This window comes from Candidatus Methylobacter oryzae, from assembly GCF_003994235.2.
Lineage (GTDB): Bacteria > Pseudomonadota > Gammaproteobacteria > Methylococcales > Methylomonadaceae > Methylobacter_A > Methylobacter_A oryzae.
Window position 1 is genome coordinate 1 of record NZ_RYFG02000008.1, and the last position, 54,176, is coordinate 54,176.

Genomic DNA, 54,176 nt, shown 5'->3' on the forward strand with positions numbered 1-54,176 from the left:
AAAGCATTCGTTCATATCGCCATGATTAATTTGATGCTGACCAGGCTGTCCTCGGGGAAGGTATCAAACTTTTAAAACACGCACTTAGAATATTTTTTGAAAGTTTCAAATGACCATAAAAGAAAACCAGATCGAACAAAGCTTAATCGGCAAGTTGACCGATCTTAAATACACCTATTGCTCCGATATTCGCGACCGCGAGGCACTAGAGCAAAACTTCCGTAAAAAATTCGAGGCTTTAAATCGTGTCCATCTAACCGATTCGGAATTCGCCCGCCTGCGCGACGAAATCGTCACCGCCGACGTCTTCACTGCCGCCAAGACCCTGCGCGAGCGCAATACCTTCATGCGGGAAGACGGAACGCCGCTGCAATACACCCTGGTCAATATCAAAGATTGGTGCAAAAACGACTTTGAAGTCGTCAATCAACTGTGCATCAACACCGAGAACAGCCACCACCGTTATGACGTGATTCTGCTGATTAACGGCGTCCCTGTCGTGCAGATTGAGCTGAAAACACTCCAGGTCAGCCCGCGCCGCGCCATGGAGCAAATCGTTGAGTACAAAAACGACCCCGGCAATGGCTATACAAACACGCTGCTGTGTTTCATGCAGCTGTTTATCGTCAGCAATGAAAGCAATACCTACTACTTCGCCAACAACCACAACCAGCACTTCAGCTTTAACGCCGACGAGCGCTTTTTGCCGATCTACCAACTGGCAGACGAAGGAAACAGCAAAATCGCCCACTTGCACGACTTTGCCGACAACTTCCTGGCTAAATGCACGTTGGGCCAAATGATCAGCCGCTACATGGTGTTGGTCGCCAGTGAGCACAAGCTGATGATCATGCGCCCATACCAAATCTATGCAGTCAAGGCCATTACCGATTGCATCCATCAAAATCGGGGCAACGGCTACATCTGGCATACCACCGGCAGCGGCAAAACCCTCACCTCGTTTAAAGCTTCCACATTGCTTAAAGACAATCCTGACATTGAAAAATGCCTGTTCGTGGTGGACCGTAAAGACCTCGACCGCCAAACCCGCGAGTAATTCAATCGCTTCCAGGAAGGTTGCGTGGAGGAAAACACCAACACCGAAACCCTGGTACGGCGCATGCTGTCGGAAGACTACGCCGACAAAGTCATCGTCACCACCATCCAAAAGCTCGGCCTGGCGCTGGACGAAAACAGCAAGCGCAACCAAAGCAACAAACAAAAGGGTAAGCTTACCTACAAACAACGCTTGGAACCGCTACGCGATAAGCGCATTGTGTTTATTTTCGACGAATGCCACCGTTCGCAATTCGGCGAAAACCACAAAGCCATTAAAGAATTCTTTCCCAAAGCGCAACTGTTTGGCTTTACCGGCACGCCGATTTTTGACGACAACGCCAGCTACAAGCAAATCGACGGTACTTTCGGCTCTTTTAAAACCACCAAGGATATATTCGAAAAAGAACTGCACGCCTACACCATCACCCATGCCATTGAAGACAAAAATGTGTTGAGCTTTCACATTGACTATTACGGCAAAGACGATAAAACCGAGGGCGAGAGCAAGCCCAAAGCATCCGTCATTCCGCCGCCGGAAGCCGTCGTAAAAGCCATATTGGAAAAACACGATGCCGCGACCAATTCGCGCCGCTTCAACGCCATTCTGGCGACGGCTTCCATCAATAACGCCATTGAATACTACGAGTTATTCAAAACTATGCAGGCGCAAAAGCTAACGAAAGGCGACAGTTTTCAGCCGCTAAACATTGCCTGCGTGTTCTCTCCGCCAACTCAGATGCTGGCGAAAGACAACGACAATCAGAGCGCTAAAAACCTCGCCGACGTAAAACAACTGCAAGACGAATTACAACAAGAAAAGGCCGACAATCAGGAAGCGCCGGAACAGAAAAAAGCCGCGTTAACGACCATCATTGCCGACTACAACAGCCGGTACGACACCAACCACAGCATTAACGAGTTCGACCTGTATTATCAGGATGTGCAGCAGCGCATTAAAGACCACAAGTATTCCAACCGGGATTATTCGCGCGAAAACAAAATCGACATTGTCATTGTCGTGGATATGCTGCTCACCGGGTTTGATTCCAAATACCTCAACACGCTGTACGTCGATAAAAACCTCAAACACCACGGTTTGATTCAGGCCTTCTCGCGCACCAACCGGGTGCTGAATGACAGCAAGCCTTGGGGTAACGTATTGGATTTTCGCGGCCAGGAAAAAGAAGTCGACGCCGCCATTACCCTATTTTCCGGCAAATCAGCGGAACAAGCCAAAGAAATTTGGCTGGTCGATCCGGCGCCTGTCGTGATCGAAAAACTGCAAGACGCCGTCAGCAAGCTCGACGCCTTTATGCAATCCCAAGGCCTGGATTGCGCGCCGGAACAAGTAGCCAACCTGAAAGGCGATGATGCCCGAGCCGGATTTATCAACCACTTTAAAGAAGTGCAGCGCCTAAAAACCCAGCTGGATCAATACACCGACTTAAGCGAAGACAGTAAAAACCATGTCGAACAACTGCTGCCCGAAGACACTCTGCGCGGCTTTAAAGGCATGTATCTGGAAACCGCCCAAGACCTTAAGCGCGCGCAAAACAAAGGCGGCGACGTCAGCGCCGAGGTGCAACAACTGGATTTTGAATTTGTGCTGTTCGCCTCGGCGGTGATCGATTACGACTACATCATGGCTTTAATCGCCAAATCGACGCAAAAAACCGGCAAACAAAAAATGACCCGCCAGCAACTGATCGAACTGATCGGCTCCAGCGCCAATTTGATGGGCGAGCGCGACGATATCATTGCCTACATCAATAGTTTGCCGGCGGGCCAAAGCCTGAACGAACAGGCGATCCGCGACGGCTACCAGGCCTTTAAAGCGGCCAAGGCAGCAAACGATTTGTCAATTATCGCAGAAAAACACGGCCTGGAACCGCAAGCCCTGCAAGCCTTTGTGGATATCATCATGAGCCGGATGATTTTTGATGGCGAACAATTGACGGATTTGCTCGAACCACTGGAGTTGGGGTGGAAAGAGCGAAGAGTAAAAGAGCTGGCCCTGATGGAAGACCTGCTGCCGGTATTACACAAATTGGCCCAAGGCCGCGAAATTTCAGGATTAGCGGCGTATGAATAAACCGGCCACAGCCAACCCGGTGTTCAGCGAGGTGCTACAACACATCCAGCAAGCGCGGCAGAAAATCTTTAGCCAAGCCAACACCGCCCTGATTGACCTGTATTGGCAAATCGGCCTTACCATCAGCCACAAAGTGCAAAGCGAAGCCTGGGGTAAAGGCGTCGTCACCGAATTGGCGCACTACATTGCGCACAACGCCCCGGACGTCAAAGGCTTCAGTGATAAGAACCTGTGGCGCATGAAGCAGTTTTACGAAACCTATCAGGCTGATGAAAAACTCTCAGCGCTGGCGAGAGAATTGCCCTGGTCGCATAACCTGGCTATTTTTTCGCGCTGTAAAACCCAACAAGAAAGAGCGTTTTATTTAAAGCTGACTATTGATGAGAAATACAGCGTTCGCGAGCTTGATCGGCAAATCAGCGCGTGTTTATTTGAGCGTGCCAGGCTGGATCAGCCAAAACTCTCAACGCCGTTGAGAGAATTTCATCCCCAAATTAGCGCAGCCTTCAAAGACAACTACGTGCTGGAGTTTCTCGGCCTGCCGGAAACTCACAGCGAAAACGACCTGCAAACCGCCCTGATCCAGCACATGAAGACTTTTATTCTGGAGTTGGGCAGCGACTTTATCTTCATGGGCGAACAATTCCGTTTGCAAGTCGGCAACCAGGATTTTTATATCGACCTGCTGTTTTATCATCGCGGCCTGTCGGCGCTGGTGGCCTTTGAACTGAAAATCGGCAAATTCTCACCGGAACACATGGGACAACTGAGTTTTTACCTGGAAGCACTGGATCGCGATGTGAAAAAGCCGCATGAAAACCCCAGTATCGGCGTCTTGCTGTGCCGCGACAAAGACGACGAAGTCGTGGAATACGCGCTATCGCGCAACCTCTCGCCAACCTTAATTGCGCAATACCAGTTGCAATTGCCCGATAAAAAATTGATACAGGCTAAATTGCATGAGCTGCTGGCGCAGGAATTTGAGGGAGACAGATGAGTGAAGCAATGGAAAAGGGTTTGGTGCCGGGGTTGCGGTTTCCTGAGTTTCGGGATGCGGGGGAGTGGGAGAAGAAGAGGTTGGCCGATATAGCCGAATTTTATAAAGGCAAAGGCATCTCCAAAGCAGACATACAACCAAACGGCAATCAGCCATGTATACGCTATGGTGAGCTATATACAATTTACGGAGAGCTGATTGATAACGTTATTTCAAAAACAGACATGTCGCCAAATGAGTTATTTTTAAGTCATACGGGTGATGTGGTAATACCCTCTTCCGGCGAGACCAAGATTGATATTGCAACGGCTGCTTGCGTTATGCGTAAAAATGTTGCTTTAGGTAGTGATCTAAACGTGATTCGCTCTAAGCAAAATGGAGTTTTTCTTAGCTATTACCTCAACGGAGCACTTAAGTTTGAAATTGCCAAGGTCGCTCAAGGTGATACGGTGGCTCACCTATACAAAAGTAATTTAGAAAAGCTGGATTTGGCAATTCCTCCACAGATCGAACAACAAAAAATCGCCGATTGCTTGTCTTCCATCGACGAACTGATTACCGCGCAAGCCCAAAAAGTCGAAGCTGTCAAAGCCCATAAAAAAGGCCTAATGCAGCAGCTATTCCCCGCCGAAGGCGAAACCGTCCCCAAACTGCGCTTTCCTGAGTTTCGGAATGCAGGGGATTGGAATGCTATTCCGCTCGGTCAATTGGCAAAACGCTGTAAGCAGAAAAACGGCCAAGGGAAGTTGAACCGTGTGCTTACCAACTCCGCCGAATTCGGTGTGATTGACCAGCGGGATTTTTTTGATAAGTACATAGCCAATCAAAGCAATTTGGAAGGCTATTTTGTCGTCGAAAAAGGGGATTACGTTTATAACCCACGCATTTCAACAACAGCTCCGGTCGGCCCGATTTCAAGGAACAATGTCGCAGCAGGGGTTATGTCGCCATTGTATATCGTATTCCGATTCAACAACAACCAGAACGATTTTTACTCTAACTATTTCAAGACAACGGGCTGGCATCAATACATGCGACAGGCATCTAGCACCGGCGCCAGACATGACAGAATGGCTATCGCAAATGGCGATTTCATGGCCATGCCTCTTCCCGTTACCCGCCCAGAGGAACAACAAAAAATCGCCGATTGCCTGTCTTCCATCGACGACCTGATCACCGCCCAAACCCAAAAATTAACCGCTCTCAAAGCCCATAAAAAAGGCCTGATGCAGCAGCTATTCCCCGCCGTTGATGAGATAGTTGGATGAGCGGCAAGCCAAAAATCTATCAGTACAAGAACATAAGAGGCTTAGTTAATCGACTGCGCGATGATCTGCGAGACTCCAATAACGGCGGTTCCGATTTTGTTTTGCTTTACGCCTATAACGGCACCGGTAAAACCCGCCTTTCCATGGAATTTAAAGCGGCCGGTAAACGCAAGAGAGGCGTTGCCAGGGATACGCTGTATTTCAATGCCTACACCGAAGACCTGTTTCATTGGGACAACGATTTAAGCAACGATACCGAGCGCGTTTTAAAAATCAACTCGGGTTCCGGTTTCTTTAAGGGCTTTAAAGAGCTGGCGCTGGAAGAAAAAATTTTTTCTTATCTGGAGCGTTACGCCGAGTTTGATTTCAAAATCGATTACGAAAAATGGACTATTACCTTTTTCAAAGGTGACGCCAGCCACATTAAAGTTTCGCGCGGCGAAGAGAATATTTTTATCTGGTGTATTTTTTTGGCGATTTGTGAATTAACCCTCGACGGAGCGGAAGCCTATGACTGGGTTAAATACTTTTATATTGACGACCCGATTTCGTCCCTGGACGACAACAATGCGATTGCCGTCGCCAGTGATTTGGCGCAACTGCTTAAGCGCCGAACGAATAGGGTGAAGACGGTGATTTCATCGCACCACAGCCTGTTTTTCAATGTGATGTGTAACGAATTGAAGAAAACTTCGCACAAGACTTATTTTTTGCATCGCGGTAATGGTTCGGGCACCTACACCTTGCGAGCGACCGATGACACACCTTTCTTCCACCATGTCGCCATGCTGGCCGAACTACAGAAAGCATCGGAGTCGGGCAAACTGTACACCCATCACTTCAATATGCTGCGCAGTATTTTAGAAAAAACGGCTACCTTTTTTGGTTCTGATGATTTTTCTAGCTGCATTCACGGCATCGATGACGAAGTATTGTTTGCCCGCGCGTTAAATTTGCTCAGCCACGGTAAATACTCGGCCTACGAACCTAAAGAAATGGGCGAGGATACCAAGCAACTTTTTCAGAATATTCTACGGGTCTTCCTGGATCGATATAAATTTGATCTGCCGGAGATGATTACAGAAACTACGGCAGCATCAAGGGGCCGACCATAACCACTAAGAGGCATGCACCAATGGAAGCAATTCGTAGCATTCAGATAGTAAAAAACGGCGAAGTCCATCTCCAACTGCCGACGCAATTTTGGGGACAAGAAGTTGAAATTATTGTACTCGCCATACAGCAATCCGCCACGCCGCCGGTGGGCAAAAAAAGCTTGCGCGGTGCCTTGAAACGTTATGCCAATCCGGCACTAATGGAAAAGGAGCAAGCGGCATGGCTGGATTCAGTAGGGGAACACGATGAGCTTGGTTGATGCCAATATCGTCTTACGTTATTTGCTTGACGATCATGCCGAATTATCGGCGAAAGCAGCGGCAATTCTGGAGCAGCAAACTGGTACCTTGCCCATCGAAGCGGCTTGCGAAGTGGTGTACGTACTGCAAAAAGTCTATGCCGTGGATCGAGAAGAGATTCGACAACTGCTAACCGGTTTGTTGAACGAAGCACTGGTGACCATGGAAAAGCCGCAAGTATTCGTTAAAGCGCTTGAATATTTCGGCAGCAGTTCGCTCGATTTTGTGGATACCTTGCTTTGCGCTTATCGCACGGTAGAGGGGCAGGAAGTGTTTACATTCGACTAGAAGCTCAATCAATTTATGCAACGGACCAATCAATCATCAGACTCTCTATGACCGAACAAGAACTCAATAAACTAGGCAACACACTCTGGGACATCGCCAATCAACTTCGCGGCGCGATGAACGCCGACGATTTTCGCGACTATATGTTGTCGTTTCTGTTTTTACGTTATCTGTCGGACAATTATGAGGCGGCTGCCAAAAAAGAACTGGGGCCGGATTACCCCAAGCTTGCAGACGATGATAAGCGTGCGCCGCTGTCGCTGTGGTATGCAGCGAATACTGATGATGTGCCTGAATTTGAAAAACAAATGCGCCGCAAGGTGCATTATGTGATTGAACCGCAATACCTGTGGAGCAGCATTGCCGAGCTGGCTAGAACGCAAGACGGCGAATTGCTGCACACCTTGGAAAAAGGCTTCAAGTACATAGAAAATCAAAGTTTCGAGAGCACTTTTCAAGGATTGTTCTCGGAAATTAATCTCAACTCCGAGAAGCTCGGCAAAAAATATGAAGACCGTAACGCCAAGCTCTGTACCGTCATCGGCAAAATCGCCGAAGGCATCGCCAAGTTTTCTACCGACAGCGATATTCTGGGCGACGCCTACGAATACCTGATCGGACAGTTTGCCGCTGGTTCGGGCAAAAAAGCCGGTGAGTTTTATACGCCGCAGCAGATTTCTACGATTCTTTCCGAAATCGTTACCCTCGACAGCCAGGAACCGGCCACCGGCAAAAAGCTTAAGCTCGATAAAGTGCTGGATTTTGCCTGTGGCTCCGGTTCTCTATTGTTGAATGTGCGCAAGCAACTTGGCCCTCACGGTATTGGCAAAATCTACGGTCAGGAAAAAAACATTACTACCTACAACCTGGCGCGGATGAACATGCTGCTGCACGGTGTGAAAGATTCCGAATTCGAAATCCACCACGGCGATTCCTTGCTGAACGATTGGGATAAGCTAAACGAAATGAACCCCGCCAAAAAGCTGGTATGCGACGCCGTGGTCGCTAATCCGCCGTTTAGCTATCGCTGGGAACCGAACGAAGCCTTGGGCGAAGACTTCCGGTTTAAAAGCTATGGTCTTGCTCCCAAATCCGCTGCGGACTTTGCCTTCCTACTGCACGGTTTTCACTTTTTAAGCGATCAAGGCACTATGGCTATCATTCTGCCGCACGGGGTTTTGTTTCGTGGCGGCGCAGAGGATCGTATCCGCACCAAGCTGTTAAAAGACGGCCATATCGACACCGTAATTGGTTTGCCTGCAAATCTGTTTTTCTCCACGGGCATACCGGTTTGTATTTTGGTATTGAAAAAATGTAAGAAGCCGGACGATGTATTGTTTATCAACGCCGGCGAACACTTCGAAAAAGGTAAACGCCAGAATCGCTTGCTACCTGAACATATCTACAAAATTATAGATACTTACCAATATCGCAAGGAAGAAGCGCGCTATTCCCGTCGCGTTCCAATGGAAGAAATTGAGAAAAACGATTTCAACCTGAATATCTCGCGTTATGTCAGTACCGCCAAAGCGGAAATCCAAATTGACTTGCAGGTGGTTAATGCCGAGCTGGTTGATTTAGAGAAAAATATTGCCACAAGCACTAACAGGCATAACCAATTTCTGATGGAGCTGGGGCTGCCGCCTTTGCCTTGAGCCAAACGGCTCTATTTTCATATGTCAAGAAACGCAGGCGCTGTATCAGGGCAATCGCGCTATCTCGGCTATTGACAGAGCATGGCGTATAAAATAGAAAATTTGCCGAGATAACAAGGATGCTACTTAATCCGCTGCCCTATTTTCAAACGATTAAAGACCCGCGCCGTGAAACGAAAAACAAGTTGCATAAGCTGAGCGATATTTTACTGATTGTCTTGTGTGCGGTGTTAAGCGGCATCGAAGACTGGGTGGGTATGGAAGAGTTCGCAGAAGAGAAAGAGCCTTGGTTGCGTCGTTTTCTGGAATTGCCGAACGGCATGCCGTCGCACGATACCTTAAGCGATGTGTTGGGCCGAATTGATCCCAACGCCTTTCAGGAGGCGTTTTTGCAGTGGGTTGAAGCGGCGCTGCCGAGCCTGTTAGGCGAACAAATCTATCTGGATGATAAAACGTTGCGGGGCAGCCGCGTTGGCGACAGCACCGTGCCTTTACTGAGCGCCTATGCCGCAAAGGCTCGTTGGGTGTTGGGGCGGCAGGCCGTCGGCGAGAAAACCAACGAGATTACGGCGATTCCCAATCTGTTGTCGATGCTGGACATTGCCGGTTCGACAGTATCTATAGACGCGATGGGTTGCCAGAAAAACATCGCCCAAAGCATTAGGCGATGCCAAGGCCGATTACCTTAGCGTTGAAAGACAATCACAAAAGTTTGTGCGAGGACGTCCGTCTCTGGCTTGATACCGAAACGGCGGCAGGGCGGCTGCCGGTGCATGAAACGCTGGATAAAGGTCATGGTCGCATCGAAATTCGCCGTTGCAGTTTAAGTACGGGGATCGGCTGGCTCGAACAGAAGCTCGAATGGAAAGGCTTGGCCGCCGTTGGCCGGGTGGAATCGACGCGGATCGTCGGCGATAAAACGTCCGTGGAGAGCCGCTATTCTCTGTGCTCATTCACCGGTTTGGAACGCTTTGCCGAGAGTGTACGGCAACATTGAGGTATCGAAAACCAGCAACATTGGGTACTGGATGTACAGTTCGGAGAAGACGACAACCGGGCCAGGAAAGATCATTCGCCGGAAAATCTGGCTTTAATCCGGCGTGCGGCTTTAAACCTATTGAACAACAATGGCCCCAGTAAAGACAGTCTGCGCCGGCGAAAGCTCCGTGCTTGTTTGAGTGACCGTTACCGCGAGGAACTGATCTTTGGTAAAAGAAAGGCATAGCGCGATTGCCCTGGGCGCTGTATAGCTACGCAGCATTATCTCTGACTCATTTCCGACAAATCCAGACGCGCATAAATATATGCCGGCCAAGATTATGTTATCATAAGCAATTATATTAAAAAGTTTATATGTTTCAGTTGCTTGTGATTATGTCCTTGGTTTTAAAAGACTTCATGGCGGAAGATGTTACGCATATTCACTACATATAAACAACCGTGTCTGCGGCAGTTATAGAGTCATAAGATAATTAGGAATCATGCATGGAAAAATTAATTACCGCCAACAGCCCGTTTTCCATGGGTTCGGTCAGCGGTCTTACTTCCCTTTCTGCGAATAGCCTGTTCCCAATCGTCGGTATCGGGGCATCGGCAGGAGGGCTTGAAGCGCTCGAACAATTCTTTAGTCATGTACCTGACAATATCGGTGTCGCTTTTATCGTTATTCAACATCTGGACCCTAATTACAAAGGCATGATGGCGGAATTGCTGCAACGGATGACGTCGATGACGGTGCTGGAAGCCCAAAATCGTATGAAAATAAAGCGGGATTGCGTTTACATAAATCCTCCCGGTAAAGAATTGTCTATCCTTCACGGTACGCTGTTCTTACTCGATTTAGCCGCATCGCGAGGACTTCGGCTGCCGATTGACGCTTTTTTTTGCAGTTTGGCCGAAGACCGCCGTAATCAAAGCATCGGCATCCTGCTTTCGGGGATGGGCGCCGACGGTACGCTGGGCCTGCGAGCCATTAAGGAAAAATCGGGCTTGGTGATGGTCCAGGATCCCAGCGAAGCCAAATTGGGCAGTATGCCGCGAAGCGTCATTGATGCCGGATTGGCCGATATTGTCAGTACGGCCGCAGAGTTGCCTGCACATCTGGTCAGTTATCTTCAGCAAGCTCCCAAAAACACTTTTGCCGCTTCAGGACAACTATTGGAAGACAGTTCCTTGAGCTCTCTGGATAAAATTGCCGTTTTGCTCCGCGTTCAAACCGGCAACGATTTTTCGCTGTACAAAAGAAGTACTTTATATCGCCGTATCGAACGGCGCATGGCACTGCACCAGCTCGACCATATCGCCACTTACATCCGTTATTTGCGCGAGAACCCTCAAGAGCAGGCGTTATTATTCAAGGAACTGTTAATCGGCGTTACCAGTTTTTTTCGCAATCCGTCAACATGGGACATATTAAGAGATGAGGCGATACCGGCGCTGATAGCCAATTATCCGGACGGCAAAACCATAAGAGTGTGGGTGCCCGCCTGCTCTACTGGGGAAGAAGCTTATACGTTGGCAATTGTTTTCATGGAAGCGATTGAGCAATTAAAGCCGAGCGCGCATTATTCGCTGCAGGTTTTTGCTACCGATCTGGATGCGGATGCGATAGCGCAGGCACGCCAAGGATTTTACGCCACCCATAGGTTGACCGATGTTTCGCCGGAGCGGCTGAGCCGCTACTTTAACGAAGAAATCAACGGTTACCGAATTAAAGATGAAATCTGCGAAATGATCATTTTTGCCCAGCAGAACGTCATCAACGACCCACCGTTTACCCGGTTGGACATAATAAGCTGCCGTAATCTGCTTATTTATTTCTCCGCCGATTTACAGAAAAAAGTGTTGCCGTTATTTCACTATGCACTAAACCCGCACGGTTTACTGTTACTGGGTTCTGCCGAAAGCATCGGCAATTTTGTCTCCCTGTTTACACCGGTGAGCACTAAGGTGCGGCTGTTCCGCTGTATCGACAATCCGTTGCCAAAGCCTGAGGTGAGTTTTCCCAACAGGCATTTTATTTCCGCGCCTGCGATCAGGCAGCCGGTTAACGATTCCAGCCTGCCGGTCAATCTGCAACAACTGATGGAGCAATTGCTGCTTGCGTATTATACCCCGGCAGCGGTACTGGTTAATGCCGAGGGCGACATTCTGTATTTTAGCGGTCACACGGGTAAGTACCTGGAACCTTCCGTCGGCAAAGCCAACCTGAATATTCATGCGATGGCGCGCGACGGCTTGCGCCAGGCGCTGATCGGATCGATTCGCCTGGCATTGCAGCATAATACGGCGGTACACCTGGATAATGTTCAGATAACCGGCGAAAGCGGCGTGCATAGCGTTAATGTAACGGTGCAGGCTATCGAACAGCTACAGGCATTGCGCGGTAATGTCATTATCGCGTTTGCCGACATCGCCACAACGAGACCCCGTAAACGCAACGCCAAGCTTCCGCTTCCCGAGGCGCTGCAACAAGCCCAGCTGGAAATACAAACTTTACGCGATGAAATACAGTTTTTGCAGGGAGAATTGAAGGCCAGCCGCGAGGAAGGCCAGTTTGCAAATCAGGAAATGCTGATTGCCAAAGAAGAAATGCAGTCGGTAAACGAGGAAATATTGACGGTAAATGGAGAACTGCAAGCCAAGCTGGATTCGTTACAGTGGGTCAACAATGACATGCAGAACTTGCTTAACAGCACTGAAATTGCCACGGTGTTTCTGAATAACAAACTGCATTTGCGCCGCTTTACCGCTCATACTACGCAGATTTTCAGATTATTGCCTCAAGACGAAGGACGGCCGTTAAGCGACATTACAACCGATCTGGATTACCCGCTATTGCAGCAGGACGCAACCGAGGTGCTGCATAAGCTGGTGGTTTCGGACAAACAAATCCAAACTCACGACGGGCGCTGGTTTGATGTACGCATCATGCCTTATCGAACCATGGATAACATAATCGACGGGGTGGTGATTACGTTTGTCGATATCAGCCTTGCCAAAAATCTTGAGTTGGCATTGAATGAACACGCGATTGTGGCGATCACGGACCGGAAAGGCATCATTACCTATGTGAATAACAACTTTTGCAGCATTTCCAAGTATTCGCGTGAAGAACTGCTTGGTCAGAGCCATCGCCTGATCAATTCAGGGCACCATGATAAGGAGTTTATGGCCAACTTATGGAGAACCATTGCCGGCGGACACACTTGGAAGGGGGAGATTTGCAATCGTGCCAAAGACGGTTCTTTATATTGGGTCGATACCACTATCGTGCCTTTCCTCAATGCGAGAGGCGAACCGTATCAGTATATTTCTATCCGTACAGTGATTACCCATTATAAGAAAGAGTGTAAAGCGTCAGGAATGGATGCGAGCCATAATGGAAATCCGGAGATCTATTTGTAAAGCCTATTTATACCCAAAGGGCATAAGTTTCGTTTGAGCAGACAAGCTGCTCAACTCAGCTTTATCAGGACGGCAGCCTTAATCATTTCAAAATAGCTTCCGGAATCAGTTTATAATATCTCTTTAACGGATACCGGGATATTCATAATGCACAAAGAGAGGTTGCGTGGCAAAGGAAATCAAGCAGTTTGACAATGGCAGCCTGCGTCAGCGGGCCGAGCAGCAGCTTACTCAACAGTATCCAATGCCATCGAGTCTTGAAGCCGACGTAAAAAAATTGCTTCATGAACTACAGGTTCACCAGATCGAATTGGAAATGCAGAATGAGGAATTGTTGATAGCGCAGGCGGAAGCGGAAGCTAACCTTGAACGTTACGCCGAACTCTATGACATGGCGCCGGTCGGTTATCTTACATTGGGTCGGGACGGCGTTATCCACCGGATCAATCTCAAAGCCGCCAGGCAGCTAGGCATTTTCCGGGCGCAATTAAATCAGCAACGCTTTCCGGCTTTTATCGGCGCTGATTCTCTGCCGGTATTTAATGATTTCCTGGCCGGCGTATTTGCAGGACAGACTGTCAAACACTGTGAGCTGACCCTGTTGCCGGGCTCTCCAAGCGCACCGCTTATTGTTCATGTCGAAGCCATCGCCAATGGTGACGACCAGCTTTGCCACCTGGTACTGATCGATATTACCGACCGTAAAGTTTATGAAGAGAAATTGAAACTCGCCGATCTGGTTTACCAGGCGATAGGCGAGGCCATCTTCGTGGCCGATGCCGACAACAGGATTGTTAGCGTTAATCCGGCTTTTGCCGAATTCACCGGTTATTCGTTGCAGGAGGCCATTGGTCAATCCACTTCATTGCTTAAATCCGGGCTGCAAAGCGAAGAGTTTTACCGATCCATGTGGAAGGCGCTGGAAACAACGGGTCATTGGCAAGGCGAAATATGGAATCGTCGCAAGAACGGCAACTCTTATCTTGAACGGCTGACGATCAATACCGTCTATGACGAGCAACATGGGGTACGTTACCGGGTGGCGATGTTTTCGGACATCACCGATCAAAAGCATGCGGAACAGACGATCTGGCAACAGGCCAACTTCGACTCATTGACCGGACTGCCGAATCGCCACATGTTTTACGAGCGTTTGGCGCAGGAAATAAAGAAATCGCGGCGAATGGACCTACCTTTGGCGCTGCTGTTTCTCGATCTCGACCATTTTAAGGATGTCAACGATACGCTGGGGCACAGCAAAGGCGATTTGTTACTTAAGGAAATGGGAAAACGGCTGCTCAATTGCGTCCGCAGTACCGATACCGTTGCGCGTCTGGGCGGAGACGAGTTCACGATTATTCTTCCTGAATTGCAAGAGCGCGACAGTATTGAGCGTCTTGCCCAGGACATCCTGTGTCAGCTTACCAAGCCGTTCGAGTTAGCGGGTGAGATTGCTTATGTATCCGTCAGTATCGGCATCACCTTGTTTCCTGAAGATACCGATGACATCGACACGCTGATCAAAAATGCCGACCAGGCGATGTATGCGGCGAAAGACCAAGGCCGCAACTGCCGCCACTATTTCACGATCTCGATGCAGGAAGCCGCAATGGCTAAAATGCGGCTGATTAACGATCTGCGCGTCGCACTGCCCGAATCCCAGTTCTGGCTTGCTTACCAGCCGGTTGTAGAGTTAAGTACCGGCCTTATCCATAAAGCCGAGGCACTGCTGCGCTGGCAGCATCCGGCCCGCGGTTTGATTAATCCGGCTGAATTTATCCCGGTCGCCGAAGCGAGCGGCATGATCATCGATATTGGCGAATGGGTATTTCGCGAAGCCTCGAAGCAAGCGTTGCAATGGCGGACGGAGTACCATGCCGATTTCCAGATCAGTATTAATAAATCGCCGGTGCAATTCCAAAAAGCGGGAGGAGGGCATTTGGCCTGGTTTGACTACTTGGAGGAACTCGGCTTGCCTGGGCAAGGCATCGTTATAGAAATCACCGAAGGACTGCTGATGGATGCGGGAGCCATCATTACCGGCCAACTGTTGGCTTTTCGCGATGCCGGTATTCAAGTTTCCCTGGATGACTTCGGGACGGGCTATTCTTCATTATCGTATTTAAAAAAATTCGACATCGACTATATCAAGATTGACCAGTCGTTCACCCGTAACCTCTGTCCGAATAACAATGATCTGGCGCTGTGCGAAGCGATCATTGTGATGGCGCATAAATTGGGCATCAAGGTTATTGCGGAAGGCATAGAAACGCAGCAACAATACGATTTGTTGATGGCCGCCGGTTGCGATTACGGGCAAGGTTACTTGTTCTCAAAGCCGGTGCCCGCTGAGGAGTTTGAGAAGCTGTTGGTTGCAGTTCCGGCCTGAACGTTTTAAGCGACCGTTGTTTGCAGTCGGGAAGAAGGAAGTAACCATGCCTTAGAGCAATTAAAAACTTGTTGCTACAATCAGGAACAGACCATGAAATCGCAAAAAACAAACTGGCACCATTTGCCGCCTGAAACACTGACGACGAACTTGCAGGTTGATATTAAGCAAGGTTTGACTGAAAACGAAGCCAAGCAACGGCTGCAAAAATACGGCCTTAACCGCCTGACGCCACAGCGAGGCAAAAGTCCGTTGCGTTTGCTGCTTGAGCAGTTTAACCAGCCCTTGGTTTATATTCTGCTGGTTGCGGCCGGTGTTACAGGATTTTTAGAAGAATGGGTGGACAGCAGCGTAATTTTTGGCGTGGTGCTGATTAACGCTGTTATCGGTTTTATCCAGGAATCCAATGCCCTGAAAGCCATTGACGCACTTAGCCGTGTTTTGACCGTCAATTCCACGGTATTGCGCAATGGCCAACGCCGTTCTATTCCTGCCAACGAGCTGACGGTGGGTGATGTGATATTGCTGCAATCGGGCGATAAAGTACCGGCCGACTTACGTTTGCTGCAAACCCGCGAACTGCAAATCGATGAGTCGGCGCTCACCGGCGAATCCGTTCCGGTGGAAAAGCGTCTTGCGACCTTGAGCGAGGAAACCGTATTGGCGGATCGTCATAATATGGCGTATTGCTCAACGCTGATCACCTATGGCAGCGGTTTGGGCATCGTCGTGGAAGTCGGCGACCGTACCGAAATCGGACGCATCAACAGCATGATCAGCAGCGCCATTGAACTGGAAACGCCGTTGACCAAAAAAATAAGCCAATTCAGTAAATTGTTGCTATGGGTCATCATTGGGTTGGCGGCACTGACTTTTGCCGTGGGCGTTTGGCGGGGAAAACCGATGTTGGATATGTTTATGGCGTCGGTAGCTTTAGCGGTAGGGGCGATTCCCGAAGGTTTGCCGGCTGCATTGACCATCACGCTGGCGATTGGCGTATCGCGGATGGCAAAACGCAATGCCATTATCCGCAAACTGCCGGCGGTGGAAACGTTGGGCAGCACCACCGTCATTTGCTCGGACAAGACCGGTACGCTGACGCAAAATCAAATGACCGTTCAGGCGTTGTACGCGGGCGGCGAATTGTTCGACATCACCGGTAGCGGTTACACCCCGGACGGCGATTTCCAGCTTAACGGCAAAGCCGTTGCCTACTCTGATTACCCGGCTTTAATGGAATGTTTAAAAGCAGGACTTTTATGTAACGACGCCCGGTTGCTTGCAGAAGCGGACAATTGGCGCATCGAAGGCGATCCTACCGAAGGGGCGTTGCTGGTCGCCGCCCACAAAGCCGGCCTGCACCATACTCCGGTCAGCGTCGCCCATCCTCGTCTGGATGCGATTCCTTTTGAATCGAAACATCAGTTCATGGCGACTTTGCATCATAATCAAGCCATCGATGCACGCCATGTCTATGTGAAAGGTTCGGCGGAAAGTCTGTTAACCCGTTGCAGTAAAGCTTTCGACCGGCAAATGCAACCGACAGCATTGGATAAAGCCCGGTTGCAGCAACAGGTTGAAAGCATGGCGGCGCAAGGTTTGCGAGTGCTGGCATTTGCGCGCGCCGATCACGACGATGATGCCGTTCAACATGAACATCTGCATGACGGCTTAACTTTTCTAGGCTTGCAAGCCATGATCGATCCGCCGCGTCCTGAAGCCGTTACCTCAATCGCCGCCTGTTACCGGGCGGGGATTCAGGTAAAAATGATTACCGGCGACCATCCCATCACGGCATTGGCGATTGCCAAACAATTGGGCATGCAGCAAACCGGGCTCGTCATTAGCGGTGCGGAATTGCAAGCGCTTGATGAAAAGCAATATCCGCAACTGATAGAAAACTGCGCCGTGTACGCCCGTATTGCGCCGGAGCAAAAACTACAATTGGTGCAAGCCTTGCAGGCTAACGGCCATATCGTCGCAATGACGGGGGACGGCGTCAACGATGCGCCCGCGTTGCGGCAAGCCAATATCGGCGTGGCGATGGGGCAGGGCGGTACTGAGGTGGCTAAGGAAGCGGCGGCAATGGTGTTGACCGACGACCATTTCTCCACGATTGCCGCGGCGGTCGAAGAAGGCCGCGGCGTATTTGACAATCTGGTTAAATTTATCGTCTGGACGCTGCCGACCAATTGCGGCGAAGGTTTTGTGATCAGTGCGGCGATTTTTGCCGACGTTGCCCTGCCTATCACCCCCGTGCAAATTTTGTGGATTAATATGAGCACCGCGATCTTGCTTGGCTTGATGCTGGCGTTTGAACCGAAAGAGCCAGGTTTAATGCAGCGTAAACCGCGCGATCCCCGGCAGCCCATCCTGACCGGACAGCTGGTCTTCCGGATTCTTTTGGTTGGCGTTTTGCTGCTAATAGGCGCTTTCGGCCTGTTTGAATGGGAGTTGGCACAGGGTGAATCGTTAGCCTCGGCACGGACGATAGCCGTCAATGTGTTTGTGTTCAGTGAAATGTTTTACCTGTTCAACTGCCGCTCCCTGAAATATTCAATGTTTCACGTTGGGGTATTTTCCAATTTATGGGTGATTTTTGGCACGGTGTGCATGACGCTACTGCAATTACTGTTTACTTATTGGCCGCCCATGCAAAAACTGTTTGGCAGTGCGGCATTTAAAACGGATCAATGGCTGTTGATTTTGGGCGTTGCGTTGATCACCTCTATTGCCGTGGGATTGGAAAAATTCGTGCGTCGGCATTTTTTTAAGTTATACCCCAAGGGCATAAGTAGGGTTTGAGCAGACAGGCTGCTCAACTCAGCTTTATAGCCAAAGGCCATAAGTTTCGTTTGAGCGGACAAGCCGCTCAACTCAGCTTTAACCGTGAGTTTCTTTAATGAGCGGCTTAATGAAAGTCAGTTAGGGTATAAACACGGATAAAACAGGATATTGCTCATCCGTTCTTCCGTGGCTCAACTGCTTTTGTCGAGGATAAAGCAGCGCAATTATCGGGAGTTGAATCCGCCGCGGGCCTTGTAAGCAAAAGCCGGCAGCACCAGTATCGTACACACGACCACCAGGGCTAGGCCGATAGACAACAGCAAACCCATGCTCGCCAAACCCAAATGCGGCGTGAACGCCATGCTGACTAGACTGCATAACGTCGCCAGGCTGCTGAAAATGACGCCTCGCGTGGTACTGGTCTGCAAGACGTTGTGTTCCGAGCCGGGCATGCTGCGCAAGCGGTTCATGATATAAATGCCGTTGTCGACGCCAAGGCCGAACAGCAGCGGTATCACAATAATATTGGCGAAATTGAACGGATTATTCAGCAATACCGTTGACGCGCCGGTCAAGACCGCGGTCATCAGCAAAGGCAACAAAATAAGCACGGTATCCTTGATGCTGCGGCGCACGATCAACAATACCAGGGCGGTCATGGCCAGCGCCGTAACCAGCGCTTGTTGAAAAGCACGGACCACCGCGTTTCCCGACTCCAGGTAAATGACCGGCAAATCGGTGGCGTCAGGCGCAATTTGTTTGACATCGGCGATGAACGCTTTCAGGTTGGCATGGTCGTTGAGGTTTTCCGCCGGAAACACCTGGATTCTATAAATGCCGTCTTTGCTGAGCCAGCGTTCGGACAAATCTTCCGGCAGCTGCTCCAGCGTGATCGATTCCGCAGCGAATACTTTGCCCAGCTTGTTCATCATGTCCGGCAAAGTGCCCAACAGGTTCTGTTGCAATCGGTCGAGCATCGCTTCCTGTTCCGGCAAGGGTTTCGAGTCCAGCTCGAGCAAAAGCCGATCCAGGACTTTTTGCAGTGGCTGTAAGTTTGCCGATAATTCGCCGCCGGGATTCTTCGCCAAGCTTTGTTCGACGTTTTTTTTAAACGTTGCCAACGCTTCCCGATGATTGGCGGCGCTGTCTTTACGCAACGGAGGAAACGCATCCGGACGAACACCCATGACCAAAGCCAGTTCCTGGATAATGTCCAGTTTTTGCTGCTGATCTGCCGGGATAAAGTCGAAAATCGTCAATGCATCTTTAACTGACTTTAGTTTTTCCAGTTGCCGCGCCTTGGCTTGCGCCTGCTCAGGACTTTCGGCCAGCACGGTCAGCGTCATCGGCGAACCGGTCTTGGTTTTCAGCAATTCCTTGAACGTCGCGACCGATTCGCTACGGGGCGCGCGCAAGTTCAGGGGGTTAAAATCGAACCTGACCTGGGTCAGCAGCGCGATGCCTGCCAGCGTCAATCCGATTGCGATCCATTTGAAATAAGTCCTGTAGCGGATCGGCACATCGTAGACCCAAGCGGGAAGAGCGCTTGGCGGATCTTTCGCCTCGGGTTTTAGCGGAAATAGCCGCAACAATGCCGGTAGAACCGTCATTGAAACCATTAGCGCGATTAATATGCCTCCGCCGGCAATGATGCCGAGTTCCGAAACCCCGACATAGGCGGTGGGAATGAACGAAAAAAATCCTACCGAGGTCGCGGCCGCGCATAATGCCATTGACGGCACGACTTTGCGCACCGCCTGGGACAGCGCCTCTTTTTGCGGAAGATTTTGCTGCAATAGTTCTCGATAGCGCAGATTGAGCTGTATTGCGTAATCGTCGCCAATGCCGATATAAAGCAACGCAAACGCTATCGAAATCAGGTTGAGATGGCCGACGGCCAGGGTTGCAAAGCCTGCTGTCAGCGCCAAGCCCATCAGCAGCACGGTCGAAGTTATCAGCACCAGCTTCAACGAGCGGAAACCTATCAACAATGCCAGGAAAACCAAAATCATCGAAAAAAACGACGCAAGTTCCGTGCTATATACGACGCTTTCCAGCTCGTCATGTTCCAGCACGACTTCGCCGGTCAGCCGGACCTTAACGTCAGGCAGCGCTTTTTTGGCTATTTCGACAATGCCGCGAATTTTCTGTAGCGATTTTTCGGCCGGTACCACTTCATTGAAATTCAGCACGGGCTTGAGCAGGATAAAGCGTTGTTTGGCCAGTAAGTCCTGGTCCTCGCCGAGCATCAGCTGTTGCCACGACAGTTGAAGGTTTTTTCCGTTCAATAATGCCTCCATCACCGCCCGGATATTATTCAACAACGGATTCAGGTCGACCGGCAACTCGCGGTCATCGGTGGTTATCGCAAGCGACACAATCGACAGCAGGCTTTTGAGACTGTTGTCGCCGGACAGCGTACCGATAAACGGTTGCGCCTCCGCCAATTTACCGGTCAATTCATTTAGGTCGTCAAGATCGAGATAAAGCAGGCTGTGGCGGTCGAAAAACTCGCCTTCGCCCGGAATATAGACGGATTTTATCTGCTGTTTTTCAGTCTTGAATTGGGCGCCAAGATAATCGAGCGCCTCTGTTGCCCGTTCCGGCGTTTTTGCATCGACGACGACCAATACCGCTTGATCGTCCTGGGGAAAAGCTTTAAGAAAGCGGGCCCGATCCTGTAAAAACGGTAAGTCCTGGGACAGTATTTTTGTGGTATCGGTATTAATGCCAAGATTCCGCGCGGTGTAATACAGGCTGATTGCGCAGGCAAGGGTTACCAGGAAAATCAACGTCTTCGGGAAACGCATAAAACCTATTTCCAGGGCGCTGAGAAAAGAAACGTAGAGATCGGACATTTTTTTCATGCTTCACCTCGGTGTTTGCTTTTTGCTAATTTGCGATAGTTTCCTGATCTTTGTATAACACGTTATAGAATTTATAAACCCAAGGGCAAGGAAGTTTAAGATTGTTTTGCCGTTTTATACCCAGTTTCGTTTGAGCAGGCCGGCTACTCAACTCAACTTCAAAATTAAGTTATCTTAGGCTTTGCCTAAGATAACTTAATTGCCATGCGGAATGATGAATTAATTTCCCGCTCCCAAAACGTTCGGCCTAGGCAATTCGCTATTGACCGCTTGCAGCAGTAGATCTTCAAAAGTGTAAAAGCCTATGGCGCAATTTTCGAGCTGGGCTAATGCAAAGGCCGCGCCGGTGCCGAATGCTTCGCGCCTGATCGATGAATGAACTAAACGGACTGTTTGGTGTGGAAAGCCGAAAATGACTTCATGCTCGCCGATAATGCCGCCGAGCCGTAGCGAGGTGATTTGGTCGTCCGCCAAGCCTAATTTTTCTGCAATTTTTAGTGCCGTGCCTGAAACTTCGGGCTTTTCCTTAAAGTGTTGCTCAAGGATTTCCACGTCGGCGAACGGAGCGATTTTGCGCAGCAGATTGGCTGCCGTCATCAGGAAATTGATGCCCAAGGTGATATTGGGGGAACACATGACGCGCGTATTATTGCCAAGGCTGCGGACGTAAGCCATATCGTTTTTCGAATAAGCGGAAATCGCGCTGACCAACATGATTTTGCGTTTTCGCACTATTTCCCCATAAGCATGTACGGCTTCCGGCGAAGAAAAATCCACTACGGCATCGACCGGATGCCGGGCAAACAACATTTCAAACGATTGCCGATCGACGCCGAAAATAGGAATGGCGGTATCGGGATGAGTTTTGACGGAACCGCCGGCGGTGCGGCGGGCAATCCAGCAGAGTTCGAAACGCGGATCTGCGTTGAGTACGTTGGCTACGGCTTTGCCGGTTTTACCATAACCGATAAGACCGATACGTGTTTTAAAAGACACGATAAACCTCCTTCGATGTGTATTAGGGAATAAAGATAGGCAATCGAATGCATACGTTTAAATGTCGGTATTGAATAAAGCAAAGAGCGGTGATCGGGATTGCAGTCGGCGAAAATTTAACAAATACACAAGAAAATGTAATCGTAGAAATATTTTGCATACTACAAAAATGATAGCCGTTTAATGCTTAAATTTTGATTAAACTTTGCTTAAAAGTTGCTTTAGTATGTATTTGTTTGTCGTATCTATTATGTGCAATATTCGCCCAAACTTATTTTTTGCGGTTATTTGCAACTCCTTGGGCGTGCCGATTGCTGCCGGTGTTTATTCGGCTTGCCGCTGTCGCCGAGTATCGCGGCGGCACAGGCTCAGGCCTCATTGCCCTTCGATTTATAAGTTTCACATAGCGCGCTGTACAGCGGAACCGGGTTTATTAATTTGGAAGTGCCGAGCGCAAAAAATGCGGTAGCCATCAACGGAATCAGGAGTCCATGGCTGTTGGTCATTTCCATTACTATCACAAAAGAAGTGAGCGGCGATTGCAGCAGCCCGGAAAAATAAGCGGTTATGGTCAGCAAAATCATGATTGGCGCGGGCGCTATCGGAAACCAGCTTGCCAGATCGACGCCTAGGCCCGCGCCTGCCGCAATCGACGGCACAAAGATTCCGCTGGGTATGCCGCTAAAGAAAGTTGCGCAGGTGGCAAGCATTTTAAGGAACGGATAGAAAGGATCCATAGGCCGTATGCCTTGTAAAATGTCCTTGGTTTGTTGATAACCGGTACCTACGGTTGCTCCGTCGGAAAAATAATTCACCATGGCGATCACGCCGCCGCAAATAATGGCAATGACAACAATGGGAAAGCGGCAGCGGCTCAACAGGCGGCCTCCTGAGATGATTATTTTGCTGAACAAACCGCCGAAAAAACCGCCAACAATTCCACATAGCGGTATGGCCTGCCAATTTTTGCCCCAAGGCATAATCAACGATTCGTCAGCAAAATAAATATAGCTGTTTAATAAAGCATAAGCCGTCACACCGGAAAAAATGATGGCTGTTAATACCAGAGTGCTGATTCTCTCTTCCAGCGCCCGGCCCATTTCTTCGACGGCAAAAATAATACCTGCTACAGGAGCGCTGAACATGGCCGCAAAACCGGCAGCGCTGCCGGCCATAATCAATCCTCTTTCTATAAAATACGGAGGAAATTTCACCGCATTGCCTAACGATAGCATGATCGATGCGCCAACATGAACGGCAGGCCCTCCGAATCCAATTGAGGCGCCTGAAAACAGTCCTATGATAGGCAAAAACAGTTTTGCCAACGCTATTTTCAACGAAAGCAGTTTATTTCTTTCCTCCGGATTGGCGGCGATTTCCAGTGCCGCTTTAACTTGGGGGATACCGCTACGTTCGCTGCCGGGAAAGAAGCGAAAGGTAATCCATGCCGTTATCCCCAGTCCGATAGGCGGGATAACGAAGTGAAACCAAGCATAATCAATGGAAAAATAGCGGTAGAGGTTTACGGCGCGTTCGCTGAGCAAGGTCATTGCCACTATAACCAAACCGACGATTATTGCGCCTATCCAGAATACCAAACGTTGTTTCCAGGCGATCAAGGAGAAAAAAGGTAAAGACTGTTTTGGCATTGAACTGAATAGATGACATTGATAGTGCCGGGATTATAGCTGATGTTAAGTATCATGTTTTATAAGGACGCCTCTTTACTTTGAATTCGGTTATTCCGGCTCGGATATCCGTCAAATACAGATATAACTTATTAACTGGTGTTACGCACCGTCCACGAAAGGCACGAAAAATATCAGCCGTAGATTAGATTGGCCGCTTGCAGCCGGTTAGACCTTCCGGGGTTTTTACTGGAGCCGCTCCCGGCAGCTCCAGTAAAACCCCGGAAGGTCTGCCTATCGGACTGTTCTCCGCATAACGCCAGTTCCGGTTGCCGGAAACGTCCGCACTTGCCGTCGTCGGGCGGCCTTACTTGTGCCCTGTGGGTATTCCGGCCCATATCTGGGAACGAGCGGAAGATGAGCGCCGGCGGATGGATTAAATCCCGTTTGCCGCGCCGGAGCACAAATTCGCCTGGACCGAATTTGAACAGCCGATAAGGCTGGCATTGGGTATCCGGTTCAGCGATACACGCATGGCCTGCATTTCTGAAGACTTTGAATTTGTCGTAGTGAATGCTGAGCGACACTTCCTTTTTGACGAAGCGCCGCGTGGGAGCCAATCTTTTACCGGAATAAATCCGCCCGGAATGGATTGCCCTGAATAAAATCGTGGCGTAGACTCGGACTATCTATCAAGTTTGGAAGAGTCAGGACTATGCTTATGACAACACCAATTGATCGCTACATTCTTCTGCTGTTACTCGCCGTTCTCCCCGCGTTATCGATGTCCGCCCAGGCCGTGGACGACGCTACTTCCTCCACGCCGCACGCAACCATCGTGCAATTGACGATTCAGGACGCGATCGGCCCCGCCACCGGCGATTATATCGAACGAAGCATGGACAAAGCCGTCGACTCGGGCGCCAAGGCAATCCTGATTGCGATGGATACGCCGGGCGGGCTCGACACTTCAATGCGCCAGATTATCAAGAAGATCATTGCCTCGCCGATTCCGGTCATTGTCTATGTCACGCCCGGAGGCGCGAGAGCGGCCAGCGCCGGGACTTACATCATGTACGCCGGCCATATTGCCGCGATGACGCCCGGCACCAACTTGGGCGCGGCGACGCCGGTGCAATTGTTCGATCCCGGCAAAGTGGATGAAAAACCCGATAAATCCGAGCCTTCGGATAAAAAATCGCCGGGTTCGCCGATGAAAAATCCGATAACGCAAAAAGCCGTCAACGATGCCGTGGCCTATATCAGAAGCTTGGCCGAGATGCGCGGCAGAAACGCCGAGTGGGCCGAGCGGGCGGTTCGCGATGCAGTTAGTTTGTCTGCCGAACAAGCCTTGAAGCTGAACGTGATCGATATATTGGCGGCTGACCGGGACGATTTACTGAAGAAGCTCGATAAACGGACGGTCCGCGTTTTGGGGCAAGACCTTACTCTTGAAACGAAAAACATAACGGTCAATCTAATCGAACCGGACTGGCGCAGTGAATTGCTGGCCGTGATCACGAATCCGAATATCGCCTATATCCTGCTGCTGGCCGGCATTTACGGCATTATTTTTGAATTTTCCAGCCCCGGCAGCATCGTGCCCGGCACCATCGGCGGCATTTGCCTGTTGCTGGCGTTGTTCGCGTTTCAGGTGCTGCCGATCAATTATGCCGGCATAGCGCTGATTTTATTAGGCATAGCGCTGATGGTGGCCGAGGCTTTCGTGCCCAGTATCGGCATACTCGGTTTCGGCGGGCTGACCGCATTTGTGATCGGCTCCATCATCCTGATCGATACCGATGCGCCGGGTTTCGGCATCAATATCGCGTTGATCTGGGCGTTCGCGCTCAGCAGCGCGTTATTTTTAATCATGGCTTTGGGGCTGGTGTTCAAGGCGAGACGCAAGCCGGTCGTCAGCGGCCAGGAGGAATTGCTTGGAAAAACCGGCATCGCTCTGGAGGATTTTACCGGCACCGGACTGGCCCGCATCCATAGCGAAATCTGGCGAGTCCGTACCGATGAAACATTGCGTAAAAACCAGCCCATACAGGTAACCGGCAGGGACGGCCTGATCCTGAGGGTATCGTCCATTCCCAACCAGGAGAATCCCCATGTTTGAATATTTCAGTCTTGTCTTTGGCGGTTTTGCGATTCTGTTGTTGCTCAGCGCGTTCAGGATTTTGCGGGAATATGAGCGCGGCGTGATTTTTATGCTCGGGCGTTTTTACAAGATCAAAGGCCCCGGCTTGATCCTGGTAATCCCGCTGGTTCAACAGATTGAAAAAGTCGACCTGCGCACCGTCGTAATGGACGTGCCGACCCAGGATGTCATTTCCAGGGATAACGTGTCGGTCAAAGTTAATGCGGTGATTTATTTCCGGGTCATCGATCCCGACAAAGCCATTATCCAGGTGGAAAAATTTTACGACGCCACCAGCCAGCTTGCCCAGACGACGTTGCGTTCGGTATTGGGCCAGCATGAACTGGATGAAATGCTGGCGGAACGGGACAAATTGAATTTCGATATTCAAACGATACTCGATCAACAGACCGATGCCTGGGGCATCAAAGTTACCAATGTCGAAATCAAGCACGTCGACCTGGACGAAAGCATGGTCAGGGCGATTGCCAAACAGGCCGAAGCGGAACGGACCCGCCGCGCGAAAATCATCCATGCGGAAGGCGAAATGCAGGCCTCGGAAAAATTATTGCAGGCAGCCGGCATTCTGGCGCGGCAACCCGAAGCCATTCAGCTTCGTTACCTGCAAACATTAACCGAAATCGCCGGCGAAAAATCCTCAACCATTGTGTTTCCGTTACCGGTCAATATCGTCGGCAGTTTATTGAAACAGCAAACGCCCGGTTCGGATGAATAGTCCGGAGATCGCAACTTATTCCGGACTCCCTGCTTTTAAGCCGTATTTATTAAGCTTATACCAAAGCGTGCGTTCGCTGATTTTCAGCAGGCGCGCCGCTTTGGCTTTATTGCCGGCAGATTGGGCAAGCGCTTTGTTCAATAATCTTTTTTCCAGCTTTTCGACGCCGGCCTCCAAATCCAGGTCTTCTTCAGCTTCGTCGACAAGAGCTAAGCTCACTGGAGGCTCTTTTAACAGTATTTCCTGCGGCAAATGACTGAGGCCAATTCCGCCGCCCTGACTCAACACCACGGCTCTTTCCATCATGTTTTCCAGTTCGCGGACATTGCCCGGCCAGGCATAGGCCATTAATGCCCGGGCGACTTCATCCGGCAGGTTAAAATCGCCGCCGCCCAGCGCTTTCCGGTATTGCTTGATGAAATGACGCGCGAGCAACGGTATATCTTCTTGCCGCTCCCGCAACGGAGGCAGCTGAATGCCTAAGACGTTGATGCGATAGTAAAGGTCTTCGCGCAAGCGCTGCTCTCGAACCGCGCCGAGCGGGTCGCGGTTGGTCGCGGCGATAATGCGGATATCGATTTCAATGCTGTGATTGCTGCCCAAACGGTCGATACGGCTTTCCTGGAGCACCCGCAGCAGTTTGGCTTGAAGGGCAAGAGGCATTTCGGTAATTTCATCCAGGAACAACGTACCTTGATGCGCCAATTCAAATTTGCCGACCCTGTCTTTGTGAGCGCCGGTAAAAGCGCCGCGCACATAACCGAATAACTCGCTTTCCAGAATTTCGGCAGGAATCGCGGCGCAATTGATCGGCACGAATAAACCGCTACGGCCCGAGTTGCTGTGAATCGCGCGCGCAACCAATTCTTTTCCGGTTCCGGTTTCGCCGATGATAAAAATGCTGGCTTTGCTAGGTCCGGCCTGCCGGATCAGTTCATAGGTTTTCTGCATGGCCGGGCATTGGCCGATGAATTCGCCCCAGCCTTTATTCATCTCGTCGCGCAGGAATTCGTTTTCCTGGTGTACTCTACGGACATCGAGCGCGCGGCGAATCACCATTTCCACTTGTTCGACATCCAGCGGCCGGATAATGAAATCGAACGCGCCGAGTTTCATGGCTGCGACCGCGTTCTCGACAGTGCCGTAGGCGGTCACGACAATGATCGGAAAAGTATGGCCGTTGTCGCGTATCGCGGTTAACAGCTCCAGTCCGCTCATGCCCGGCATATTCAGGTCGGTGATCAATAAATCCATCGGTCCTTGATGCAACAAGTCCAGCGCCGATTGTCCATCGGGTGCGGAAAACACTTCGCAACCGAGTTTACGCAATAAAATTTCCAGTACGCGCCGGGCGTTGGGTTCATCGTCGGCTACCAGGACTCGCGATCCGTTCAGCATATTTTTTGTTCCTGAGAAAAAGGTAAAAACAGTGTAAAACAGGCTCCGCCCAGTCCGCTTTTATCCGCGGAGATATGGCCTTTGTGGACGGAGACGATTTGTTGGGTGACGGTTAAACCCAGGCCGATGCCGCCTTCCCTGGTGGTAAAAAACGGATCGAACAAGCGCGCGCAATTGTCCGCCGGGATGCCGGGGCCATTGTCTTCTATCGCGATTTTTACCGACTCGCTACCCGAACAATCGGTATGAACCCGTATCCGGCCGTTTGCCGGAATGATTTGAATCGCGTTCAGTATCAGGTTCAGGAAGACCTGGACTAATAGTTCCTGGTCGCATTCGATTATCGCGGCATGTTCGGGCATTGACCAGTCAACCTGTATCGATTTTTTTTGCGCCTGCGTGGCCAGCAGGTCGATAACCCGAGCGATGATTTTGTGCAGGTCTTGCGACTGCATATTGGGCTGGCGCGGACGGGCGCAGTCCAGCAGCGTGCTGATCAAACGGTTCAGGCGGGTGCTTTCATCGGCAATCATTTGCGTCATTTCCCGTCCTTCCGGGCTTAGCGCCGTTTCCCATTGCAACATTTGCGCGGTGGTTTGCAAAATGCCGAGCGGGGTGCGCACTTCATGGGCCATGATCGCGGCCATCTCGCCGACAACGGCCAATTTAGCAGCATGGACGACTTGTTGCCGGGAGCGCTCCAAATCCTCGATCAGCTGCCCAAAGGCCGAACTCAGCTCGCGAACTTCCCGCGCGCCGGATACAGCGGGACTGATGCAGTCCGACGACTTTTGGAAACAGCGAACCCAGGCAGTTAAATCCAGCAACGGTTTCGCGACGCGTCCCGCCACCCATTGCGCGACGCCGCTGGCGATCAATCCTGTCGTGATAAAAGCGGCGAAAAACAGCCACCATAACGCCCAGATCGGCTGGAATGCCTGTTGGGTAGACTGGATAACCAGCAATGACCAACCCATATTCGCGTAGTCCTGATAACCTTTCGATACCGCATAACCGACCAGTACCGATGAATCGGTCAGCGGCTTGCCGGTATGGACCGCGATACCGTTGGCTTCTGCAAGCCTCCAGCCGGCAAAGGTATCGGTCAACAGCAGCTTTTGTTCGCGGGCTGTCGCGGAAGAGGCGATTGTCCGGCCATCCGCATCCAGCAAAATGACAAAGCGTTCGCCTGAGTCGGAATGGCTGGCCTGGTCGAACAACCTGAAAATTTGCCGAAGGTCGAACACGCCGTAAAGCTGGCCGATGTCGCCGGACGCGTAGCTGTCGTGCACCGGGGCGCGGATCAACAGGTCCGCCTGTTCATAAGGCGGTTGTAATTGCAAGGTTTCCAGGAAGACTTCACCGTGCGGTACCTGTGCATGTATCCAGTCCCCCGGCGGCTGGAAGACTTGCTTGATCAATGCCGGATCTCCGGCCGCGACAATCCTGTTGTCTTTATCCAAGTAAAACAGGTTTCGATAGACGCCGGGATAACCGCGTTCCAGCTCCCCTAGAAATTGCGCCAGCCGTTTATCTATATCGCCGATGCGGCCTTCCTGGATAATATCCAGGTGGCTCCATGAATGAACATTCTGCAAGCGTTCAAAGATCAACATGTCGATTTGTTCCATCAACATGGCCGCGTCGTTTTTAAGGTTGCGTCCGATTTCCGCTTCCAGCGCCACCCGCGACGCATAAAAGGACAGCCCGACTATCGGCACTGTGGCTAACAGCAACAGTAAAAGAAAAGAGATTAACAATATTCGGTGAATAGGCATAAATCATTATAAATGCCGTTAGCCGTCTCGCAAAATTCAACTGGCCGGATATTAAAAAGCGTAGTCCACGAAAAACACGAAAAGCACGAAAAAGAGCGTACATAGAGAACACGGATGACACGGATAGGGCGGATTTACACGGATTTTTAATCCAAGCCAAGTTCGATGACGCTTTTAAAATCAGTGATGATCCGTTTAATCCGTGTCATCCGTGTTCCATTGCTCTATATGCTGAATAGTTACATTTTTTCGTGGCTTTCGTGCTTTTCGCGGACAGTCTGCAACTGACTAGAAGCTTGCCAGCACACTCACCATTTTTTCCGTTGCCTGGTAATCCGTGCTCGACCAAATCAATTTGCCGTTCGGCGATAGAATCGAAAAATACGGCAGGCCGATTTTTAATTGCCGGTGTTCCGGGTGATTACGGAACTTTTCAAACTCGGGTTCTTTGTCGACCAGCTTTACCGCCACGGCTTTTTCTCTTAGCGCTTGATTCAGTTGAACGTTATTAGCCGCTTCGGCCTTGAACGCGATGCAGTTGGCGCACCAACTGGCATAGAAGTCGATGAAAATCGGTTTGCCGGTTTGTAGCGCCACTTTTTGGGCGGCATCGAAATTTCGGTACCATGAAATGCCGGCTTCTTCCTGTATTGCCGAGCTTGCTGTGTTTTCGCAGCTTTCAGCGGCAATGGTATTGGCGCGAGCCGTATTGATAATCGGTGTTTGTCCCAAACTTGCTACGATCAACCAGGCGCCGGTGATCAATAACATGACGCCGCAAAAATGATGCATTTTCCGGTTCGGCTGGGCATCGGCGGGCACTAGCGATAATACGTTGAAATAGACCACCGCAATCCATACCGCGACTATGCCGAAGGTCAACGATAGCGTGACGGCGGGCTCCACGCCCAACACGCCCATGCCTTTGGCAAAATACACATAAGCGAAATATAAAATCATCAGGCCGAACGCATACTTGACTTTATTCATCCAGTAGCCGGATTTCGGCAGTTTCTTGAATTTGACGACGCTGATCGTGAAAAAAGGCAGGCCGACGCCCAGGCCGAAACCGCCCATCATCAGGCTGCCTTGGCTTGAGATGCGCAACTTATCCCAAACAGTCAGGCTTTGGCCGGTTAACGCCAGCGCGTTGGCCTCATCGGCGATCAGGTCGGCGACTTGCAGCAGCAGCGCAAATACGATTGGGCCGACGCAGGGCGAAATAACCAGGCCGGCCACCGTACCCATCAACCAGGTTCCGGCTAAACCCTTCACGTGATAAGTGCGTTGTTCCAGTGTATGCACCTCATTTTGCATGAACCCCAGTTCGTAAAAACCGAGCAAAGCGATGGCGAAGAAGCTGAAAAACAACGCGAAGCCGATATTCACCCAAGCCGATTGCATGAAGGCGTTAAACGCGCCTCCGGTCATTCCTGCAATCAGTCCCAACAGCATATAAGTGCCGATAATGCCGACCATATAGGCCAGCGCATGCAGCTTGACCTTCTCGGTCACACCGTTGGCGCGGTTGGCGACGAACATCGAGGTAATCGGCAACATCGGATAAACGCAAGGCGTCGCCACGGATAACATGCCGGCAATGAACATCAGCCCGAAGATGATGAATGTGTTGTCCTGGTTATCTTTAAACAGCGACAGCAAGCGCTCGGTAATGCCGAATGTGTCTGACGATTCATCAGTGCTCACCGCAGGCAACGTCAGCTCGATTTGTGCTGTTTGCGGACGAAAACACACATGCGTGATGTCGTTGCAGAGCTGGTAAGTCACATCCAATGCGGCTTTATTGACGGTCAACGGTTCGTTGCCCGAAGGGCTAAGCGTAAACCTGAAATCGCCTTGATTTCTTAAGACGACTGCTTTGGCTACCTCATCGCGCTCCCCGGCAGGTTTTTGCAGATCGCTAAGAGTTAAGCCGGACGAAGCCAGTTTTCCTTTCGCATCGATTTCAACCGGGATATAAGCATTTTCATCGCCTTTATCGAGATAGGCATGATGATCTTTAGGCACGGTCAACGAGAGTTTATACTCGGCAGGCCATTTTTCCTGGCTTACTAATGTCGCGCTCAGCGCGGCTTTAGGAATCTCGGCGTGTGCGATGACAATGCCGAACAGCCACAGTAGTGTTATTGAAGCAATTTTTCCGATCATTTTTCTATAACCTGTCATTTTAAAACTTCAAATTAAACGAGGCGGTCACCATCGTATAGCTAAAGCTGTCGAAATTGCCGCGGTTATTGCCGCCGAGCTCATAGCCGGCTTTATGGTTGTAATATTCAAAACCGGTCTGGAATTTTAATTGGCTGAAAGGCTTGATTTGGGTGATTTCCTTGCTCAATTTTAGCCCTCCTGAAAACGCGCCGAATCCGGCCAAGCGATAATCGCTGGAATAGGCCGCGTAATTTGCCGAGTTGCCGTCAAAGACCGGCTGATAAAAGTCGGCTTTGTCCTGCGAATAATATCTAAAGCGCGGAATGATTTGCCAGTTATCGACGATCGGTTGATGCCAGCTGGCCTCGAAGGTGTGCGAGTTCACGCCCCAATCGTCGGTGGTGAAGCGGTAATCGAGATGCAAGGCCGCGTTGTTCAATGCGCCGAAATGGCGAACATATTGATTCAGCCAGGCCCACTGGAACTTTTGTTGCGGACGCTTGTCCTGCTGGAAATCCGAGAAGTTGTTGCCGTCGTAAAACGCCACCCATTTATAAGGATCGGACAAGAAGCCGCTTTGGTAGCCGAAGGTCATATTGCTTTGTACCAGAGAATCCTTGTCGATCACTTGCGCGACGCCGAGTAAATATTGCTGGCTGGTTTTATGACTCTTAAAGTTCATGTCCCGGCTATTCCAGGCCGAAGGCGACGGTGCGATTTCATCAAAGGCGACCGAAGCGCCGAAATTCAGCGTGGTCAGTTTTTTATTCAAATCCAGGCTCATATTGGTATTGAAATAACGCGACGTGTAATCGTGTTCCCTGGAAAAACCGCCGCCGGCGTTGATCGCTGCGGAATCGAGAAAATAAGTTAAGCCGGAGCTGACGGCGTCGCGTTGTTCGCAGATCGATTCGCCGCATGAGCTGGACGGCGACGCGCCGCTGATGACTTGCTGAATGCGGCCTTGTTCATCTTTGTAGTTATAGATCGGCGAGGCGCCGGACACCATATCGCGAACCAGGTTCACAGAAGCGGTCATCGACTTGCCGATAGGGGCGGATAGCGCGCCTTCGAAAATATCGACCTGCATGCGCTGGTTGCTTTCGGCGTAATGGCCATACTGAAAATCGGCGTTGTAGGTTTCTTCGACGCGTCCGGCCGTTGCAGTCGGCATCAGTCCCGGCAGCGCCAGGGCTGCACAGCTTAAGCGTGCGAGGGTATGACTTATTTTTCGTTGTTTCATGGGAATTTGTTATTCACTTAAAAAATATAACTACTCTGCTTATATTCAATAGAACACGGATGATACGGATAGGACGGATTGACACGGATTTCTAACCCAAGCCAAGTCCGATTACGCTTTTAAAATCAGTGTTTATACCCAAAGGGCATAAGTTTAGTTTGCGCAGACAAGCTGCTCAACTCAGCTTTAAATCCGTGTTTATCCGTCTTATCCGCGTCATCCGTGTTCCATTTCAGTTACAAAAAAATCAAAATATAAAAATCGGCGCCGTAATTGCTCACGATTGATCAATTGCAGCCGCAACCGCCGCCACCGCCGCCATAGCCGCCGCTTGCGGATTCTTTACTGAAAGCCGTGTGTTGGCGCAAGCCGAATTCCAGCGCATCGGGCGTAAAAGACATGTGCGGCAGCGCCAGATTGCCGCGCTGCCTGGGCAATACTTCCGTGCAGGCTATGCAGTTTGCAAGCAAACCCAGCAGCAACAATAAATTGATCTGTCTCATCACTTTGCCGCCAGCAATTGCATAATTTTTTGTTCAAGCACTTTAATGTCGTCGCTGACAAAACCGTGATGAATGTTACGAATGATGCCTTGTTTATCGACGATGAACGACGTCGGCATCGATTCAACGACAAATTTATCGGCCCATTCGCCCTTGGCATCGTGCAAAACGGTAAAGGTGACGGGGATGTCTTTCAGGAATTTTTCGGCGTTGGCTTTATCTTCGTCGAGATTAATCGCCACGACTTCAAAGTTTTGATCCTTCAGTTTTTGATGCAGCTTGTTTAGCAGCGGGAACGAAGTCCGGCAAGGCTGGCACCAGGACGCCCAAAAGTCGACATAAACCACTTTGCCGCTGAATTGATTCAGGCTGGCGGCTTGATTTTGCAGTAAAGACGGCAACGTAAACTGCGGCGCCGCTTGTCCGACTTCTGCGGCATTAGCTTTAAAAATGCCGATTAACAGGAGCAGGGCAATTATAAAAACTCTGTTTTGCATATTTAGGATTTCCTCTAATTTGAAGAGTCGCCGGCTCAGCGGGGCGGCGACTCCGGTGTTGTAAAAGTAGTTTTATGCTGAATTGAATTAGAAACCTGCCGCAACGGCTTTGGCAAGCCAATCGGCCTGTGCGCCCAAGGAAATAATCTGATTCTGTGAGGCCGAACCTAAATAATAAACCGTTCCGTTGGCGGTGGCGATATAAGCGTTAGTAGACGGATAATAACGGTAATAGTAGCCGGAGAAGTTAGAGGATGCCGGTCCTGCCGGTGCTAAATATCCGGGATAGATCGATTCCAGATAAGCGAAAATACGGTCGGAGTCGCTGATTGTAGGTGCCGGCGTTACACAGACGTTGCCCTGCAATACTTGCGGCGCGCTGCAAGTAGGCGTTTTTGCAGCCAGATAGGCGCTCAGACCGGCTTTTCCCGTCCTGCTGTTGAGGATGCCGCTGGTATGGCAAGAGGTGCATGCCGGTGCTTGGTAATAATCCATGTATTGCTGAGTGGCTTGAGCATTAGCCATGATGCCGGCTAACGTTAAGGTAAAAATAAAAACTCGGATAAAAAGTTTCATAGTCATTGTCGCTCTTATAAATTAATTGTTTAGTCGCGTTGGTCTAAAATTCGACAGAGGGCCGGCATACGGATCGATTAGCCGGAGCATTGCGTTTATGAATTTAAGACACTGTTTCGCATGGGTTAATCATCGTGATCATGACCGCTGCCGTTATGATCGTCGTCGTGATCATCGTGACCATTGCCGTGATCGTCGTCATTTATGTTGCCTGAGCCATAACCTGTATTCGTACCAGAGGCATAATTGGTAGGATTAGTTTTAATTGCTGCGGCGAGCCAATCGGCCATAGCGCCCAAGGAAACGATTTGGTTCTGCGAGGCCGGACCCAGGTAGTACACTGTCCCGCTGACCGTGGCAAGATAAGCGTTAGTGGCCGAATAATAACGATAGTAAAAGCCGGAGGCGGTGGAGGAAGCCGCGCCTTTCGGTGCGAAGTATCCCGGATAAGACGTTTCCATATAAGCAAATATACGGTCGGAATCGCTTGTGACAGACTCCGGCGATACGCAAACGTTGCCCTGCAGCACTTGCGGCGCAGTGCAACTTGAAACGGGAGTGACGCAAACATTGCCTTGCAACACTTGGGGCGAGGTGCAAGTAGGCGTTTTCGATGCCAAATAGGCGCTCAGCCCGGCTTTTCCTGTACTGCTGTTAAAGACGCCGCTGGTATGGCAAGAGGTACAGGCCGGTGCGTTGTAATAATCCATATATTGTTGCGTAGCCTGAACGCCAGGCGTCACGCCGGCCAGCGTCAGCAAAATTAAAACAGCATTAGGCTTGCTGATAACAGCTGCCCGGGAAAGTAGTTTCTTAGCCATATTATTTCTCTCTGTTAAAGTTTCTTTTAACTAACAATTGTTTTATATAAAAATCGCAGGCTCCGATTATTTCGACGCTACAACCGCCAATCGAAATAACATCAGTAAGATCAAGCCTGGCTGTTAAAAACAGGGCAGGGCATAAATGACAGTAACGGCCGCAACATCTTTATGCTCCGGGCAGGACTACACAAAAGCTACATTATTTGCAGACAATCCCGAGACATCGACGCCTACCAGCGTTATTGAGTTGCCGCCGCCAAGGTCAATGCTTAAATCGTTTCCGGAGATGTGTATATGGGTAAGAAGGCTATTTATATCGCGAATGTCGGAGCCGTTAAGCCCGCTATCCAGTTGAACTTTGTCGGTTGCGGCATGAAAGTTAAAAATTTGATCATGGCCGCTGCCGCTATGAACATCAAAAATGTTATGAGCCCCGTTACCTGTGTTATTGGTAACGCTATTTATAATTGCAGCTACATCGGTCAATTTTTGATCCGACTTTACGGAGTTGACGATGTCTTGATGGTTTGCAAGAAATTGGTCTAACTGGCTGGTTTTGCTGCCGCCCGCAACGAGAATGTCATCGCCGTTGCCGCCGTTAAGATGATTTTCGCCTGTGTCAGTGTTGCCGCCACCTATCAAGGTATCGTTTCCGTTTCCTCCGTCCAGGTAATCATTACCGTTGCTACCATCAAGCACATCATTAACGCTTCCGCCATACAGTGAGTCGTTGTTGTCGCTACCTTTGATCACATTCCCGACTGTGTTATTGCCGTGAACTTCGGGATTTGTTGCCGATGAGTAATGGTATTCGTAACCTTCGGAGTCTTTTTGGCCTTCTTGTATCTGCTGTTCGGAAGGTGCGTTGCTATCGTGATTTTCAAGTTCATTTGAACTCATTGCGTTAATTCCACTGGGATTTTGAAGAGCAGCCGCAATTATTTTTTCAAGTGAACCGTCGCCTTGAATGCCAGTGGCGGCTGCCGATGAACTTCCGGCGGGATTTGGAAGGGAGTTACCGTTAACCGGATTGTTACTCTGAGTGCCGGAGCCGTTTTCCTCTGCATGCTGTTCGGAAGAACTGTCACTGTGATTTTCAAGCCCGCTTGTGTTGACTGTGCTGTTTCCCGTGGCGTTGCTCAAAGAACCGGAGTTTAGATTTCCAAGCAAGCCGTCGCTGCCTTGAACGCCAGGATCTGTTGCCGACAAATTGTGGTTTTCGTTCTCCTGTGTATCGTGCTCGGAAGATGTGTGGTTGTCGTTTTCTAACTGATGTGAACTCATTTTGTTATCTCCAACGGGATTTATATCGTTTCAGTAAAGCGGGACGCCGCTTGTTTGTAATGATATAAAGCACTATCCGTGCCAACTTGTAATTGGCTGAATAGTATGGAGTTTTTTGGAGATGCGCAGAAAGAATTAACTACTTATTTTGCATTTCACGCAAATAATGTCTGCAATTTTGGTATGAAAAGCAGCCGGCCGGTGGCCGGCGCGCTTATTTTTCAGCAGTTGGCGTGATTAATAGCAGGGTTTTTACCCGGCTATCCACTTTTTGCTTGCGGATATAACCGATCGACCCTGTTGTAGAGGTCACAAAACGTAGTATGGCTTCTTCGGACGCCATGACTTTAGGGGGAGTGATGCCGTTGAAATATTGGACATTCCAATAGTCTTCCTGTTCTTCCGGCAACATTGAGAAAAGCGTCAGCGAGAAACTGCGGCGCAACGGATCGGAGATCGGTAGGTTAAGAGGAACCCAGCGATTTCCCTCCGGGTCGATTTGACTTTTGCGTTGGTAAATAAGCTTTAAGTTATCAAGCGACAACGTGTCCAGCGGGCTGGTTGCGGCAGTTACGACCGCTAAGGGCTCGACAGCGCGCACAGGAAAACAGGCTAGTAACAGGACGACAAGCAGAGGGTAAACTATACGCATCGTCTTAAAACAGTATCGCAAAAGAGGCGGATAGACCGTCCGGGGCCAACAGTTCGTTATGCGTCCCGGTGCGATATTCCAATTTCCAGACCACAGGCGGCAAAGGCCTGTAGGCGAGTCCTAATACGCCAGCTTGTCCGGTTTTATCCAGCGGTTGGTCAAAGAACTCGTAGCGGCCGACAGCGAACCAATGCTGGCTAAAAAGAGGAATTACGCTTTGCGCAAAACCTTGCCAAATGTCTTTCGTATTGGCATGGCCGCTGGTGCGGTAAATGACCTCGCTGCTAAGTTCGAATTTTTGATAGGACCACTTTACATCAAGCCCGGCCAAATGATAACGGGCAGGGTGCAGGTCATTCAGGGCAAAGTTTGCAAAAGAAGCGCCTATTTGCAGCGTATCGTCCAGGTAGTAACGTAAACGGGCGCCCACGGCATCGTCAAAAGGCTCTCTTGATTGGTGCGGGTCTAAGGCATCGGTGGCGTCGCCGTACACGCTATATTCGAGTTGGCGGCTAGCCACTAGTATGGAACCGTGCAGCATCAGCCCTGAAGCATGGGTCGAGAATGATTTTTCAGTCGCGACAGGGCGTGAGGTCGTCCAAACCAGCGGAGCGGCATGGATGACGTTCCATTGGCCGATAGGCGTCAGGAATTTACCGAGCCGTACCGTTAAATTGTTATTGATCAGCGTGTCGAGATAAAAGCGTTCAAACTCGAAATGGGCATACTGCGTTCCCAATGCCTCGCCCTCGCCGCCACGCAGCACATCGCCGCCTTCCAATTCCGAAAAAAAACGCAGCCGCGAGCCATTATCCCAAGTAATGAACATACTGAGATCGGTGGCTTCGAAATACCATGGAGCTGAACGCGGCACGTCTATTTTTGCATTGGCATAGCCGCCGATACGGAGCCCTGTTTCGCCGACAGCATAGCCGCTGCCCAGTCGATAAGCGCTATCGGAGTCATCGGCCGCTACGGGCATCGATGCTATCGATACGGCAATCGCAAGAAGCTTAAAAAGACTGAAGAGGCGCATGGATTAAAGGTAAAGGCGTTAACGAAGGGTTTTCAAGCTGAGTTGAGCAGCTTGTCCGCTCAATCGAAACTTATGCCCTTTAGGGTATAAGAGGACTTAAAAATGTATTCATACCGGTTTAGACGATTCTTCAAAATACAATCAAAAATAGAAGAGTCGCCTACGTAAAAATACTAGAGTTTGAGTCATCTGAACAGGAATTGCAAATTATAAGGAAAGGAAGAGCGGAGTTTTAACGGCAGTACCGTTTGTTGAGAACGTTGTGAGTTAGACCTTCCAGGTCTTCAAAACCTGGAAGGTCTGTCTCGTCGATATATGTGGTAAAGAAAGAGGATGGAACTAAAATTATCCCATAACCACCAGCACTTGATGATGTTGGCCATCCTGAACCAGCGTAATGCCGTCCAGCGCGGATTGCGGCACGCCGTCCAATTCAACGGATTGCACGCCTTTCGAAACGCCGCCGGGATTATCGACGGTAATTTCATAACAAGTCGCTTCATGTTGGTAAGTGATGCTGTAGCTGCGCCATTCGCGAGCAATACAAGGATTGAAATACATTTTGCCGGCGCGGATGGTCAGGCCCAGCAGCCATTCCAGACCGGCCCGGTAAAACCATCCCGCCGCGCCGGTGTACCAGGTCCAGCCGCCGCGGCGTACATGCGGCGGCACCGCATAAATATCGGCCGCTATCGCATACGGCTCGACTTTGTAAGCATGGACGCCGGTCCGGTTGGCGGTGCGGTTGATCGGATTCAGCATGTGCAGCAGTTCAGCCGCTTGATCGCCGTCGCCGAGCATCGCGTAAGCAATAACGCACCAGACCGCGGCATGGGTATATTGGCCGCCGTTTTCCCGCACGCCCGGCAGATAGCCTTTGATATAGCCGGGGTCCAACGGGGTTTTATCGAAAGGCGGCGTAAACAACAACACCAGGTCGTCGCCGTATTGAATCAGGTATTCTCGGACCGAATTCATCGCCAAACGCGCCCGCTCCGGATCGGCCGCGCCGGAAATAACGCCCCAACTTTGGGCCAGTGAATCGATACGGCATTCGCTGTTCGACGCGGAACCGAGCGGCGTGCCGTCGTCGAAATACGCGCGCCGGTACCAGGATACATCCCAGCCTTCCGCTTCGACCGCCGCTTGCAGCTTGGCGGCATGTTCGCGCCAACGCAAAGCGCGCCCGGCGTCGCCGCGCGCTTCGGCCAGAGCGGCAAATTCGGACAATGTCGCAATCAGGAACCAGGCCAGCCAGACGCTCTCTCCGTGGCCTTGATGGCCGACCCGGTTCATGCCGTCGTTCCAGTCGCCGCAACCGATCAGCGGCAGGCCGTGAGCGCCGGTTTTCAAACTCGAATCGAGCGTTCGCGCGCAGTGTTCAAACAGGCTGGCTTGCTGCCCGGATAGTGCCGGCTCGAAGTAGGCGTCTTCCTGTTCCTGGGCCAGGAGCTGGCCTTCGATGAACGGCAGTAGCTCGTCGAGCACGGCGTTATCGCCGCTGGCCTTGACATAGTGAGCCGCCGCATACGGCAGCCAGACCAGGTCGTCCGAAAAATGCGTGCGCACGCCGCGATTCGAAGGCGGATGCCACCAATGCTGCACGTCGCCTTCGACAAATTGATGCGCGGCTGCGCGGAGTAGGTGAGCGCGGACCAGGTCGGGCCGCGCTACCGCAAGCGCCATGCTGTCCTGCAATTGATCGCGAAAACCGAAAGCGCCTCCGGCCTGGTAAAAAGCCGCGCGCGCCCACATCCGGCAGCTCAGGGTCTGATACAGCAGCCAACCGTTCAACAGTAAGTCCAGCGCCCTGTCCGGCGTTTTGACCTGGGTTTTGCCGAGCGTTGCCGCCCAGGATTGCTTTATGGTGGAAAAAACGTGTTGCATATCCGCGGCCCGGTAACGTTTGACCAATTCGGCCGCATGATCGCGGTCGCTGCCTTGCCCCAGCAGTAAAATAATTTCAATGCTTTCATTGGCGGCCAGTTCTATCGGCGTCGTCAACACAGCGCAAGGGTCAAGCCCTGCACCGACACGGTTTTTAAGCGTCCTGGATTGACGCAAGGCCAGCGGCGCATCCAGCGTGCCGTTACGGCCGATAAATTCAGTCCTGTTGCAGGTCCAGGCCGTTTGCCGGCCGGCCATGTCGACAAAAGCAATGCGTTCGCCAAAATCGGCGTCCATCCGGTTATAGGCAAGCAGCGCGCCGGTTTCCTGATCCGGTTCGCTGACGATATAAGGCGCGGTGGCCGTGCGCGACGCGCCGAGCACCCATTCGACATAGCCGGTCACCGTTAATTTACGGCGGCGGCCGGACGTGTTTGTTAACGTTAACGATGAAATTTTGACCGGATCGTCGGGGCTGACAAACTGCAACAGTTCGCTGCGGATGCCGTGGGAAACATGCTCGAAACGGCTGTAACCGTGGCCGTGGCGAATAACGTAAACGGCCTTGTCCACGCGGATCGGCAGCGCGGTCGGCGTCCACAAAGCGCCGGTTTCGGCATCCTGCAAATAAAATATTTCGCCGGCAGGATCGCGGACCGGGTCGTTCGACCACGGCGTCAGTTGGTTCAAGCGGCTGTTCAGGCTCCAGGTATAACCGCTGCCGAGCTCCGATACGGTAAAACCGAATTCGGCATTGGCGATTACATTGATCCAGGGGGCGGGCGTAGATTGCCCCTTGTCCAGCACGATTACATATTCGCGGCCGTCGTCGGCAAATCCGCCCAAGCCGTTGAAGTATTCGAGACCGGTCGGCAGGATTGACGGCTCGTTGCCGTCAATCGCCGGCGCGGGCAGGGCTTTAGGCGGAATAAACTTCGGTATCGGCTTCGGATGCCTCATCAATTGCTCGGCCAACGTGCCGCGGTTGCTCAACAGAACCACGCGCGCCGTGGCTTGCAGTAACACGCACTCCTGTTCGCTAAGCTGGTCGGCACGTAGCGCAAAAACTTCGCCCTGTTCGCCGTACTCATGCAGCGTCGAAAAGGTTTTATTTTCGCGAACCATGTTATCTACCAGGGTCTGTAATTCATTGGCATAGGTGATTTCTTTTTCATTCAGGATCACCAAATCGACCGATAGGCGCTTCATCCGCCAATATTCATGGGCGCGCAATAATTGGTCGACAATGGCCCGGTCTTCGGTCGATGCAACGCGCAGCAACACGATCGGGCGGTCTCCGGAAATGCTGAACCGCCATAAACCGGTAACGTTGAGTTGGTTCATCTGCACCAGCCTGGAATTGGCCCGCAGTGAAGCATCCGCATACAGCAAGTGGTTTGCCAAAGCTTGAAATAATTGGGCTTCATCGGATTTGATGCGCAAATGCCGTAGTTGGATATGCGCATGCGTCCAGGCCAGATCGGAAACCCGCTCGAAAGTCCCCGGATTGCGATACTTGTCGGCCAGATCTTCAACGGCTTGCCGCGATGGCGCGATCAAAGTCGTAAAAGTCAGGTGAACGGTCGCGCCCGGTTCGACGCTGACCTGCGTTCTCAGGCTGAAAATCGGGTCAAGCACCGCGCCGACCGTATTGCTGAGCGGGCGGCCGTCGATTATCGCGGCCGGAGCCCGTAACGTTTGCCCCCGGCCTATAAACCGAACCCGGTCGGTTTCGTACTGAAGCCCGGCGCAAGCCGTACTGCACGCCAGTACATGAGCCGCCCAAATTGGCGGTTCTTTTTCCGACCGGGGCCGCCGTTGCGCGATTAACGCATTGGCCTGCGGCAGGAATTCGGTTTGTATGAACAAATTCGAGAACGCCGGATGCGCAAGGTCGGCCATCGGCGCGGCCAGTACAATTTCAGCGTAGGAAGTCAGTTCGATTTCCTGGCTATGCGCGCCGTTGTTGATTAAGCTCAAATGCCTGATTTCGGCATTATCCTCGGGCGAGACGATGATCTCCAGGCGGCTGGTTATCGCGTTGTCTTCGCGCGAGATACGCACCCTGTCCTCGAGAAAAGCCACATCGTATTTATCAGGCACCGCCGCGGTCGGCTGGTAGCCGGCAGACCAGATTTTTCCGCTCGTCAAGCTGCGCAAATAAACATAACTGCCCCAGCAATCGCAGGTCGCATCTTCACGCCAGCGGGTGACGGCCAGTTTTTCGCAAACGCTGTAACCCGATCCGGCCGCGGTAACCATCACGCCGTAACGGCCGTTGGACAGCAAATGCGCGGACGGCGCCAACGACATCGGCGAAAGCGTGCGGCGCATCGGCGGCTGGACGATTTCTTTAACTTCGGCTTCCGCTTCGGCTTGCGTGAAGTCGGGAATGCCGCGGTCAAGGCCGTGCGGAACCCGTTCCTGCAACAGCAATTCGGCGCCTTGGATCATCGGCACGCGATGGAAACGGCGGCGCATCACTTCGTTCAGTACGACATTGGTCAACGATACCAACGACATGCCTTGATGATGGGCCATATAGCAGCGCACAAACGCGACTTTCTGGTTTTCCGCGAGCCGCGACGGCGTGAAATCGAGCGCTTCGAAAAAACCGTACTGCCCTAAAGCGCCCAGTTGTTCCAGATGCTTGAAGTTTTCGACTGCGGCATGGGTGTGATACATCGCCGCCAGCGCCGTCGCATACGGCGCAACGACCAGGTCGTAGCCGAGCCCGCGCTTCATGCCCAAACCGGGCACGCCGAACGCGGAATATTGATAAGTGAACCAGCGGTCGCGGCCGTTAAACGCCGATTCGGAAACGCCCCACGGTACGTTGCGTTGTTGGCCGTATTCGATCTGGTTTTGCACGATCAGGCGGCAGGTTTGATCCAGCAGGCTGTAGCGCGGCGTATAGGTCACCAATGACGGCATCAGGTATTCGAACATCGAACCGGACCAGGACAATAACACGGTGCCGCTCGCCGTGCGCGTGACCCGGCGGCCCAAATGAAACCAGTGCGAGCTCGGCACTTCGCGCTTGGCGATTGCAATCAAGCTGGTCAGCCGGGCTTCCGAAGCCAGCAGGTCGTAATAACTGTCGTCGATCACGCCTTTTTCAACGCGGTATCCGAGCGAAAACAGGTGCCGCTTGTCGTCGTACAGAAAGCGAAAATCCATCTCGAAGAACAGTTGTTCCGACAGATCGGCCAACGCATTGATCCGTTGCGTCAATACATTCCAGCGCTGGGCTTCCGTTTGCTGGTGGTTAGCGAATGAAAATCCGAAATGTACCGATGTGCTGAAATTTTCCAGGTCGCGCTGGTGAGAGTAGATGTCGTCGTGCAGCAGCGTAGCCCATGCCGCCATTTCGCAGCTATCGGCCGGGTCGCCCCGTTCGGCCGCGTAAGCGCGCGCCAGGTCGAACAGGTTGTCGGCGCAAGGCTTTATCAGCCGCCACAGCCGCGCGCATTCTTCGGAACTGGCGGGCGTGCAGGCCAGCAACGCCCCCAGTTTATCGCTTTTCTTTTGCAGCTCGTCCAGCGTCACCATCTGCATGCGCCGATCGTCCTTGATATTGGCAAGTTCGGATACGAACAGCCTGTGACTATCGGCAAGCCCTTCCAACAGCGTTGAAAACGCCTGCGGACGTTGTATTAAATCGCGGCAGCCTTGGGCGACGACCAGTAAATGGGCGGCCAAATTGCCGCTATCGACGGTCGATACATATTTGGGTTCCAGCGCATGCAGCGTAAGGGTGTCGTACCAGTTATAAAAGTGCCCGTGCAATCTTTGCATTTTGTTCAGCGTATGCAAGGTGGCTTCCAAACGGTCAACGGTGTCTGTGATCCCGATCCAGCCAAGATCGTGCGCGGCAAGCGTCGATAATAAATACAGCCCGAAATTGGTCGGCGAACTGCGATGGGCAATTTCGGGATTAGGATCTTCCTGGAAATTATCCGGAGGCAGGTAATTTTCCTGCTCGGTCACAAAGCGGGTAAAGAACCGCCAAGTGCGCCTGGCGACTTGCCGTAGCGCCAGGGCATCTTCGGTAGATAGTAATTCGCCCGGATCCGGTCTCGGCGGCAAACTCAGGATATGGCCGATGACCGGCGACAGCAGCCATAACAGCAGGAACGGCGCGGCAACTTCAAGCGCAGCCGGATTGAACAACAGCACGACCGTGCCGGCGCCTATCACGACTATCATGACCTTGCCGAGCGGCCGGAGCAGGCCTTTCATCGTATGTTCCGCGTTTGTCTTGGCCTGCAATGCGGTGACCCAATTAAGCAATTTCCGCCGGGTGATGTACAGCCGCACCAGCGTGCTGACTATCGCATCCGCCATCAGTAAAGCCTGTTGCACCAGCAGCGTCAGCGTAACCAGGCTATTGCTGAAAGCCAACATGATATTTTCGGCGGTGGCGCGCAATTGCTTACCTAATGAGACATCGGTACGTATCCGCATACCGCCGATCATTGCCTCGAAGATCGGGAAAGACAGCGCGATCAATACCATCGCCATCATCGTCGCAAGCGGTGCGCCCGGAATAGCCCAAGCCGCCAACAGCGTAAGCAAGGCGCCAGGCGCGGACAGCGTCCGGCGTAAATTATCCAGCATTTTCCAGCGTCCGATCAGCGGCATGTCCTTACCGCGCGGGCCGAAAATCCACGGCAACAATTGCCAATCGCCGCGCGCCCAGCGGTGCGCGCGGGAGGCGGCAACTTCGGTGTGGGAGGGGAACTCTTCAAATAATTCGATATCGCTGACAAACGCACAGCGGGCGAATACGCTTTCGAACAAGTCGTGGCTGAGCATCGCGTTTTCAGGCGTGCGTCCGGCCAGCGCGGTTTCGAACGCATCGACGTCGTACAAGCCCTTGCCGCTGTACGTGCCAAGTCCGAACAAGTCTTGATACACTTCGGACACGGAGGTCGAATAAGCGTCGACGCCGCAGGCGCCGGAGAAAATCCGGTGAAACAATGAGTTTTCCCGGCGTTGCGGCAGCGTCGGCGTCACTCTCGGCTGGAGAATGCTGTAGCCGCTGACGACGTAGTTCTTGACCGGGTCCAAAACAGGCCAATTCAAAGGGTGCGCGGCCGTACCGACCAACTGGCGTAATGCGCCGATAGGCAGCTTGGTGTCGGCATCCAGCGTAATCACATAACGGACGCCGGGCGGAGCCGTCGCAGGCTGCCCGTTAACCGGCATAAATGAAGTGTCGCTTGCTCCGCGCAACAGCCGGTTAAACTCATGCAGCTTGCCGCGTTTACGCTCCCAGCCCATCCACTGGTTTTCGCCGGGATTCCAGCAGCGCTTGCGGTGAAACAGGAAAAAACGCTGTTTCCCGTATTTTGCATTAAGCGCCGCTATGCCGTTAACGGCGATATTCAACAATAAATCGTCCTCGGGCAGCGTTTCACGGTCGGCGTCAACCCAGTCGGACAACAGCGCAAAATGCACGTCGTTGACCGGATTGGACAAATATTGAACTTCCAGTTCATCGATTTGCCTCTTTACCTCGTATTCGCCGATAAATATCGTCGGCACCACAACAAAGGTACTCAGTGAATCGGGAATGCCGTCCTTCAATTCAAGCCTTGGCAAATGGCGCGGCGGCACGGCGGCAATGATGAAGCGGTTGACCAGTGCGGTGGTAATATCGGAAGCCGGAAATAACGCGAACAGCGCAATCAGTGCAGTCTGCAAGCCGCCCAGACCAGCCTGGAAGGCCGCATCCACCGGCAACGACAGCAGCAACAACGTACCGATGCCGATACTGGCCAAATAAGCAAACGCGGCATGGGCGACGTAAGCGCGCAATAGCGTTTGGGCGAAGGTGGGCTTAAAGCCGGCTTCCCGCTCGAATTCGCTTCGGCCGGCGCCGATCAGGTAATAACCGGGCTCTTGTTGCTGGAGGCTGGTATCGGGATTTTTAGCGACGCGGTCGATCTTGTCGATGACTTTATGGGCGATTTCCACTTCGGAATACGGCGAACGTTTGGCAAGATCTTCAATCGCATGGCGGTAGCGGTCGCGGGTCAAAAAATCCATTGCGCAGTAAGTCGGATGACTGCGCAGGTATTTATCGACCAGGCTCGATTCCTCGACAAACTGCGGCCAGTCGAATGCCGATATGGCGCGCATGCTGGTAATGATATTGCGAACGGTCAGGTTGGCGGCAATTTGGGCGGCATGTTCGCGATGGACGATTTCATCCAGCGTGATGTCCTGTTCGGCCAGCCAATCGTTAAGAAAATCAAGAGCAGGCGCCGGGCCCGGATGCGGTTCGTGCAAACGCTGTACGAGTTGAACCGCGAACGCCTGGCGGAAAGGCGGGGCGGGCAGGGCGGTTTGGGCCGAAAGATCGAGCTTGTCGGATTGATCGATAAATTCATCGGCCAGCCGCCGGCCGACTTGCGAACGCATAACTTTTAACGCCAAGCGGCGTAAATTCTCTATCAATACGATGCGCAACGTAATCGGTATCGCCCAAAGTTCGCCGATAGTCAGCGGCTGGACTTCTTGATAAGCGCGCATGAAAATAGCCAGTTGCTCAGCGGAAAAGCGGCTGTCGGTATGGGCGACCAAGGCCCAGGCAATGCCGTAAACGCGCGGATAGCCGGCAAGAAAGCCGCTGATTAATTTGGGCAGTTGCCGGTAAAACTTTTCCGGCAGGTAGACGTTGACGTCATTGATCTGTTCTTCAATGACGTGAAAATTGTCCAGCATCCATTCGGCGGCCGGGGTAATGGCCCGATGCTCGCGGGCGGCCTTGCCGATGGCTTTATAGGCTTCAAACAACAGCCTGGAGTTTTCGCGAACCCGCGGCATCAATTTGAGCCCTTCGGGAATAATGCGGGTTTTTTGTTCCTTAGCCAGGCTGGTTGCATGCTGCGCCAGTCTTTCATCGCTAAACAATTCAAAACGAATAGGTTCGTCTTCGCCGCCCGGATCGGCCAGCCTGACTTTTCGCCTGTGCTCCTTTAATCTCATTATCATCTGTATGCCTCCGTTGTGGTTACCGCTAGGCAAAGAACGTATTTACAGGTCATGTTGACAACCCGCTTTTACAAAGATAATTCGGTTCTGTGAAACACAGCGGGTAATTAATACCTCCGTAGTAAATATGTTCGCACCAAGGATGTAGCTTTCTGAATATCAACAGACTAGAGAAGTCAACATATTGAATCAATAGGTGATATTACCCATTAGATTTGGATCTGCGGGATTGCGGGGGCTTTAAAGGGCTAAAAAACAGCCGTGAGGAAAAGATTGCAGTTAGTCGTCCGCTTTGTATTGGAACGGGACTGTCCGGTTTTCGAACGGACGGTCTTATTATTCAACTCAAGTTATTTCATGCGCATTCCTAAGCTGAAAGCCGCAATTTTCAAAAACAGAAAACAAGGGTACGGATGATTTCAGATATGACTACACAACTACCGGTCTCAACTAACGTCGTTTGGCATCATGCGACCGTTACCCGCGTTCAGCGTGAAGCCCAAAACGGCCATCGCGGCGCAATCTTATGGTTCACCGGCTTATCCGGGTCCGGCAAATCCACGCTGGCTCATGCCGTCGAAGCAATGCTGCACCACCGGGGCTGCCGCACCTTTGTGCTGGATGGCGACAATGTCCGTCACGGGTTGTGCAAAGACCTGGGATTTTCGGCTCAAGATCGCCAGGAAAATATCCGCCGTATCGGGGAAACGGCCAAGATTTTTATGGAAGCGGGCATCATTGTGCTCACCGCGTTTATCTCGCCTTATTGCGCAGACCGCCAACGTGTGCGCGGCATAGTGCAGCCCGGAGACTTTATCGAAATCTATTGCAATACGCCTATTGAAATTTGCGAGTCGCGCGACGTAAAAGGCTTCTACAAAAAAGCCAGGGCAGGGCAGTTGGCGGAATTCACAGGTATTACTTCGCCTTACGAAGCGCCCGAAAATTGCGAACTTACCGTACATACAGGCACAACAAACCTGGATGTCTGCGTGCAACAGGTTATCGATAAAATGACGCAGCACGGCATTATCGCCAGTGAAGATTCAATAAGAAAACGCAGCAAAAGAGCATGAAGCCGAACCTCTTATGGTTCCCACGCGGAGCGCTCGTCGTTATACACAAATATTCCGCGAGATGCTGTTCCTTATCTGCGTTAGGCTGGAAACATGCGGATAGCAGACCTTCCAGGTTTTTAAAACCTGGAAGGTCTAACTCGCGCAATGCTCAACGGAGCAACCAGGTTTCAGGCTTACATCGAGATGTGTTAACGACGAGCGCGGAGCGGGGAACGATAAAATTATGAGGCAAAAGTTATCACCAATCGTCTACTTTGCGTTGGGACGATTTAATTCCGGTTTGGCATTAGGAGACGATTTATGAATGAGGCACAGCTGATCGAAGCCGCAACGCTGCTGCAACAGGCGGAGCAAGACAAAGGCATCGCGCCGGCGGATGACGCTGTGGTCTATCTGCATCAGGATTTTAGCGTTACCGCGTCGATGTGGCACGGGGAGAACGTGGTGTTCGACCGGGTTTCGGACGATTGGCGAAATTATTGCCGGGAACAATTGGCGTTTCATGTGCCGACCGATTTGGAATTGGCTGCCGATTATAGGCAACGTAGGACGGGATAAGGCTAAACAAGCCTGTCCTGAGCCCTTTCGACAAGAGAGTTTGCCGGACACCCGTTTTCGCCCCACATAGCTTCACTGCAATTCAACAGACGACTCATTCAACGAGAGTAAGGCAGATATGTTAAACAAACAACACGGTTTTGGCGGCGCAAATGAGGATGCTCCGTTCAATAACGCCGAATCCCTGATTGCATTATTACGCTTGCGGGCCGAACGGCAAGCGCATCGTACGGCTTATACCTTCCTGGAAAACGGCGAGCAGCCGATTAAGTCGATAACTTACGGAGAGCTGGATAGGCAAGCCAGACAACTGGCCGTGCAGTTACAAGCGCTTGCGCTGCCGGGCGAGCGCGCTATTTTGCTGTATCCGCCGGACCTGGATTATATCGCCGCGTTTTTTGCCTGCCTTTATGCCGGGATCATTGCGGTACCGGCCTATCCGCCGAGCAACGGCCGGCACATGCCGAGGTTGCAGGCGATCATCGATGACAGCCAAGCGGCGGTTATACTCAGCACTCGGCAAGTCGCCGATACGGTACGCCAATTGACAGGCGGCTGCTCTAGCCTGTTAGACAAAAACTGGCTGACGACCAACAATCTTGCCGACGCCGATATAAACGCCTGGCGGATGCCGGCATTCGCCAGTCATGATCCGGCTTTCCTGCAATACACTTCGGGTTCCACCGGCAACGCCAAAGGCGTAATGATCAGCCACGGCAACTTGATAGCGAACCAGCAATTGATCAAGCGGCGTTTCGGCCACAACGCCGATACGACCGTGGTCGGCTGGCTGCCGTTGTACCACGACATGGGCTTGATCGGTAACGTGATGCAGCCTTTGTACTGCGGGGCCAGCGCTATTTTAATGTCGCCGATGGCCTTCCTGGAAAAGCCGGTGCGCTGGCTGCAAGCCATCAGCGATTATCGCGCCCATACCAGCGGCGGGCCGAATTTTGCTTACGAACTATGTGCCCGGAAAATAAGCGGCGAAGAAAAAGCGGGGCTTGATCTTAGCGGCTGGCGGCTGGCCTTCAACGGCGCGGAGCCGGTTAATCCCGATACTTTGGACCGTTTTGTCGCGGCTTTTGCGGAATGCGGTTTTAGCCGTAAAGCTTTTTATCCGTGTTACGGTTTGGCCGAAGCGACTTTGCTGGCTACCGGCGGCGATAAAGATACCGAACCGGCGATCGCCGCTTTCGATAAGGCAGGCCTGGAACAGGGCAAGATACATCCGGCATTGCATGCCGATGCATCGAGCCGCCGCCTGGTAGGCTGCGGACAGATTGCGGCTGATGCCGGACAACGGATTCGCATTGTTGACCCGGAATCCGGCGCGCTGTGCGGAGGCGGCCGGATCGGCGAGATCCAGCTCGGCGGCCCCAGTATCAGCCAAGGCTATTGGCAAAATGCGCCGGCCACCGGACAGGCTTTTATCAACGCTATGAACGACCAAAACCGCTGGTTGCGCACAGGCGACCTCGGCTTTATCCGGAACGGCGAACTATTCGTTTCCGGACGGTTAAAGGACCTGATCATCATCCGCGGCCGGAATTATTATCCGCACGACCTGGAATATGCCGTCGAAGCCGCGACCGATGCGCTAAACCCCGGCTGTGCGGCGGCATTTGCCGTAAGCGAAGACGGCATCGAAAAACTGGTTGTGCTGGCCGAGCTGAAACGCAACCGCTTAAGACAGTCCGGCTACCAGGCGGAGTTTGCCGCGATACGCAGCCGCCTGGCCGAGGAATGCGGCATACAGGCCGATACGGTGGCTCTGCTGAAACCGGGTTCGATCTTGAAAACCAGCAGCGGCAAAACCAGGCGCTCGGATTGCCGGCAAGCTTTCGAACTACAGCAACTTAAGGTTGTTGCGGCCGATGGCTTGGCCGGAGAAAGCGCAACTGCTATATCCGGTTCCATACTTTCCTGGGTTGAGCAGCCGGAGCTCCACGATTCCGGAAACCGATCCGGAACTTGGGATGCCGGGCAAAACCCGGAACGGGATTTATTGCGCCAGACTTTGTTGTCGCTGGGACATGAGCAGGGCGCGGCTTTCCTGATGCCGTATTTGGCCGGGAAAGTGTCCGCGCTGTCGGGGCTGGCGGCCGGAACCGTGGACATGACGCAACCCTTGACCGGCTTGGGCGTGGATTCGTTGAAAGCGGTCGAACTGAAATACGTTATCGACGAACTGCTGGCTATCGATTTTCCGGTGGCGCAACTGCTGAGCAACCAGCCGTTGCGGGCATGCGCGGAACAAGCGTTGCAACTGGCGAAAGCCGGACAAGCCACCATTGCCCATGCAGCAACGAGTAATGAAGCCGGCGAGCAGCCGTTATCCCACTGCCAACAGGCGATGTGGACCGTCAGCCGGATTGAGGTCGACAGTCCGTTATACAATATGCCGGTTGCGATGCGGATTGGCGCCAAGCTCGACAACAGCGCATTAAATGGCGCACTGGCCGCGTTGTTCCGGCGCCATCAACAGTTACGCAGCGGTTTTTGCCTTAACCGGCACGGCCGGCCGGCGAGCATTCCGTTGGCGGAGACAGAAGTCCGGCTTGAGGAAGCGGTATGTGCCGACGAGCGTCAACGCCGCGAAAATATCGCCGCTTTTGCGTGCAGACCGTTCGATTTGGAACATGGGCCGTTACTGAGAGCCGCCTTGTTCAGCTGCGCGGACGACGACCATGTCTTGGTATTTTGCGCCCACCATATCGTCGTCGATTACCGCTCGTTGTCGATACTGCTCGAGGAATTTAGAACGCTTTATCCGGGCCGGGCTCCGGACTTGCCGGAGCCTGCGGCAAATTATGCCGGTTATATAGCCTGGCAATCGGCCTACCTGGCCGATCAACGGGCCGAACAGGATTGGCAATACTGGAAACAGCAATTATCCGGCGAGCTGCCGAAATTGATATTGCCGGCCGAACGGCAAACGGCCGCTTCGCCGTCGTGCCGGGGCCGCGCGCAAACGCTGAACATCGCGCCGGACACGCTGCAAAAACTTAAACAACTGGCCGCGCAACGTCACACAACGCTGTACACGCTGTTGCTGACAGCGTTCAAAACCCTGCTTTACCGCTACAGCGGCCAGCAGGACCTCATCGTCGGTTCGCCGACGCTGGGCAGGCCGAAACGAGAATTTGCCGATACCGTCGGTTACTTCGTCAACCCGGTGGCTTTGCGTTCGCATCCTAAAGCGGAACAGCGCTTTAGCGATTACCTGGCCGAGGTCAACACGACGGTATCGGGGGCGTTGGCTCATCAGCATTATCCGTTTTCGCTGTTGGTGGAAAAATTGCAGCCCGGGCGCGATGAAGGGCCATCCGCGTTTTACCGGGTTTGGTTCGGTTTGCAAAGCGGTGCCGATCCGGTATCGGGCGCTGCCGGGCTGGCCTTGGGCATGCCGGACATTGCCCTGGATTGGCCGGGGCTAAAGGCCGAAAGCTATGCGCTGGAGGACGTCGCCGTGCAATTCGATCTCACCTTGTTGATGGCGGAGACCGAGCAAGGCTTGTCTGCTTCGTTCCAATACCGTAGCGATTTGTTGTCGCGGACTACGGTATTAAGGCTGATCGGTCATTTTCAATGCCTGCTGCACGGCATACTGGCTAATCCTGATAGCCGGCTGTCGGAGCTGCCGTTGCTGACCGTGCCGGAGCGCAAGCAACTATCGGCCTGGAATGAAACCGGTTCCGATTACCCGCGTAACAGCACGGTGCACAGCATTTTCGAAGCCGTCGCCAGGCAACAACCGCAAGCGCCGGCACTGGTTTATCGGGAACGGCGGCTGAGTTATGCCGAACTGAACGCACAGGCCAACCGCCTGGCGCATCGTTTGCGGGCGCAAGGCGCGGGACCGGAGCATCGTGTCGCCTTGTGTATCCGGCGGAGTCCGGAGATGGTGCTTGGGATATTAGCCATCCTTAAGGCCGGCGCGGTTTATGTGCCGGTCGATCCTGCTTATCCAAAAGAGAGAGTCGCTTATTTGTTTCAGGATTCCGGTTGCGAGTGGCTGCTGACCAGTTCTGCACTACTGCCCAGCCTGGATTGCGGCGGCATGGCGACGATTTGTATCGATGATGACGGCGCTTATGCAGACTACAGCAGCGACAACCCGGAAATACCGCTGCATGCCGATCATGCGGCCTATGTCATTTATACCTCGGGTTCGACCGGACAGCCTAAAGGCGTAGTCGTCGGTCACGGCAACCTAATGCATTCGACCTGGGCCAGGAGCTCCTATTATCGAGAGCCTGTCGGCTGTTATCTATTGCTGTCGTCGTTCGCATTCGACAGTTCCGTGGCAGGATTGTTCTGGACACTGGGGCAGGGCGGCTGTCTGTGCTTGCCGGAAGACGACCAGGTCAAGGACCCGGCCGTGCTGGGGACCTTGATCGAACGTCACCGGGTTACGCATTTGTTGGCGCTGCCGTCCTTTTACGGTTTATTGTTAAATCAACTGGGAACGCAGTTGCAAACCCTGAAAACGGCCATTGTCGCCGGCGAAACCTGTCCCACCGAAGTCGTCAAACGACACTACGCGCTATTGCCGGAGGTGGCCTTATACAACGAATACGGCCCAACCGAAGGCACGGTCTGGAGCAGCGTTTACCGGGCAACTCCGGACGATTTGGAGCGGCCGTTACCGATAGGCAGGCCCATCGACAACGTTCGGCTTTACATTCTGGATCAAAGCGGCAACCCCGTGCCTATCGGTGTGCAAGGCGAACTCCATATCGGCGGCGAAGGCATCGTACGCGGCTATTGGCGGCGTCCCGAGCTAACCGCGGAAAAGTTCGTCCCCGACCCGTTTCAAAACGGCGGCGGCAGGCTGTATAAAACCGGCGATTTGGTCCGCTACCGCGCGGACGGCAACATCGAGTTTTTAGGCCGTATCGACCACCAAGTGAAAATCCGCGGCTTCCGTATCGAGTTGGGCGAAATCGAGGCCGGATTG

Annotated in this window: 32 protein-coding genes and 1 pseudogene; 17 read left to right on the plus strand and 16 right to left on the minus strand. The window is 52.0% G+C overall.

Features of this window, described 5'->3' with window-relative positions:
• Nucleotides 1-109: 109 nt before the first annotated feature.
• From EKO24_RS23455 to EKO24_RS00855, 12 genes and pseudogenes are all read left to right on the plus strand, one after another.
• Nucleotides 110-3,151: pseudogene (locus EKO24_RS23455) on the plus strand (type I restriction endonuclease subunit R).
• On the plus strand, nucleotides 3,144-4,148 hold the full coding sequence (locus EKO24_RS00810; RefSeq protein WP_127029484.1) for a PDDEXK nuclease domain-containing protein: 1,005 nt from the start codon (nucleotides 3,144-3,146) through the stop codon (nucleotides 4,146-4,148). The pseudogene EKO24_RS23455 and the gene EKO24_RS00810 overlap by 8 nt, the downstream one beginning before the upstream one ends.
• Complete coding sequence (locus tag EKO24_RS00815; RefSeq protein WP_127029483.1) at nucleotides 4,145-5,416, plus strand: restriction endonuclease subunit S; 1,272 nt, start codon at nucleotides 4,145-4,147, stop codon at nucleotides 5,414-5,416. The genes EKO24_RS00810 and EKO24_RS00815 overlap by 4 nt, the downstream gene beginning before the upstream one ends.
• On the plus strand, nucleotides 5,413-6,531 hold the full coding sequence (locus EKO24_RS00820; RefSeq protein ID WP_127029482.1) for an AAA family ATPase: 1,119 nt from the start codon (nucleotides 5,413-5,415) through the stop codon (nucleotides 6,529-6,531). The genes EKO24_RS00815 and EKO24_RS00820 overlap by 4 nt, the downstream gene beginning before the upstream one ends.
• A 20-nt stretch (nucleotides 6,532-6,551) precedes the next feature.
• Complete coding sequence (locus tag EKO24_RS00825; protein WP_127029481.1) at nucleotides 6,552-6,791, plus strand: hypothetical protein; 240 nt, start codon at nucleotides 6,552-6,554, stop codon at nucleotides 6,789-6,791.
• Complete coding sequence (locus tag EKO24_RS00830; RefSeq protein ID WP_127029480.1) at nucleotides 6,778-7,119, plus strand: PIN domain-containing protein; 342 nt, start codon at nucleotides 6,778-6,780, stop codon at nucleotides 7,117-7,119. Before EKO24_RS00825 ends, EKO24_RS00830 begins: the two co-directional genes overlap by 14 nt.
• Nucleotides 7,120-7,166: 47 nt before the next feature.
• Nucleotides 7,167-8,774, plus strand: a complete 1,608-nt coding sequence (locus EKO24_RS00835; RefSeq protein ID WP_127029479.1) for a type I restriction-modification system subunit M — start codon at nucleotides 7,167-7,169, stop codon at nucleotides 8,772-8,774.
• 119 nt (nucleotides 8,775-8,893) lie between these two features.
• The gene (locus EKO24_RS23355) at nucleotides 8,894-9,463 is read left to right on the plus strand and encodes an ISAs1 family transposase (protein WP_277752477.1); all 570 of its coding nucleotides are present in this window, start codon (nucleotides 8,894-8,896) and stop codon (nucleotides 9,461-9,463) included.
• Nucleotides 9,442-9,771 carry an ISAs1 family transposase gene (locus EKO24_RS23360; protein ID WP_277752478.1) on the plus strand — a complete coding sequence of 110 codons (330 nt, stop codon included), beginning with the start codon at nucleotides 9,442-9,444 and terminating at the stop codon, nucleotides 9,769-9,771. Before EKO24_RS23355 ends, EKO24_RS23360 begins: the two co-directional genes overlap by 22 nt.
• Nucleotides 9,772-10,259: 488 nt before the next feature.
• Nucleotides 10,260-13,181, plus strand: coding sequence for a chemotaxis protein CheB (locus tag EKO24_RS00845; protein WP_127029478.1), 2,922 nt, complete (start codon nucleotides 10,260-10,262; stop codon nucleotides 13,179-13,181).
• Between the two features lie 166 nt (nucleotides 13,182-13,347).
• Complete coding sequence (locus EKO24_RS00850) at nucleotides 13,348-15,570, plus strand: putative bifunctional diguanylate cyclase/phosphodiesterase (RefSeq protein ID WP_241674347.1); 2,223 nt, start codon at nucleotides 13,348-13,350, stop codon at nucleotides 15,568-15,570.
• Between the two features lie 93 nt (nucleotides 15,571-15,663).
• Complete coding sequence (locus tag EKO24_RS00855) at nucleotides 15,664-18,375, plus strand: cation-transporting P-type ATPase (protein ID WP_127029477.1); 2,712 nt, start codon at nucleotides 15,664-15,666, stop codon at nucleotides 18,373-18,375.
• A gap of 206 nt (nucleotides 18,376-18,581) precedes the next feature.
• Here EKO24_RS00855 and EKO24_RS00860 read toward each other — a convergent pair whose 3' ends face one another.
• The 4 genes from EKO24_RS00860 to EKO24_RS00875 form a co-directional block, all read right to left on the minus strand.
• On the minus strand, nucleotides 18,582-21,224 hold the full coding sequence (locus tag EKO24_RS00860; RefSeq protein WP_127029476.1) for an MMPL family transporter: 2,643 nt from the start codon (nucleotides 21,222-21,224) through the stop codon (nucleotides 18,582-18,584).
• A gap of 219 nt (nucleotides 21,225-21,443) precedes the next feature.
• Nucleotides 21,444-22,220, minus strand: coding sequence for a 4-hydroxy-tetrahydrodipicolinate reductase (locus tag EKO24_RS00865; RefSeq protein ID WP_127029475.1), 777 nt, complete (start codon nucleotides 22,218-22,220; stop codon nucleotides 21,444-21,446).
• A gap of 368 nt (nucleotides 22,221-22,588) precedes the next feature.
• Nucleotides 22,589-23,869 (minus strand): chloride channel protein, encoded by a 1,281-nt coding sequence (locus tag EKO24_RS00870; protein ID WP_127029474.1) that lies wholly within the window; start codon nucleotides 23,867-23,869, stop codon nucleotides 22,589-22,591.
• A 173-nt stretch (nucleotides 23,870-24,042) separates the two neighbouring features.
• Nucleotides 24,043-24,468 (minus strand): hypothetical protein, encoded by a 426-nt coding sequence (locus tag EKO24_RS00875; protein WP_127029473.1) that lies wholly within the window; start codon nucleotides 24,466-24,468, stop codon nucleotides 24,043-24,045.
• 101 nt (nucleotides 24,469-24,569) lie between these two features.
• Between EKO24_RS00875 and EKO24_RS00880 the strand changes: the two genes are divergently transcribed.
• Both EKO24_RS00880 and EKO24_RS00885 read left to right on the plus strand, forming a co-directional pair.
• Complete coding sequence (locus EKO24_RS00880) at nucleotides 24,570-25,970, plus strand: NfeD family protein (RefSeq protein ID WP_127029472.1); 1,401 nt, start codon at nucleotides 24,570-24,572, stop codon at nucleotides 25,968-25,970.
• Nucleotides 25,963-26,727 carry a slipin family protein gene (locus tag EKO24_RS00885; RefSeq protein WP_127029471.1) on the plus strand — a complete coding sequence of 255 codons (765 nt, stop codon included), beginning with the start codon at nucleotides 25,963-25,965 and terminating at the stop codon, nucleotides 26,725-26,727. Before EKO24_RS00880 ends, EKO24_RS00885 begins: the two co-directional genes overlap by 8 nt.
• 15 nt (nucleotides 26,728-26,742) lie before the next feature.
• Here EKO24_RS00885 and EKO24_RS00890 read toward each other — a convergent pair whose 3' ends face one another.
• From EKO24_RS00890 to EKO24_RS00945, 12 genes are all read right to left on the minus strand, one after another.
• Nucleotides 26,743-28,125 carry a sigma-54-dependent transcriptional regulator gene (locus tag EKO24_RS00890; protein ID WP_127029470.1) on the minus strand — a complete coding sequence of 461 codons (1,383 nt, stop codon included), beginning with the start codon at nucleotides 28,123-28,125 and terminating at the stop codon, nucleotides 26,743-26,745.
• Entirely contained in the window at nucleotides 28,119-29,903 is a 1,785-nt protein-coding gene (locus tag EKO24_RS00895; protein WP_127029469.1) for a sensor histidine kinase, read from the minus strand. The genes EKO24_RS00890 and EKO24_RS00895 overlap by 7 nt, the downstream gene beginning before the upstream one ends.
• 288 nt (nucleotides 29,904-30,191) lie before the next feature.
• On the minus strand, nucleotides 30,192-32,072 hold the full coding sequence (locus tag EKO24_RS00900) for a protein-disulfide reductase DsbD family protein (protein WP_127029468.1): 1,881 nt from the start codon (nucleotides 32,070-32,072) through the stop codon (nucleotides 30,192-30,194).
• Nucleotides 32,073-32,091: 19 nt separating this feature from the next.
• Nucleotides 32,092-33,315 carry a DUF3570 domain-containing protein gene (locus tag EKO24_RS00905; protein WP_127029467.1) on the minus strand — a complete coding sequence of 408 codons (1,224 nt, stop codon included), beginning with the start codon at nucleotides 33,313-33,315 and terminating at the stop codon, nucleotides 32,092-32,094.
• A 287-nt stretch (nucleotides 33,316-33,602) separates the two neighbouring features.
• Nucleotides 33,603-33,818 (minus strand): DUF4266 domain-containing protein, encoded by a 216-nt coding sequence (locus tag EKO24_RS00910; protein ID WP_127029466.1) that lies wholly within the window; start codon nucleotides 33,816-33,818, stop codon nucleotides 33,603-33,605.
• Nucleotides 33,818-34,315 (minus strand): TlpA family protein disulfide reductase, encoded by a 498-nt coding sequence (locus EKO24_RS00915; protein ID WP_127029465.1) that lies wholly within the window; start codon nucleotides 34,313-34,315, stop codon nucleotides 33,818-33,820. The genes EKO24_RS00910 and EKO24_RS00915 overlap by 1 nt, the downstream gene beginning before the upstream one ends.
• An 87-nt stretch (nucleotides 34,316-34,402) precedes the next feature.
• A complete protein-coding gene (locus tag EKO24_RS00920; RefSeq protein ID WP_206667185.1) occupies nucleotides 34,403-34,891 on the minus strand; it encodes a hypothetical protein in 489 nt (162 codons plus the stop codon).
• Between the two features lie 125 nt (nucleotides 34,892-35,016).
• Entirely contained in the window at nucleotides 35,017-35,712 is a 696-nt protein-coding gene (locus EKO24_RS00925; protein WP_127029463.1) for a hypothetical protein, read from the minus strand.
• 186 nt (nucleotides 35,713-35,898) lie between these two features.
• A complete protein-coding gene (locus tag EKO24_RS00930; protein ID WP_127029462.1) occupies nucleotides 35,899-36,999 on the minus strand; it encodes a calcium-binding protein in 1,101 nt (366 codons plus the stop codon).
• 214 nt (nucleotides 37,000-37,213) lie between these two features.
• Nucleotides 37,214-37,651 (minus strand): hypothetical protein, encoded by a 438-nt coding sequence (locus tag EKO24_RS00935; RefSeq protein WP_196239984.1) that lies wholly within the window; start codon nucleotides 37,649-37,651, stop codon nucleotides 37,214-37,216.
• Between the two features lie 4 nt (nucleotides 37,652-37,655).
• Complete coding sequence (locus EKO24_RS00940; RefSeq protein WP_127029461.1) at nucleotides 37,656-38,687, minus strand: hypothetical protein; 1,032 nt, start codon at nucleotides 38,685-38,687, stop codon at nucleotides 37,656-37,658.
• 345 nt (nucleotides 38,688-39,032) lie between these two features.
• Nucleotides 39,033-47,576 carry a glycoside hydrolase family 94 protein gene (locus EKO24_RS00945; RefSeq protein ID WP_127029460.1) on the minus strand — a complete coding sequence of 2,848 codons (8,544 nt, stop codon included), beginning with the start codon at nucleotides 47,574-47,576 and terminating at the stop codon, nucleotides 39,033-39,035.
• 425 nt (nucleotides 47,577-48,001) lie between these two features.
• On the opposite strand from EKO24_RS00945, the gene cysC reads away from it, so the two are divergent.
• The 3 genes from cysC to EKO24_RS00960 all read left to right on the plus strand — a co-directional run.
• A complete protein-coding gene (cysC, locus tag EKO24_RS00950) occupies nucleotides 48,002-48,652 on the plus strand; it encodes an adenylyl-sulfate kinase (RefSeq protein ID WP_127029459.1) in 651 nt (216 codons plus the stop codon).
• A gap of 303 nt (nucleotides 48,653-48,955) precedes the next feature.
• A complete protein-coding gene (locus EKO24_RS00955) occupies nucleotides 48,956-49,213 on the plus strand; it encodes a hypothetical protein (protein WP_241674348.1) in 258 nt (85 codons plus the stop codon).
• A gap of 118 nt (nucleotides 49,214-49,331) precedes the next feature.
• Nucleotides 49,332-54,176: amino acid adenylation domain-containing protein (locus EKO24_RS00960; protein WP_143733137.1), on the plus strand; the 4,845-nt coding region annotated here is incomplete at its 3' end.

Coding starts and splice junctions, on each gene's coding strand:
- EKO24_RS00895 (WP_127029469.1), bottom strand. CDS start 29,903: ATGCCTATTCACCGAATATTGTTAATCTCTTTTCTTTTACTGTTGCTG.
- EKO24_RS00910 (WP_127029466.1), bottom strand. CDS start 33,818: ATGAGACAGATCAATTTATTGTTGCTGCTGGGTTTGCTTGCAAACTGC.
- EKO24_RS00955 (WP_241674348.1), top strand. CDS start 48,956: ATGAATGAGGCACAGCTGATCGAAGCCGCAACGCTGCTGCAACAGGCG.
- EKO24_RS00890 (WP_127029470.1), bottom strand. CDS start 28,125: ATGCTGAACGGATCGCGAGTCCTGGTAGCCGACGATGAACCCAACGCC.
- EKO24_RS00905 (WP_127029467.1), bottom strand. CDS start 33,315: ATGAAACAACGAAAAATAAGTCATACCCTCGCACGCTTAAGCTGTGCA.
- EKO24_RS00845 (WP_127029478.1), top strand. CDS start 10,260: ATGGAAAAATTAATTACCGCCAACAGCCCGTTTTCCATGGGTTCGGTC.
- EKO24_RS00815 (WP_127029483.1), top strand. CDS start 4,145: ATGAGTGAAGCAATGGAAAAGGGTTTGGTGCCGGGGTTGCGGTTTCCT.
- EKO24_RS00885 (WP_127029471.1), top strand. CDS start 25,963: ATGTTTGAATATTTCAGTCTTGTCTTTGGCGGTTTTGCGATTCTGTTG.
- EKO24_RS00810 (WP_127029484.1), top strand. CDS start 3,144: ATGAATAAACCGGCCACAGCCAACCCGGTGTTCAGCGAGGTGCTACAA.
- EKO24_RS23355 (WP_277752477.1), top strand. CDS start 8,894: ATGCTACTTAATCCGCTGCCCTATTTTCAAACGATTAAAGACCCGCGC.
- EKO24_RS00820 (WP_127029482.1), top strand. CDS start 5,413: ATGAGCGGCAAGCCAAAAATCTATCAGTACAAGAACATAAGAGGCTTA.
- EKO24_RS00855 (WP_127029477.1), top strand. CDS start 15,664: ATGAAATCGCAAAAAACAAACTGGCACCATTTGCCGCCTGAAACACTG.
- EKO24_RS00930 (WP_127029462.1), bottom strand. CDS start 36,999: ATGAGTTCACATCAGTTAGAAAACGACAACCACACATCTTCCGAGCAC.
- EKO24_RS00925 (WP_127029463.1), bottom strand. CDS start 35,712: ATGGCTAAGAAACTACTTTCCCGGGCAGCTGTTATCAGCAAGCCTAAT.
- EKO24_RS00935 (WP_196239984.1), bottom strand. CDS start 37,651: ATGCGTATAGTTTACCCTCTGCTTGTCGTCCTGTTACTAGCCTGTTTT.
- EKO24_RS00915 (WP_127029465.1), bottom strand. CDS start 34,315: ATGCAAAACAGAGTTTTTATAATTGCCCTGCTCCTGTTAATCGGCATT.
- EKO24_RS00900 (WP_127029468.1), bottom strand. CDS start 32,072: ATGATCGGAAAAATTGCTTCAATAACACTACTGTGGCTGTTCGGCATT.
- cysC (WP_127029459.1), top strand. CDS start 48,002: ATGACTACACAACTACCGGTCTCAACTAACGTCGTTTGGCATCATGCG.
- EKO24_RS23360 (WP_277752478.1), top strand. CDS start 9,442: ATGCCAAGGCCGATTACCTTAGCGTTGAAAGACAATCACAAAAGTTTG.
- EKO24_RS00860 (WP_127029476.1), bottom strand. CDS start 21,224: ATGAAAAAAATGTCCGATCTCTACGTTTCTTTTCTCAGCGCCCTGGAA.
- EKO24_RS00870 (WP_127029474.1), bottom strand. CDS start 23,869: ATGCCAAAACAGTCTTTACCTTTTTTCTCCTTGATCGCCTGGAAACAA.
- EKO24_RS00940 (WP_127029461.1), bottom strand. CDS start 38,687: ATGCGCCTCTTCAGTCTTTTTAAGCTTCTTGCGATTGCCGTATCGATA.
- EKO24_RS00920 (WP_206667185.1), bottom strand. CDS start 34,891: ATGAAACTTTTTATCCGAGTTTTTATTTTTACCTTAACGTTAGCCGGC.
- EKO24_RS00945 (WP_127029460.1), bottom strand. CDS start 47,576: ATGATAATGAGATTAAAGGAGCACAGGCGAAAAGTCAGGCTGGCCGAT.
- EKO24_RS00835 (WP_127029479.1), top strand. CDS start 7,167: ATGACCGAACAAGAACTCAATAAACTAGGCAACACACTCTGGGACATC.
- EKO24_RS00880 (WP_127029472.1), top strand. CDS start 24,570: ATGACAACACCAATTGATCGCTACATTCTTCTGCTGTTACTCGCCGTT.
- EKO24_RS00825 (WP_127029481.1), top strand. CDS start 6,552: ATGGAAGCAATTCGTAGCATTCAGATAGTAAAAAACGGCGAAGTCCAT.
- EKO24_RS00830 (WP_127029480.1), top strand. CDS start 6,778: ATGAGCTTGGTTGATGCCAATATCGTCTTACGTTATTTGCTTGACGAT.